The organism is Mucilaginibacter sp. P1_A3, from assembly GCF_056406855.1.
This window is the reverse complement of the sequence record NZ_JBFTZJ010000004.1, coordinates 115344-173014: the sequence shown is the minus strand read 5'-3', so window position 1 is coordinate 173014 and position 57671 is coordinate 115344. Positions and strand designations below refer to the sequence as shown.

Sequence of the window (57671 nt, the reverse complement as noted above, 5' to 3'; positions counted from 1 at the left end):
ATGTTACCGGGGTCTTGCATATGGGCCATATGTTGAACAATACCATACAGGATGTATTGGTGCGCCGTGCCCGTATGAAGGGGAAAAACGCCTGCTGGGTACCCGGAACCGACCACGCCAGTATTGCTACTGAAGCAAAGGTTGTTGCCATGCTTAAAGAACGCGGCATTAGCAAAAAAGACCTTACGCGCCCCGAATTTTTGGCTTATGCCTGGGAGTGGAAGGAAAAATACGGCGGTATCATCCTTGAACAACTTAAAAAATTAGGTGCATCCTGCGATTGGGACCGTACCAAATTTACCATGGACGAGGACTTATCCGAAGCCGTGATAGATACTTTTATCCACTTACATAAAAAGGGGCTAATTTACCGCGGTGTACGCATGGTGAATTGGGATCCGCAGGGAAAAACCGCGGTGAGCGATGAGGAGGTAATCAGGAAAGAGGTTAATCAGAAGCTTTATTATATAAAGTACTCGGTTGCGGGTGAGCCGGTATCAAGTATAGAGTATCAAGTATCAAGTACAGAAACCAAGAATTCCGGTCTTGATACTAACGACTTGATACTTGATACTAATTCCAACTATTTAACCATTGCCACTACCCGCCCGGAAACCATTATGGCTGACGCGGCTATCTGTATCAACCCTAATGATGAGCGGTATTTGCATTTGCATGGCAAAAGTGTATTTATCCCGTTGATTAACCGCGAAATTCCGGTTATTTTGGATGAGTATGTTACCATGGATTTTGGTACAGGCTGTTTAAAGGTTACACCTGCGCATGATTTGAATGATTATGAACTTGGGCAAAAACACAACCTGCCGGTTATTGATATTTTAAATGATGATGGTACGCTGAACGAGAAAGCACAAATATTGGTGGGCGAGGATCGTTTTGCGGCGCGTAAAAAAATTGCTGTACTGTTGGATGAAGCCGGTGCTTTAACAAAGGTAGAGGATTACAAATCGCAAATTGGTTTTTCTGAACGTACCGATGCGGTGATTGAGCCAAAACTATCCATGCAATGGTTTTGCAAAATGAGCGAAATGGCTAAGCCTGCCCTTGATTATGTATTAAATGGCGAGGTAAAGCTGATTCCTGAAAAGTTTATAAACACCTACCGCCATTGGATGGAGAACGTTAGGGACTGGAATATTAGCCGGCAGTTATGGTGGGGACAACAAATACCTGCATGGTATTTGCCAAACGGCGAATTTGTTATTGCTAAAAATATTGAAGAAGCTTTAGAAGAGGCAAAGCTTAAAACTAAAAACCCACAGCTTACTATTCAGGACCTAGCTCAAGACCCCGATGTTGTTGATACCTGGTTCTCTTCATGGTTATGGCCAATATCTGTATTTAACGGATTTAAAGATCCTGAAAATGCCGATATCAACTATTATTATCCAACTAATGATCTGGTAACAGCTCCCGAGATCTTGTTTTTTTGGGTAGCCAGGATGATTATGGCCGGGCACGAGTTTAGGGGACAGGCTCCGTTTAAAAACGTTTACCTAACCGGTATTGTGCGTGATAAGCTGGGCCGCAAGATGTCAAAATCATTAGGCAACTCGCCAGATCCGCTTGATCTTATTGAACAATACGGTGCCGACGGTGTAAGGGTAGGTATGCTGCTTTGCTCGCCTGCAGGTAACGATTTGATGTTTGATGTAAGCTATTGCGAGCAGGGCCGTAATTTTGCCAATAAAATTTGGAACGCCTTTAAACTGATAAAAGGTTGGGAGGTTGATGCAAGCCTGGCAAATCCAAACGAGATAGCTATTGAATGGTTTGGCAGCAGATTTAACCAGGCCCTTGGCGAGATAGAAGATAACTTTGCACAGTACCGCTTATCAGAGGCGTTGATGGCTACCTACAAGCTGGTTTGGGATGATTTCTGTGCCTGGTATCTTGAAATGATAAAGCCTGTTTACCTGCAGCCTATTGATAAAGTTACGTATACTATTACCGTTCAGTATTTTGAAAATATTTTAAAGGTGCTGCACCCTTTTATGCCTTTCCTTACAGAAGAGCTTTGGCATGATGAATTACTTGGAGAACGTGCCGAAAAAGATTGTTGTATTGTTGCCCAATTGCCAAACATTGGGGAAATAAATACTCAGCTAATTAGCGAAGTAGAGATCGTTCAAATTGTTCTTACACAAATCAGGAATATTCGTAACACAAAACAAATTTCACCTAAGGAGGCGCTTGAGCTATCCTATAAATCAAATTCAGGCGTAAATTATCAGCAATACCAGGCTATTATATCCAAGTTGGGTAATATAAGCCAGTTTAGCGAGGTTGATGATAAGGTTATAGGGGCAGTTAATTTTATTGCGTCAACTGATGAGTTTTTTATTCCCTTAAGCCAAAACCTTGACCCTGTTGCTGAGTGTGCCAGGCTTGGAAAAGAGAAAGAATACCTTTTAGGGTTTCTGAAATCGGTAAATGCAAAGCTTGGTAATGAGCGCTTTATGAGCAACGCTAAGCCCGAGGTTATTGAAATTGAGCAACGGAAAAGAGCTGATGCCGAAGCAAAATTGAATATCATTGAACAAAACTTAATTGATTTGGCTTGCTAATTGCATGAACAAGAGGCTGTAAACCGCATAATGTAAAGGGCTATAATATAATATATATCATAGCCCTTTATAAAAAACGTGCGGTAACATGCCTATTGACCATGAGTAAAGAAGTAAGTTTTTTTAACTTTTCCATTTATAAAATTTTAACAAAGGAACAGCCTTTCCTTGATCAGGCCCGTATCCGGCTGCTTTATTACGGTTTTCCGCTGGTGTTTATAGCCCTGGGCACCGTATTTCTGAGCGTGTATTTCCAGGGGCAAATGATGCTGGCCTATACTGCGGGGGCATTAATGGTATGTGTTGCCATCCTGTTTAAGATGTTGACCTACAGGCCCAACTGGCGTTTAATTTCGCACTTACTACTCAGTGCAGGTACAATAGCCAATGTCACCATTGTTTATTTAACAGTTCAAACAGTTAATATAGTTACGGTACAGGTAATTATACTGGTAATTGTGTTTAGCTACTACATGCTGGGGCAAACGGATGGGCTTGTTTATTCGTTGTTGAACACGGTGCCGGTGCTTGCTTTTATGATTGTTGAATTTACCAAGGGTTATGTAATTGGAATAAAGCCCGATAAGATAGATCAATCAACCATTATTATTACGTTGTTTGCCAATTTTATACTGCTCATATTTATTCACAGCCACTTTTATACAGCCTTTTTAAAGAATATAAAACAGCTTAAAGATAGCAGCAAAGAACAGGAAGCGCTTAATGCAAGGCTTGAAAAAGCAATTGAAAAGGCCGAGAAATCAACTCATGCCAAATCTGAATTTCTTTCAACCATGTCGCATGAAATTCGTACGCCACTTAATGCGGTGATAGGAATGAGTAACCTGCTGATGATGGGAGACCCGCGAAACGACCAGGTGGAGAACCTGGAGGTTCTAAAATTTTCTGCAAATAACCTGCTTGCAATTGTTAATGATGTGCTTGATTTTAATAAGATAGAATCGGGTAAGGTTGTTTTCGAGAATGTGCGATTTAACCTTGTAGAGCTGATTAATAATATTTGTGGCGCGCAAATGATAAAGGCCGAAGAAAAGGGGTTGAAGTTTAATGTTGAAGTTGATTGTACATTAAAAAATAAGGTGATTTTTGGCGACCCTACGCGCATTACACAAATTATTTATAACCTGGTTAGTAACGCCATAAAATTTACGCCAAAGGGAGATGTATTGGTTAGTGCTACCTGTTTTGAGGATAGGCATAATACAGTTACCGTTAAGTTTTTGGTAAAAGATACGGGTATCGGCATTGCAGAACATGAGCTTGCCAGAATATTTGAACCATTTACGCAAGAGTCATTAACCACTACCCGCCAATATGGTGGCACGGGATTAGGTTTGGCTATTATAAAACGGTTACTTGATTTGCAGGGCCTGCAGATGGATGTTAAAAGTAAGGTTGGTGAAGGATCGGAGTTCTCGTTTACAATGGAGTTCCCGGTATCAACAGAAATGGTTGTGGAAAAAGTAATTGCCCCATTACCAAAGGCTGAGTACCAGGGAGATGATTTATCAGGGGTAAGAGTTCTTATTGCCGAAGATAACATTGTAAATGTTATGCTGATGAAGAAGCTATTATCAAAATGGAATATTATACCCACCATTGCCGAAAATGGCATACAAGCGGTTGAACTGATGCAATATGGCAATTTCGATATTATTCTGATGGATTTGCAAATGCCGGTTATGAATGGTTTTGATGCCACCATAGAGATCAGGAAAATGGCCGATCCTAAAAAATCAAAGATCCCTATTATAGCGCTTACGGCTTCGGCTTTGTTTGATATTAAGGAAAAAGTCCAGGAGGCTGGCATGAATGATTATGTATCAAAGCCATTTAAGCCCAATGAATTGCTTGAAAAAATTCAAACCCTGGCAGTAGCCGTTTAAATGGGTTTGTTGTATGCCGGTAAATCTTCAATAAACTTATATTCTCTTTTCTCCAGATCAATGGTGCAATAGTAGTGTTGCAATCCGTTGCTGACTGCCAGCAGCGATACTTTATGCACCATGTTATAGCGGGCTACCTGGTCAAAGGTTTTTTGATCAATAGTAACTGATGGCGCCTTACACTCTACAATTAATATTCGCTTTCCATCGCTGTTAAACACCACAATATCTGTACGTTTTTGCAGGCCGTTGAGTTTAAGACCACCTTCGAGCCTGATTAGGGACCGGGGGTAGTTTTTTTGCCTGATAAGGTATTGCACAAAATGCTGCCTTACCCATTCTTCGGGCGTAAGAATGATGGTCTTTTTACGGATCTCATCAAACAATGATAATTGCCCGTTCTCGTCGCTTATTTTAAAAGGGTAGGGCGGTAAATTAAGCGGCTGTAACATGAATTAAAAAGTCAAAATTAAAAAGTCAAAAATAGCAAGTAAAGCGGGTAACACAGGAGTGTTATAAATATTACTTTCCACAATTTGATAATAAGAACATTTTACCGCTTCGTTTTTTTAATTTTGAATATCCGGGATAAAAGTCAATTTTGACTTTTGATTTTGACTTAAAAAGATGACTGCTGCAGAAATATTAAAGGATATCAAAAACCGCAAATACAAACCTTTGTATCTGCTGCATGGCGAAGAACCCTATTTTATTGACCTGGTAAGCAATCATATTGAGCATCACCTGCTTCCTGACGCCGAGAAGGGCTTTAATCAAACTGTAGTATACGGTAAGGATACCGATATGATGTCGGTACTTAACGCTGCCAAGCGTTACCCCATGATGGCCGATTACCAGGTTGTGCTGGTAAAGGAAGCCCAGGATATGAAATGGGGTAAGGATGATGACAATAAAAAAGGGATCGACCCCTTATTGAGCTATCTTGAAAAACCATTAGCAAGTACTATACTGGTATTTTGCTACAAATATGGAAAGTTTGATAAGCGCAAAAAAACATACAAAGCGATAGAAAAGAATGGACTCATTTTTGAATCGGCTCCTTTATATGATAGCAAGATACCCGCCTGGATTGAAGGATTTATAAGCGATAAAGGTTACAAAATAAACCAGCAGGCCTCGGCTATGTTATCAGAATACCTGGGCAATGATCTCTCGAAAATTTCAAATGAGCTTGATAAGCTGATGCTGAATGTGGCCGCCGGGCAGGAGATAACCCTGAAACTCATACAGGATAATATTGGCATCAGTAAGGAGTACAATGTATTTGAACTGCAAACCGCACTCAGTAAAAAAGACGCCTTTAAGGTTAACCAGATTATTAATTATTTTGAAGCCAACCCCAAAGCCAATCCTATAGTGCTGGTACTGGGTAACCTTAATAATTTTTTTAGTAAGGTGCTGGCTTATCATTACGTAAAGGATAAATCACAGCAAAACGTTGCCCGCGAGTTGGGGGTGAATCCTTATTTTGTGAAAGACTATGAACTTGCCGGTCGTAGCTACAACTATCCAAAAACAATGCAGGTTATCAGTTATCTGCGCGAGTACGACCTTAAAAGCAAAGGTGTTGAATCAAACGCTCCCCACGGCGAATTGATGAAAGAACTGATGTTTAAAATACTACACTAACAGCACGCTAAAGCTACTTCAGTAAGCCGTAAAACAGGTAACATTTTTGTTAGGTGTATCAACCAATATACCGGTATGTATACTTGTCGTGTGCAACAAAAACGCCCTTTGCAGTCTAATTTAAAGGTTTTTTGAGATTTTTGGCCAGTGTATTAACTTGTTTGTAAAGAACTATTTACAATGTAATATAATTTAACCTGTAATTTAATTCCCTATGTTCACTTAGCGAATAGCATCCTGCAGTGCGTTTGCGGCATGATAAATGAAAACATAAATTATTAAATTATGATACTTCTATTCTGCGGATTATCAGGGGCAGGAAAAACCACATTAGCACAAAATGTTGCCAATGAACTAACCGGACTTGCCATAAGAACGGAAATAATTGATGGTGATGAATATCGCAATGAAATTTGCCGCGACCTGGGTTTTAGCAAAGCCGACCGATGTGAAAATATACGTCGGTTAGGTTTTATTGCCAGCCGGTTTTCGGCACACGGCATAGTTACTATTGTAAGCGCTATAAACCCTTACGATGAGATGCGCCGCGAACTGGCCGAAAAATATGGACATGTAAACATTGTTTATATTGATTGCCCCATTAATAAACTTATCAACCGGGATACGAAGGGGCTGTACAAAAAAGCCTTTTTACCAGATGGGCATCCTGATAAATTAACTAATCTTACGGGCGTTAACGCGCAGTTTGATGTGCCCTATAAACCAGATTTATATATAAATACTAACGAAAGTACCATACAGCAAAGCACTTCATCACTGCTGTATTTTATCTTGAATAATCTTCATCCTGTTGAAAAGGCTCAACATAAAGTAACCGATAGAATTTAGGCCAAAGGCCATTATCGTTTATCGTATTGCCTATTATAGTTATGCAAAAAAGAACGCTCATTATTGCAGGCATGCACCGCTCGGGCACCTCGCTTATTACCCATTGGCTTACTAAATGCGGTATGCAATTGGGCGAACGACTGGCCTTGCCGAATCACGGAAATGTTGAAGGTGACTTTGAAGATTTAGAGTTTTTAAAAATGCACGAAGAGATCCTCGCCAACCATCAACTTCCTACATCGGGATTAACAGACCAACATGTAGACACCTTTTCTATCTACGAGCGCGAAAAAGTTAAAAGTATTATTAAAACCAAGCGGCAGTTATATGATCAATGGGGATGGAAAGATCCCCGAACATGTCTTTTCCTGGATGTTTATAAGGAGTTGATTCCCGATGCCTGCTATCTTATAATTCTGCGCAACTATCAGTCTGTAACCAGTTCATTATTGAGGCGGGAGTTTAAATACATCGATAATAAATACATGGCCCGTAAATACCTGTCGCGGTTGGTATGGACCTGGTTTAGGCGGAGCCGGCGACAGGAGGCTTTTTATCATAACTACAGTCAGGAATTTTTAAGAATTTGGATAGCCTATAACCAGGATATATTAAAATGTATCAAAAAGTTAAGCCGGGATGCTTTTGTAGTAGTCAATTATTCGATGTTAAATAAAGAAGATGCCAGAGTTTTTGCACACCTTCAAAATAACTGGAATTTTTCGTTGAAATATTTCAGGTTTCAGGATGTTTTTAAAGAAAGTCTCATGGGCAAGGATATTGACATTGATGGCTACATTACCGATAAATCATTAATTGCGACTGCAAAACAACTGCAGAATGAGCTTAATGGTTATATGATGATGGGGTAAATGCTTTAGCACTGAATTGTCCTATAAAAAATTATACCCAGGCCCGTAAATTAAGGTTTTACGGGCTTGCTATTTTATAGCACAAAGTCTACTTGCTATCTATCCATTCTATTGCCAGGTCCGCATCTTTAAAAAACTGGAAAACAACTTTACCTGTCAGGGTATCTACGCTTTTTTTGGCAGATAGCTGGCTGAAAACGCTTGGCGAGTAGATCCAGGCAAAATATTGCAATCCTGCTTTTTCCATAGCTGGGAACCATTCTGTATTGCTCCAGTCTGCCGCTTCTGACCAATTGCCAAGTACATGAATATTGTTATTGAGCACCTTATGAGCATTGTTTTCTTCCAGCATATCCAGTATGCGCAGGCATCCCTTTTGTATTGATTCCAGGTTTTGGAAACCTGTCCAATCGGCATCTATACGGCTATGTTCCTGGTTATAAGTTAAGGTGATTGTGTCATCCTGGTAGTATCTATAGCCGTCTTTTACAGGTTCGATCCTTGTCGCATGGTCAAGCATCAGCCTAAAAAAGAAAGTTGAACCCTCACCAGGCACGCTTTCAATCCAGAAACTGCCGTTGTGCCTTTTCAGGATCTCGGCCGATATAAAAAGCCCCAGGCCCAAACCTTCAAAGCGCATGGCAGTATTATCAACCCGGTAATAACGATCAAACAGGCGCATCAGGTCTTTTTCTTCGATGCCGATACCAAAATCCTGAACAGATACTATAAGGCTGTTATCAGGGTGCAGGGTACAATTCACAATTACCCTATCCGCCTCTGGCGAGTATTTTATAGCGTTGCTAAGAAAGTTATTTACTACCTGTTCCAGCCGGAAACGATCGCCAGTGTAGATGGCATCGTCAGCATTTTCGAGAATAATCTGGTGCGATGCTGTTGCCTGTTGCACACTTTCTATACTATCTTTAAGCATCTCCACAAAACGGAAGGCTTCCATATTATAATCTATTTTACCGGCGTTGATACGGGTAACATCCAATAGATTGCTGATCAGTTTCTCTAACCTAAGTATGTGCGCTGCTGATTTTTGTACAAATCCGTTTAGCTTTTGTACTTCATTTGTACGCAGCATCAGCTGATTAAAGGCCTTAATACTGGTGAGTGGTGTTTTCAACTCATGACTGGCTATTGACAGGAATTCATCCTTCTTTTGTTCGTTATCTTTTTGTGCCTCAATATTGGTATTTGTACCCAGCCATAATCGTATCTGTCCGTTCTCTACCAGTGGCACAGCCCTGGCCAAATGCCATACATACTGCCCGTCATGAAATTTGAGGCGAAACTCAACCGTAAATTCATTGGCGTTTTGCAAAGCGGCTTTCCATTTTAGCGCACTCCTGTGCCTGTCATCAGGATGTATAAATTCCTGCAGGCTACGTCCCAATACATGATCCATGCTTTGGCCAAAATCATCGCAAACCACCTCATTTACATAATCAAGAACGCCATCGGGGCGTGCTGTCCAAACCTGTTGCGGCATTGCATTCAGTAAAAATCTAAAGCGCTGCTCGTTTTCTTTTTCTTTTTGCCGGGTAAGTACGGTTTCGGTTATCTCAAAAGCAAAAACCAAAATTCCATCCACAATGCCATCGCCGTCATATCTTGCCTGGTAAATAAATGTAAAGTAGCGGTCTTCAATAGGGCCGTTGGCAGTGCGCGCCAACGGTACTAAAAATTCTTTACCTTCAAAAGTATTACCGGTGTAATAAACACTTTTTAATATATCTATAATAGGGGTGCCTGCCAGCTCTGGCAATGCTTCTAAAATGGGTTTATTCAACAGATCCCTGCCAGGAAAGAGTTGCTGGTATGGTGGGTTCACCAATTCAAATATCATCTCGGGCCCATCAAGCAAACAAATACCTGTAGGTAATTGCATAAAAAATCTTTTCAGCCTGTCGCGTTCGCCGGCTGCATCGGCCTGGGCATTAAAAAGTTCAATGCTCCGTACTTTAACCCTTTCCTCCAATTCATCATTTAGCTTAAGCATATTTTGCTGGGCTAAAAACAACTCCTCGTTGGTGGCGCTCAGTTCTTCATTAGAAGCCCTTATTTCCTCATTGGTGGCCTGTATCTCTTCATTGGCATTTGCCAATTCATAATTTAAAGCCAATAGCTCCTGCTTGTTTTGTTCAAGATTTTTTTTGGCTAAAACAAGTTCGGTTACTTCATATTTGAAACTTAAAACAGATACGATCTCCCCTTTCTCGTTTTTTATGGCCTGGTAAACAAAGTTAAAATAATGGTCTTTTAAAGGTTTGCCAATTTCGCTGGCCAGGGGTATGCAAATTTCATTGCCGGCAAAGGTTTCTCCGGTTTTGTAAACACGCTGCAGCTCATCCCAGATGGGTTGGCCGGCTACTTCGGGCAAGGCGTATAGTAAGGGTTTGCCTAATACCTCGCGGTTGGGAAAAAGCTCACTCTTATACCGTGGATTTATGAAATCATAAACCATATCAGGCCCGGTAACTATGGCTATCTGCGCAGGGATCTCCGCAAAAAGTTTTTCCATTTGTTTGCTCAGATTTTGGGCCTTTGCAGCAGCTACTATTTCTTTTTCCAGGCTTTCTTTTAAATTCCGTTCGGCAATCACCTGCTGGGTAACATCCTGGGTATGGTGAATAATGTAACTTATTTCGCCCTCATTATCCAAAATCGGTGTGTGGGAGGTATTCCAGTAGTGTTCTTCAAATTGTAAAGTATTACTTGCATTGGGTATATCAAACCGCATTACCGGCAATTGATGCGGCTGGCGGGTTTCTAGTACTTTATTTAACGAAAAGGAGATACCTCCCTCATGTGATGACGGATCAGGAATTTTAGGGAAAACATCAAAAAGATATTGTTCTTCGAGCGCTAATCTCGTTCTACCTGTTAGCTGTAAATAGGCATTACTGGCCGTAAGTATATAAAATGCCGGTGAAAGTACCAGGTAGGGTTGAGGTAACGTCTCAAAAACCCTTAACATTTCCGGGGGAAAAGCAGAACTATGTTTTAACGCCATTTAAGCTTTAGAAAGATGTATACAAGGATACTAAACGGTTAGCAGTTATTAAAATATCATTAGAGAAGAAAATGTTTTAAAAAAATTATTACGGTTAGCAGGTTGAGTATTTTAACTAATTGCCTCATCTTTACTTTGGTTTTTTAAAATAGTATGGCAGGCACCGCATTCATTCCAAAAATTTACTTGTACAGGCGTATTGTGCATGCCAAATTGTTTATTGATGATCATTATCACCAGCCCATCAACCTGGATGATATTGCTGACGAAGCCTTTTTCTCAAAGTTCCATTTCATTCGCCTGTTTAAATCTACTTACGGTAAAACGCCGCACCAGTATCTGATAGCTGTAAGAATTGAGCAAGCCCGCTTGCTGCTGCAAACAGGTACACCTGTAACACAGGTATGTTATGCTGTTGGGTTTGATAGTGCCACTTCTTTTTCGGCTTTGTTTAAAAAAGTTCTGCGGCAGTCGCCTTATGCATACCAGCAACAGGCGCTTAAAAGATCGGCCGATATGCTGCAATCGCCACTAAAATTCATTCCTAATTGTTTTGCGCAGGAAAATGGCTGGATAAAAAACAGCAATTTTCAATAAGTATGCTCCTGCATTATTGTTCATCTTTGGTTAAACAATAATTACAGATGATCACAAAAATGAACCACGTTAGCATATTTGTTCTTGACCAGGACAGTGCTTTTGAGTTTTACGTTAACAAGCTTGGTTTTAAAGTACATACCGATGCATCCATGGGGCCGGGAATGCGCTGGCTCACGGTATGCCCACCGGAGCAACCCGAACTGGAAATATCCCTTATGGCTATTGCCGAAGGCATGATGTTTAAAGAGGAGGCGGCCCAACAAATGCGTGCATTGGTAAGCCAGGGTACTTTTGGCTTTGGTGTATTTGAGTGTAACGACCTGATGGCAACTTATGAAGAGTTGAAAGCCAAAGGCGTTGAATTTAAAAAAGAACCAACAAAAGAGTTTTATGGTTTTGAAGCCTTATTTAAGGACGACTCTGGCAATTGGTTCTCTTTGGGCGAAAAACAAAAAGGATAAAAACAGCCCCGAACCATGTTTACTGAAGTAAACATGGGGAAACAACAAAATTACTGACGTAAAGAATTGTACTTTTAATGCTTTGCCTGCATTATAACTAATACACGTTAGTTGAGCTGTGGCGTTATATCGTTAAAAATCAATGATGTAACTGCTTTAAGCGCAATCGCTTTGGGAAAACCATTTGATTTTTAACTATTGGATATGAAACCCTTTAGCAAAAATAAAATGGTAATGCCCTAAAAGAGGTATTATTTTACAGTTTCTTCTTTGGTAACAACTGGCTTAGGGGCAGCAGTTTTAGTGTTACTTTTTGCTACAGTTTTTTTAGCTTCTGCTGGTTTGGCAACAGGCAAAACAGGAGCTTTGGCTTCATCCGAAATCACTTTGGTTTTTTTATCGGCTTCGGCAGGAGCTTCTTTTTTGTCGCTTATTTTGGCAGCAAGTGTTTTAGCTAAGTTCCTGGCAGCTTTTTCAATAGCCTTAGTTACATTTTTCAGGTCTGGTCCAATTTCGCTTACAATAGCTTTTAACTGATCGGTAAATTTATCGTTCAATTGTTTTTTAAGAGCTTTGCGGGCCTCCTTCGCGGAGGATTTTGTTTTTTTATTTTTCATGGAAAAGGGTTGAGAAAATTCAGGTTGATTTTGAACTTATTTTCGGCATAAAGGTAGGTTAATATAAAGCTACTTTAATATTATGTTTATGTTAACAAAGTTACTATATGTTAACTGATTGTTAATCATATAGCATAACCAAATTTTTGTGAATCTGTTTTAAATTTGCGTTTTTTTGAAAGCGCTGTGGTTATTCATAACTTAGCGCCCTTAAATACTTCCTGAAAATTATGATTCAAGATTTAAACTCTTTAAACCAGGTTGCCGAATTTCACAGCACTTTTAAACATCCTATTATAGCTGCGCCACAGATTCCGTCAAAGGAGCGGTGCCAGTTACGTATAGAACTTTTGGCCGAAGAGCTTAAGGAATTACAGGAAGCGGTTAATGATAATAACCTAGTTGAAATAGCCGATGCGCTATGCGATCTGCAATATGTTTTATCAGGTGCGGTGCTGGAGTTTGGTCTTGGCGAAAAGTTTAAGGAATTGTTTGATGAGGTTCATCGCTCCAACATGAGCAAGGCCTGCAAAACTATTGAAGAAGCTAACCAAACTATTGAGCATTACCGTAATACAGCGGGTACCGAATCGCACTATAAAGAGATTGACGGATTATACCTGGTATATCGTACCGCGGATAGCAAAACACTTAAATCAATTAATTACTCGCCTGCCAATTTGGGCAGTATTGTAGGGTAAATAGCTAAAAGCTGAAGGCGGAAAGCTTAAAGCTAATTAAGAAACTACCTTTTTTAAATTTATAAATTAACAAACAACAACTTGCCAGAATCAGCCCCAAATCAACCCGAAATTAAAGAATTTATGCACCCGCGTAACCGCCATCGCGAGGGCTATGATTTTAAGGCGCTGATGAGGGCCATTCCCAAGCTACGGCCTTTTGTAACGGTAAATAAATATGATAGTCAAACTATCAACTTTGCTAATCCAGAGGCGGTTAAGTTGCTTAATAAGGCTTTATTAAAGCATCATTATGGTATCGGCTTTTGGGATATTCCCGAAAGCTATCTATGCCCACCTATCCCAGGCCGGGCCGATTATATTCATTATGTGGCCGATCTTTTAGCTACAGCCAATGGTGGTGTTATTCGTAAGGGCAAAAAGGTTAGGGTGTTGGATATTGGGGTAGGGGCAAATTGTGTATACCCTATCATTGGTCACCAGGAATATGGCTGGAGCTTTGTTGGAATAGATATAGATGAAGAAGCTTTACAGGCAGCACAGGAAATTATCACTAAAAACGATGAGCTGAAGAATGCTATTGAACTAAGGCTGCAAAAACACAAGGCGGATATTTTTGTATTTGCCATAAAACCCGGCGAGAAGTTTGATCTTACCATTTGCAACCCTCCATTTCATGCCTCCATTAAAGAGGCTGCCGAGGGCTCACGCCGCAAATGGAATAACCTGGGCTTAAAAACAGATAACGAACCCGTGCTAAACTTTGGCGGCCAAAATACCGAATTATGGTATCCCGGTGGCGAAGCAGCATTTTTAAAACAAATGGCTACGCAAAGTACCCGTTTTGCTAAGCAATGCTTATGGTTCACTACACTGGTATCAAAAAAAGAAAATTTGCGCATTTTGTATAATGCTTTGCAAAAGGCTGGTGCAACCGAGGTGCAAACCATCAACATGTCGCAAGGGCAAAAAGCAAGCAGGATCATGGCCTGGACCTTTCTTTCGCCAGAAGACCAGCAGGAATGGGCTAAAAAGCAATAATTACGAGCTGGTAGTTTTTAATCAATTGATAATTATTTTTTACCATAAGCGGCTTTTTATTAAAGCTGTTTCAATATATTTATATTGAAATAACAATCGATTGCGTATTAACTAAACCTCAGTTTTATAGGATCTCACCACTATGAAAAAAAGCTCAACCATTGTTTTAAGCTGCTTGTTTATCTTGGGGCTCACATCATTCAATCCCGATAAGGGCTGGATCAGCCTCATGGATAAAAAAATGAGTAAGTGGACAATTTACCAAAGTTACCGGCTTAAGTTTCCTTATAAAGGCGAGGCGCCTAAGGATGCGAATGGTAAAACCCTGCCGCCCATTGGTTACGATAAAAATGAGGCAAATGTATTCTCGGTACAAATGCAAAACAATGAGCCGGTATTACACATCAGCGGCGAAATTTATGGTTGTATTTATACCAAACAGGAATTTCAAAACTATCACCTTAAGCTGAAAACCAAATTCGGTACCAAGAAATGGGATCCCCGCCTAAATGAACCTATGGATTCTGGCCTGCTATACCACTCGCAGGGCGAATGCGGCGCCGATTATTTTCATTCGTGGATGTTATCAGAGGAGTTTCAGGTGATGGAGGGCGGCATAGGCGATTATTGGAACGTGGGTACTGCCCATGCAACGGTTCGTGCAAATAAACCAGCAGGTGTACCCAATTATGTGTTTAATAAAGATGCCGATAGAGTATTTATGGGTGTAGGGGCACCCAACCAGGGTTTTTGTCAACGGCACGAAAACTTTGAAAACCCAAAAGGCGAATGGAACACTATGGAATTGATTTGCTACGGAGATAAGAGTGTTTATATCGTAAATGGTCATGTGGTTAATGCCTTGTCAAACCTAAGTTACCAGGATGGTAAAGAAAGTAAACCCCTAACCAAAGGCAAACTCCAATTGCAAAGCGAAGCCGGCGAAGTATATTTTAAAGATATCCAGATTAAAAGCATTGATAAAATGCCAGAGGAGTATGCTGCTTTTTTTTAAATGCAGTTTTCTAAGGATGGTCTAAGGAAATTGTAACTCTGCATAGTTGAGTCTCCAATTATTCAGAGCGGATATACCAGGCTGGATCTGCATCGCGAAGACGCAAATATGCGTCTCTACAAGCCCCCAAATCATCAGCTTAAAATCTCCGCGATATCGTCGAAGCCTTTTTCGCGGGCCAAATCGGCAGGGAGTTTACCTCCCTCCATACGGGTGTTAATTTCAGCGCCTTTTTCCAATAGCAGTATCAACAGTTCTAAATTTCCGTTTTGTGCGGCAGCGTGCAGTGGGGTAGCACCAGCTTGTTGCTTTATATTAATAAGCGATCCGTTTTCAATAAGCATACTGGCAATCTGAGTATAATTGCCCGCGCAAGCCGAATGAAGCGGGTAAACATGAAAACCATTGTTTGATGGGAGGTTTACATCGGCACCTTTCAGCACCAGGTAACGGGCAACATCATAATTCCCAAAATAGCAGGCCAGGCCAAGCGGGGTGAAGCCATCCTGGGCATAATCATTAATCGAACTGGGGTTGGCGTAAATAAGATTAGCCATCACATCAAGCTTGCCTGCGGCTGCGGCCTCAAATATATTTATCTCGCCAACATGCTTCAGCAACAGTTCGGTAACTGCAGGTTTTTTGTAATAGCATGACAACATCAATGGCGAAACCTGGTGGCTGGTAAGGGTTGTTGCCAGCTTGGGGTTTTGTGAAAGCAAGGCATCCAATTGGGGTAAATTGGCAGCGGTGATATATTCTTCCAGGGTTTCTATACTCATTATTTACAGTTAAATAAGGGCGTTGAAATTTTTTTATAGGTTAGGACAGCCCTGATATTCAATTATACTAAAAAAATAAAAATACGCCTAACTATTTACATAATCTGCTAACTTTATATTTCAACAGTTAGCAAAATTTTTGATGATTGGTGAGGATAGGAAAAAATTTTATGTTGTTTTTGTAAAGTTTACATAGGTGAAATTTTATGTAAGTTTGCAGTTAAAGGATGTTACATCAGGATGCCGGTAAAAGGAAATCAGTTTAAATCAAATAGTTTTAAGGACGAAAATCAGCCCCGTCAAACCAATGGCAAGGCCGAAAAAGAAAGTGTAATTAAAAAGGCACTTCCTAAGTTACCTCAGTTGGATATGGTGAACGGGCGCACGGTAAAAATAGCGGGTTTGTTTTCGCTTTTACTGTCTGTTTACTTCCTTATCGCCTTCACATCATACCTGTTTACCTGGCAGGAAGATCAAAGTTATATTTCAACCACTAATGGCGGCTGGCATAACCTTGCCACCGGTAAAACCGTGCAGGAAATTGCCGATGCCGGCACACCGCAGGTTGCTCAAAACTGGCTGGGTAAATTTGGAGCGTTGTTAAGCAACCAGTTTATTTATGAGTGGTTTGGGATAGCATCATTCCTGTTTATTTTTATATTTTTTGTGTTGGGATACCGGTTGCTGTTTAAAGTAAGGCTGTTTTCATTATCCAAAACGCTGGCTTACTCTATATTTGGAATTGTTTTTACCTCAACAACTATAGGGTATTTTCATGCCTTTATTATTGATTATCCACACTTTTTAGAAGGCGGCTTTGGCTACTGGAGCAATCGTTTGCTGGATGCGCAGATCGGTCCGGCGGGCACGGCTGGTTTGCTTGTGTTTTTGGCCCTTGCCGTACTGGTGATCGCTTATAATATCGATTTTAAACTTCCATCCAAAAAAGAACGGGTTAACGCCGTGGAGATAGACGAAGTAGTTCCAGAGCCTGTTGATTTGGCTGATGAAGAAATACCCATCCCGATGGAGTGGCCCCGCGGTAACCGGGTTGTGGATACATTAAACCCCGAGGTAAATGTTGTAAAGCCCGAACCTTTAAAGCAACAACCGCTGATACAAACGCCAATATATCACGAGCCGGTTGTTTTAACGCCTACTAACACTGCACGTTCTGAACCGGAAGAAGAGACGGAAATACCGCTTACCATCGATGTAAACCGTCCCCTGCCAGAACTTGCCGTTGAAAAAGCCGACGATGTTAAAGCACAGGAGCTGGTAAATAAATTTGGCATTTATGACCACAGGCTTGACCTGGCAACTTATAAATTTCCACATCTTGATTTGTTAGAGAACCACGGATCGAACAAAATATCGGTAAACGCCGAGGAACTGGAAGCCAATAAGAATAAAATTGTTGAAACGCTGAACCATTATAATATCGAGATAGATAAGATAAAGGCCACCATTGGTCCAACGGTTACGCTATATGAAATTATACCGGCACCCGGTGTGCGCATCTCCAAGATCAAGAACCTGGAGGATGATATCGCGCTGAGTTTGGCCGCGCTGGGTATCCGTATCATTGCCCCAATGCCGGGTAAGGGTACCATAGGTATAGAGGTGCCCAATCAAAACCCCGAAATGGTTTCGATGCGGTCTATCCTTTCTACAGAAAAATTTCAGAACACTACGATGGATCTGCCCATCGCTTTGGGTAAAACCATATCTAACGAGGTATTTATTGCGGATTTGGCCAAAATGCCCCACCTTTTGGTTGCTGGTGCTACCGGGCAGGGTAAATCTGTTGGTATCAATGCCATATTGGTTTCGCTGCTGTTTAAAAAGCACCCGTCCGAACTTAAATTTGTTTTGGTGGATCCTAAAAAGGTGGAGCTTACGCTTTTCCGTAAGATAGAAAGGCACTTTTTGGCCAAACTACCCGATGAGGCTGATGCTATTATTACCGATACCAAGAAGGTGGTAAACACACTCAATTCATTATGTATCGAGATGGATCAGCGGTATGATCTGTTGAAGGATGCGCAGGTGCGTAACCTTAAAGAGTACAATGCCAAGTACGTTAACCGCAAAATAAGTGATCCCGAAAAACATCGTTATCTGCCATTCATTGTACTGGTGATAGATGAGTTTGCCGATTTAATGATGACAGCCGGTAAAGAGGTGGAGGTGCCTATAGCACGTATTGCCCAGCTGGCCCGTGCGGTGGGGATCCATTTGGTTATTGCTACACAAAGACCATCAGTAAATATTATTACGGGTACCATTAAGGCCAACTTCCCGTCCAGGCTTGCTTTCAGGGTATTATCAAAAATAGATTCGCGTACTATATTGGATGCCGGCGGTGCCGATCAGCTGATCGGTCGTGGGGATATGCTGTTCTCTACAGGCAGCGACCTCATCCGTTTGCAATGCGCCTTTGTGGATACGCCCGAAGTTGAAGCGATATCTGATTTTATAGGTAATCAAAAAGGCTACCCTACAGCCCTGCTGCTGCCCGAGTATGTTGGCGAAGGCGAAACCAGCAGTGCCAAAGAATACGATCCTGATGATCGCGACCCTATGTTTGAGGATGCCGCCCGTTTGATAGTACTGCATCAGCAGGGGTCAACATCCCTAATTCAACGTAAAATGAAGTTAGGCTATAATCGTGCAGGTCGTATTATTGATCAATTAGAAGCCGCAGGTATAGTTGGCGCATTTGAAGGCAGCAAGGCCCGCGATGTTTTATATCCCGATGAATACAGCCTGGAAAGGTACCTGGAAACACTTCAAAAACCGAAGGATTAAACCATTTACAATTTATATGCTCAAAAGCAATAACTATTAACAGTAATAGTTGTTGAAGAATAAAACAACCGATGAAAAAAATAATTTTAAATACCCTTATAGTCTTAAGTACCTGCACTACCGCATTTGCCCAGAAAGATACGCAAGCCAAGGCTATTTTAGCCCAGGTAAGCCAGAAATATAAATCGTACGATGTTATTAAAACCGATTTTTCTTTTACGCTTGATAACCAGCAGGCAGGAGTTAAGGAAACTCAAACAGGCACGCTGATTTCTAAAGCCAAAGCGGGTAAATACAAGGTTACCCTTTATAGCTCGGCATCAGTAAAGGATGTGGATAAAGAGATCATCAGCGATGGCAAAAGCCAGTGGACCTATCTGAAAAAAGATAAAGAGGTACAGGTAGGCGACGCTGCCAAAGGCGGAGAAGGCATTAATAATCCGTCCCAGATTTTTACTATTTATGAGCGCGGCTACAAATACCTGTACACCGGCGAGCAAAAAATAGCCGGCAAAGCTTTCCAGGTGATAGACCTTACTCCTGAAAACGATAAGCAAAGTATCTTTAAAGTTCGTTTGCTTATTGATAAGGTAAAAAAACAAATCTACAGCGCCCTTTTGTTTGATAAAAATGGCAATAAATATAACTACACCGTAAAAAGCTTTACCCCTAATGCACCCATTGCCGATAGCATGTTTGCATGGGACGCCAAAAGCCATCCCGGTATTGAGGTAGTGGATTTAAGATAATTGATACATTTTGCTATCATAACAAGGCGATGAATTTTAAAACTCATCGCCTTTTTCTTTGCCCATCGCCTGTGTTATTGCAGACGATTTGCTTTTACGGAGGAATAGTTGGCTGTGGGGACACAGCCAACGGGGGCGGTGTTCGGAATATATAAAAAGGTAGGGCCATGTGCGATTCCTTCCTCGGGGAAGGAGGAGGTAGGGGTTAAATCAAGCGTTCAAACACTGTTGCAGATGGTATGTCGGCGAAACCCCTCCCTGCCATTGCGCACATTTCAGCCGCACCCCTCCCGTTGGGAGGGAATTTAAAAACCGTTAAGAAATCTATTGTGAGGACACAGCCAACGGAGTAAGAAATTACTCTTCAGTTTTTGGCACTCTCTTATCGGGCATTGGTCCGCGTTTGTAGATAATCAGGCCGTTGAGGAAATTGCGCAAGATCTGGTCGCCGCAGGGTTTAAAATTGGGGTGGTCATCATTACGAAAAATGGCGCCCAATTCGGTCTTGGTAATGCGGAAGTTGGCCAGCTCCAATACTTTTATAATATCATCATCGGTAAACTTCATGGCTACCCTCAGCTTTTTCATGATATCATTATTACTCATACTATTGGTATTTAATTATATGGAAATGTCTATTTTAACTTTTTTGTTTTTGATCTTTTCGCCTTTTATCTGTTGAACGGCCTTCTCAATCCGGTTGCGTTTCACAGCGGCGTAAGATGTGTAATCAAGCACTTCAATCAAGCCTACGTCTTCTTTATCCAAACCTCCTTTTTTTAGCAGCAGGCCTACAATGTCAATCTTATTTACCTTATCCTTTTTACCGGCGGCAATGTATAATGTAGCCCATGGTGATGGTGGCGGGACAATCGGGTCTGCAGGTAGTTCTTCAACTTCCGGCATATCTTTTAAATAGGATGGCTTTTCATCTGGCGCTAATATCAGGTATGATGTTCCTTTGGCGTGCATTCTCGCTGTACGGCCATTGCGGTGCAGGTAAGCTTCCTCGTTATGTGGCAACTGGTAATGTACCACGTGCTCAATTTCGGGTATATCCAGCCCGCGGGAGGCCAGGTCTGTGGTGATCAATAAACGGTGACTGCCATTCCTGAACTTCAGTAAGGCGCGTTCCCTGTCATCCTGCTCCATACCACCATGGAAAATATCATGCGGTAATCCTCTGTCAAATAAAAGATCACTGATGCGTTCTACAGCTTCGCGATGGTTACAGAAAACAAGGGTGGCTTTATCGCCTATTTTGCAGATCAGGGCAAACAGTGCATCCAGCTTATCGGCTGCTTCGGCTATAACGGCTTTTTGTTTGATATCCGGCGCATTAGCGGCATTGGTAAGATAATCTAATTCAACTGGCCTAACCATGCCCGTAAATGAAGGAATTTCCTGCATTTTGGTGGCCGAGGTAAGCATCCGCTTTTTGATGTTGGGCATTTGCTTAATGATAAAAGCCATATCCTCCTGGAAACCAAACTCCAAAGCTTTATCAAACTCATCCAATATCAGTGTGTGGATAGTATCTGTGCTGAAACTGTGGCGGCGCAAGTGATGCGCTATTCTTCCCGGTGTACCAATCAAAACAGCAGGTGGCTGCGAGAGGTTATTACGCTCAATTTTCACCGGGTGACCGCCATAACAGCAATTTACCTTAAAGCCGCTGCCAATGGTTCTAAAAACCTGCTCAATCTGTAAAGCCAACTCGCGCGATGGCACCATGATCAGGGCCTGCACAGTTGGTATACTTGTATCTAATAAACTTAACAACGGCAATAAAAAACCAAGTGTTTTACCCGAACCGGTTGGCGATAGCAGTATCACATCGCTTTTTTTGGCTGCGGTAATGGCAGCCTGCTGCATTTCGTTAAGGGCATTTATTTTAAGATTCTCGAGCGCTTGCTTTATCATTGTAGGCGCAAAGATAAGGTAAATATAGTGGTGAAGGTTATCTTTAAGGTTTGGTAGCTGTATAAAACCGTCATTGCAGTAAGCTGCGAAGCAATCTCCATGTTATACAGAGCCAACTATATAAATTTGATCTGCCGTTGTAGAAGATTGCGTCGTACTCCTCAATTACGGTTTTTATAATTTAAGAATCATACTGCCATACCCTCATCCATCATCCTGTCCTCAGGGTCGGGCTCGTGGTAGTTTTTAATGAAGCTTGCAATTTCTTCGGCCTGCTTGTGGGTTAGGTCGCCCATGCAGCTGTATTCCCATTCGTTCATTTTATCATCAAAAACAATATCGCCCAAATCAACACTGCCTTCGTTTAAGCCAAAAACCCCTGTCGAACGCATATTACCACCGGGCATTATTTGGGTTGCTGGTTTGATAATGATTAAGCGATCGCCATTGCTGGTATATAGACTATAATTTGCCGACTTTATCATGATTAAAGTATTTGCTTAACCTACAAACACGCTTAAGTTTTGTTTTTATTGTAGTATAAATATAATAATATGACTACCATTTCATCAGCTTCATTACCCTTGTAAACTCGGGTTGTAAGCCAGCATTAATTGTAATATTCTGGCCGGTTATGGGGTGGTTAAAGTTCAGGGTTGAAGCATGTAGCAGCATGGTGGTCATATCCCAGGTATCTTTAAAAAATTTGTTCTGCTTATTGCAGCCATGAGTACGATCGCCAATGATAGGATGGAAAATATGACTAAAATGTTTGCGCAATTGATGCATGCGCCCGGTAGTAGGCACTGCTTCAACTAAAGAATACCTTGATGTAGAATGAGCCCCGAAAGGAATATCCAATTCAACGCGGTTAAGTGTGGTATAAGTTGTAAATGCTTCCTGCAGTGTGCCATTTTCCTTGCGCAGGGGATAATCAATATCTTCCGTATCGGGTGTATGACCACGAACTATGGCCAGGTATTTTTTATGCACCTGGTTTTCCATAAAAGCCTGTTGCATGGCAATTTCTACCTGTTTTTCAAGGGCGAAAAGTAATATGCCACCTGTTTTTCTGTCAATACGATGTACAGGGTTAACTTTTTGGCCAATCTGATCGCGCAGCATCTGCAGGGCAAATTCAGATGCATCAGCAGCAATAGGCGAGCGGTGTACCAGTAAGCCATGCGGTTTATTGATGCCTATAAGGTATTCGTCGCGATATAATATCTCTAACATTCGGTGCAATTACAAAACGCGAAGTTACAAGAATAGATTTGAGATATGAGATATGAGACATGAGACTGAGATCGTCATTGCGAGGTACGAAGCAATCTCTACACAGGCAGGTCGACTATGCCAGCAGCTCTGTATAGCAAAGAGATTGCTTCGTACCTCGCAATGACGATCGTATTTATATTTTTAAACTGCTTTCAGTAAATTTTAACTCCAATATTCAATTATTTTAATAAGTTAAACAGCTAAAAAAATTATTTTAATTAGTCGGCCTTTTTATATCTTTAGTTCAAACAAAAATCCTATAACCAATGGCTTCCAAAGCAACAACCAGCACAGGCAATACCGCTCCTGATGATATTAATGCCGCTCCCACCCGTTTATTTTCATTAGATGCCCTTCGCGGCTTTGATATGTTTTGGATTATGGGGGGCGAAGAGATCTTCCATACGATGGCTAATGCCACCAAATCACCGTTTTGGGGAGCTATTGCAAATCAGTTTACACACCCCGACTGGAATGGTTTTCATCTTTACGATTTGATATTTCCGCTGTTCCTGTTCATGGCCGGCGTATCTACCCCGTTTTCTGTTGGCCGCGAATTAGAGAAGGGCAAAAGCAAAAAACAGTTGGTGCTGCGTGTTATAAAAAGAGCCTTCATATTGGTGCTACTGGGTTTGGTGGTTAACAACGGATTGAACATTATGCCGATATCCGAGATTCGTTTTGCCAGCGTGCTTGGGCGCATTGGGATAGCTTATATGTTTGCCAACATTATTTACCTGTACAGCAGCGAGCGGATGCAAATGATTTGGTTTTGGGTATTCATCATCGGTTATTGGCTGTTGCTTAAATTTACTTCGGCACCGGGCTTTCCTCATGGCGATTTAACCATGCAGGGCAATTTTGCATCCTACATGGATAGGATTATTCTGCCGGGCAAATTGTATTTAGGTATTCATGATCCCGAAGGTTTATTTTCCACTATCCCCGCTATCAGCACAGGTTTGTTAGGAATAATTACCGGCTCCATATTGAAGAAAACCGGTTTAAGGAAAATGAAAAAAGTGGCTATACTGGGTATTACCGGTGTTATATTCCTGGTTATTGCCCAGATCTGGAATCTTGATTTTCCTATCAACAAAAACTTGTGGAGCAGCTCATTTGTAATGCAGGTAGGCGGCTTAAGCCTGCTGTTAATGGCATTTTTTTATTATATTATAGATGTGCTGGGTTATCAAAAATGGTCGTTTTATTTCAGGGTGATCGGTATGAACTCTATACTGATTTATGTATCCGGCCATTTTATAAAATGGGGCTATACCAATAATGGTTTCTTTGGCTGGATAGGTCAGCTCATCGGCGATCCTTTTAATGCGGTAGCCATGGCCATTACCTTTGTAATGGTTAAGTGGCTGTTCCTGTACTATTTATATCAAAAGAAAACCTTTTTAAGGGTTTAATCCATAAAGGAGTATACGCAGATATTCGCGGATTAGGAAAATTTAGGTTAATACCGTCTTTTTCGCCGGGTCAGCGTTGCTGGCGTTTTGCTTTTCCAATTCCTCAAAATACTTCTTCTTTACAACGGTGGTCATTTTATGATCACCGTTATGGTTCCAGCCGGGAGGCATTACAATGTAAAGGAGCTTGTTTTTAATGCCGGGCGCCTTATATACATCTTTTACTAAGGCTACTATCTCGCCAAAGTAGGCGTCCAGGAAACTGTTTTTAATCAATGGGCGACTGATGCCGTACTCGATAGAAATTTCCATTTCTTCGTTTTGGTAAGTGCCAAATACTTTATCCCAGATGGGCAACAGGTTACAAAAATTGGTATCCATGTATTTTATATTACGGGCATGGTGTACCCGGTGATGCGATGGCGTAAGCAAAATATTGTTTAAGAAACCTAATCGGGCATCCTTCATCACGTTTTCGCCAATATGGATAAAGGTTCCCCAAAATCCATCAATAAACATAATTACAAACAGCATAGGAGGGGTAACGCCTAACATGATGCAAACTGTGGTGCGTATAAAATCGGCATAGGTTCCCTCTAAAAAGAAATGCGCGTTACTGATGGCCAGGTTCATAGTTTCGGGCGCGTGATGGGTGGAATGAAGACACCAGAACAACCTTACTTTGTGGCCGAAGTAATGGTACAGAAAATGGCCAAATTCCCAAACTATGTAACCATAAATAAACCAGTACCAGGTAAATGTAGTTTTAAAAAAAGCATGTTTTTCAAATAAACCTATGCACAGGAAAACCATGCCTATGGATATGTACCGCCCGATAACAGAATTTAATACAAATGAAAAAAATGGTATTTTATAATGGATAACCTTAAAACGTTTATAAAAGGCTGCCCGGATAATTTCAAGCGACAGCAGGAACGGCAGGATTGGGAATAGCATCGCCCGGAAACCGTCATAAGTAAGGAGCTTGCCATAATCGCCAGATTTGATGATGTTCATCAAACTGTTCCAACTGCCCCAGCCAAAAAAACCTTTAAAAAAATCAAGTATGGTATTCAAAAAATCCATTTTACAAAAATTTATAATTGGTATGAGTTAATAACGTATAATGTGTTAATGTATGTACATTATTAATTCATAAAATTAGAAAATTAAGATTAATAAACAAATAGGTCTGTATAGGTTATCAATGTAACAATATTATATAAAAGCTGAAAGCAGAATGCACAAAGCCTTTGGTCTTGATGAAAGCAACCTGGTTGTTTGTAACTATTGTTGAATGGGGGGCAGGGGCGAGAACTAAAAGTTTGTTAATGACGTTACATTGAGGACAGGTGTGAAAGCTGCGAATCGTATTATATATTATTAGATAATCTAACAGAAAGTTTAGCTTTAAGCAACTCTTACAACCATTTTCATGAATTTCGATATAGATAGGCAAACACTAAATGATTTGGCAATATTTCAAAATAACAATTCACGCCAATCTATATATAGCCTTTTCAACCAAACAAATACAATTGGTGGCAATGAAGCGTTGCACGATATATTCAACAAGCCGCTTACCGATCCTGTTCACATAAAGGAAAGGGTAGAAGTGTTTTTATATATTGAGGAACATGATATTAAAATTAGCTTAAATAGAAATGATTATGATTTTGTAGAGTTTTATTTAAAAAAGCATTACCATGCTAAACCATTTTCGGTTATAACCCGGTTCTTAGAAAAAATCATACATGCGTTTATTACTAATGATGAGCATTATGTAATTCAAACCGGTATAGAAAATACGCTATCGATACTGGAAAGCTTAATAGATTACACTGAAGCACTAAAGGGCGATCTGCCTAAAAAAATACAGGAATTCCGCTCAACTATTTTAAACACTTTCCAGCCCGAAGAATTTGTATGGCTAAAACAATTGATAAAGAAACCTAATCGCAGTGCTACGGATATGGCGAAAGCCGACCACCTTTTCAGGCACGTTGCCTATGAAAGAATGAAGATTTTGTTGAATGTTGCTTACCAGTTAGATGTTTATCAATCAGTTAGTATAAGTGGTAAGGCGCTTGGTTTTACATTTCCAGTAGTTAATGATACTAACGCAACGGGATTAACTATTAAGGGCTTATTCCACCCGTTTATTGCCAATCCTAAAAGTAATGACATTGAATTTAGTCCCGACAAAAATGTTTGTTTTATTACCGGTACTAATATGGCGGGAAAATCATCTCTGCTTAAATCAATTGGAATTGCTATCTATTTATCTCAAATAGGCTTTCCGGTGCCCGCCAAACACATGGTGACTTCAGCATTTAAAGGTCTGATTACATCCATAAACTTAGCGGACGATGTTGAACAGGGACATAGCCACTTTTATAAAGAAGTATTGCGGGTTAAGCAAGTGGCCGAAAAATTAAATCAGTCACAAGATGTTTTCGTCATTTTTGACGAATTGTTCAGGGGGACAAATGTTAAAGATGCCTATGATGCCTCGCTTGCCATAATCGCGGCCTTTGCAGAGGTAAAAACCTGTTTCTTCGTAGTTTCTACACATATTGTTGAGGTTGCCCATGAATTATCACCCATTGAAAATATCAATTTCCGATATATGGAAACTGTTTTTGAAGATACAAACCCGGTTAACACCTATAAACTTAAAGAGGGTATTACAGAAGAGCGGTTAGGAATGTGGATTGTTAAAAATGAACGGATCCTGGAAATAATAAAAAGCTCTTTAAAACCATAGCATTTGGTTAATAATTAAAACCAATCGTCCATTCATCCCTTTATTATTAAAAAACGATTATGAACCTTTATCAAAAGAAATGGCTGGATGTATTGCACAATACCCGGCTGCCGGGATGGAAAATTGAAGCACAGGGCGAAGATATTTTTATTGAAATGCCCCAGGTAACCGATCTGAAAGTTATTCGGGATAACCTGCCCGAAACTTTGGGATTAATATCATTGGATATTGATGTACCAAAGGAGCGGCTAAAATTTATTATACACAACGGGCATGAGCAGTTTGATTACCTGTTAAACCCGGGCGACGCCGATCTTAATAAAGCTTAGGATTCTATTTTAGCTTTGGTAGATACAATAGTAACCAATAGGCCCATTAATGCTATCAGCACAAATGATGCTCTTAAAGTGGCAACACCTGCTATAAAGCCAATAACCGGCGGGCCAACAAAAAAGCCAAGGAAACCAATGGTAGACACTGCTGCCAAAGCAACGCCCGGTAACATGGTTTTTGACTTACCTGCCGCGCTATAAACCATTGGCACTACAGATGATACACCGGCACCAACCAGTAAAAAACCAATTATTGCTGTATAAATATAAGGGAAAACTACTGCTATTGTGAGGCCTGTAGCGGTTAACAAACCGCTTACCTGTAAGGTGCGTTTTAAGCCAAATTTATGGGCAAAAGCATCTGCCACAAAACGACCAATGGCCATGGTGAACATAAACGCTGTAAAGCCTATCCCTACCATGGTTGCGGGGGCAAGCACTATTTTTTTAAAGTAGATAACGCTCCAGTCAAACATGGCACCCTCACAAATCATGGAGCAAAAAGCAATCACTCCTAATTTAATCAGCGATTTATCAGGCATTACAAATACTGGCCCGGCACTGGCAACTTTATCATCCTCTAAATAGCGGGCCGCTATGGCTACGCCGGCTGCAATAACAACCAGCATGAGCAAAAAATGATATAAGGGTGAAATATTATGAGCTATCATTAAAGAGCCTATCCCGCCGCCTGTAAATCCTGCCAGGCTCCATAAACCATGAAATGATGCCAGTATAGGGCGTTTATAAATCTTTTCGGTAGCTACGGCCTGGGTATTTACGGCTATGTTAACCGCGTTACTGCTAAAGCCGAAACAAATAAGGCAAATAATAAGCTGAAATGTATTTTGTGCCAAACCTAAAGTTACTAGCGCTAATGCATATACCAGCAATGCGCTAATTAACAACCTCCGGCTGCCAATTTTAGTGATGATCCATCCGGAAAACGGCAGAGAACACATTAAACCAACAGGTAATGAAAACAGTACAGCACCTAAAGCGGCATCAGAGAGGCCCATTGTTTGCTGTACCGTAGCTATACGCGATGCCCAGCTTGAAAAGCTTAAACCAGCCATAAAAAACATGGCTCCCACAGCTATGCGGAGCGTTGTTTTGGAGTTTAAAACCGGGAGGGCGGGAGCGTCTATCATCTGTATTTTTTATTATACTAAGTGTAAAAAATACACTTAGTTGTATTAATGCAAATATAGTGCTTTAATTTATACTTTAAGTAAGCTAAATCGTTTTTGACTTTTGAATGGATTTTAAATCAAAATTACGTAATTGTACTGGAAATCAATAGTGTTAATTACAATCTCCATCCGGCGAACATGATTCACCTTCAATAATGGTTAGTGCTGGTTTGCTGGTTTCCAGTTGCCATTCGGCAAATGATTTCTCAATTGTTTCCTGGAAAACCGGCACAGCCTGCGCACCCGATACACCATACTTGTTATTCATCACAAAAAACGGAACCCCTCTTATGCCTAATTGTTGAGCCTCGGCAATATCACGTTTTACCTCATCGGCATAAGTATCACTTTCAAGTGCCTGTTTTATTTCTTCGGCATTAAGGCCAATATTGGTTCCCAGTTGTATAAGGGTGTCGTTATCATCAATATTTAAGCCTTCGGTAAAGTAAGCTTTAAACAGGATTTCTTCTGCCTTATCGCCAAGGTTGTGTTTTTTGGCAAGGTGACTAAAACGGTGAGCTTTGAAACTGTTAGCCACAACAGCCCTGTCGAAATCATAGGTAAGGCCTACTTCGGCAGCCATTTGGGTAACGTGATTGTTCATTTGCTGTGCGTAGTCAAGCGTCCAGCCTTTGGCATCAGCCAGGTATTGACTAATGTTGATGTTGGGGTCGGTTTTCATATCGGGGTTAAGCTGAAAGCTTTTCCACTCAATTTCCACCTGGTCTTTATGATCAAATTGCTCCAAAGCCTCTTCAAACCTGCGCTTGCCTATATAACAAAACGGGCACATTACGTCGCTCCATATTTCTACTTTCATCGTATTTCCTGTTTTAGGGATACACAAATCTAAAACAAGCAACCTGTTTCCCCGTAAGGGTAACGTAAAATTTGAAAATGACATGTTTTTAATTATCCTTAAACATTTGGATAGCTTGCTGTAAAACAATTGCTTTGCAAAGCTTAAATCCAATTCCTTTATGATGTCGAAAAAAATCCTTTTTATCTTGTTAGCTATCACCGGTGTCAACTACAAATCCATAGCACAACAAAAATCCAATCCTTTAAAAAATGACAATAATTTATTCAGCGCTGGGTTTGCCTCGGGTTTTATAGGTGGCTTATACGATAATTGGTACCCTTATAAAGAATTGGAAAAGCACGGCAATTTTGGTCTTGGTGCGCCCGGTCATCTTGATGGCGAACTATTGCTGCTGAATGGAAATATCTACCAAACGCAATCTACCGGTAAAACCACTTTGGTTGCCGATACCGGCAAATTGCCCTATGCGGTGGTGTGTTTTTTTAAGGCAAAAAAGGTGTACAAGCATGCTGGCGCGTTAAGCAAAACAGCGCTTTATAGTTACCTGGATAGTTTGCTGAGCAACCAGAATGGTATATACGCAATCCATATTACTGGTAAATTCAAATCGATTAAAACCAGGGCTTTCCCACCGGTTGAAAAGCCATACCTGCCTCTTGCCGCTATGCTGAACAGGCAGCATTTTTTTGAGCATAGCGATATCCGGGGCGACCTGGTGGGTTTTCGCATCCCTACGTTTATGGAAGGCGCACACATCAGCGGGTATCATTTTCATTTTTTGTCGGAGGATAAAACAGCAGGCGGCCACCTCATTGATTTAAATATGGAAAACATCATTATTGAAATAGATACCCTCACCAATTACACCATGGATCTGCCACAGACAACAGATTTTAACAACTTCGATTTTAAAAAGGACCGCAAGGAAGAGATTAAAAGTGTAGAAAACGGAAAAAAGCAATAGTTTTTAAATGTGCGATTCTAATTATAAGGGATACAATTAGTTATAGGCTAAAAGTATGACTATACTTGTGTACCTGAATTATATCCATTCCTGTAATGAAAAAGAATATTTTCCTCTTTACCCTGTTTATGCTTGCCGCGGCTTTTAGCCAGGGAAAGACCCCGCCAACCCTGGCTGTAGATACTAATGTGCAACATAAAGAGGCTTATAATAAAAAAGATTACAGTTCTTTTGGTGGCCTTAAGTGGAAATTTGCCACAAAAGGTAAAATATTCTCATCGCCGGTTGTAGCTAATGGTATGGCGTATATAGGTAGCGAGGATCATAATTTGTATGCCGTTGATGTAAAAACAGGGAAGCAAGTTTGGAAATTCACTACTGGTGGTGCCGTAAATTCATCGGCAGCAATAAATGGCGATAAGCTGTGTTTTGGCAGTTTTGATGGCTATTATTATACCTTAAATGCCAAAACCGGCAAACTTATCTGGAAGTTTAAAACTGGTGGCGAAAAGAAGGTTGGTGCAAAAGGATTATGGACCATGAAGCCGCTGAACGAATATATGGATGATCTGTATGATTTTTTTCTGTCTTCGCCGGTATCTAGTGAAGCAAAAAATAATCCCACCGTATATTTTGGCAGCAGCGATGGTAAGCTTTATGCGTTGGATGGCAATACTGGTAAGTTGAAATGGGCTTATCAAACAAAAGGGATTATCCATACCAGTCCGTATCTATACCAGGGCAAAGTTTACTTTGGCAGTTGGGATACCTACCTGTATGCTTTGGATACTGCAAGCGGTAAACTTGTATGGAAGTTTAAAACAGCCGATCAGCCGGGTTATCACCAGTTGGAGGGGATTCAGGCCTCGCCAGTCTGCAGTAATGGCTTTGTTTATTTTGGTTGCCGGGATAGCTATTTTTATGCGCTTAATGCCAATACAGGAAAGTTAAATTGGAAATATAATGCCAATGGCTCCTGGATACTTACCACCGCTGTTGTAAAAAATGACAAGGTTTATTTTACCACATCAGATACCTATTTGTTTGTGGCTGTTGATGCTTTAACCGGCAAACAGCAATTTAGCTATAAAGCCAATGGCTATTTATACTCTTCCCCGGCATTATGGGCAAATAGGGCTTTCTTTGGCGATTTTACGGGAAAACTTTTTGCTGTAAATATTAAAACTGGCAAGCTCTCCGGCGAATTTAAAACAACAGGCCGTGATGCCCATGCCGCAAAAGTATTGAAGCAGGATACACTTAACTTTGAATTTGCGGCAAACGGTGCCGATAATTCGCTGTATAAGACAGCAGTTGATGTAATGGATAAATTATATACGCTTGGCCCCATAGTGTCATCGCCGGTTATTGTTAATGGCGTAATTTATGTTGGCAGTGCCGATGGCGGCCTGTATGCTATAAACTTAAAATAAATAGAGTGGGAGATCTGCCTAAAAAAATAATTATGCCCGATGTTGCGGATTATTTAATTTTTTAGATAAATTAGGGTCGATTATAAAGCCTTTATTAAATTTATTGATCGGTTGAGAAGCCGAGCCCCATTGTACTATTGATATGCCATACATACCATTAGATGATAACCTGCCCGGTATTACCGGTTTACTGAATTATAGACAAGATACGGCTTTGCCCATAAGGCAGCATACCCAGATACTATTACGCGGTGAATCAACCCTTACCGAAGGTGAGCGCGAGCTGATTGCTACCGTTGTGAGCCATGGCAACCAATGCCGTTTTTGTACCAATGCCCATACCGCTACGGCGGATGTGCTGTTGGGTGATACCGAAACTGCCGAAAAAGTAAAGAATGATCCCGATAACGCGCCTGTAAGCGAAAAAATGAAACACCTGCTGGAGATTGCCCGCCAAACACAGGTGAGTGGTAAAAATGTAACTGCCGACCTGGTTGAAAAGGCAAAACAGGCAGGTGCAACCGATTTGGAACTGCATGATACTGTTTTAATTGCTGCGCTGTTTAGCCTTTATAATCGTTATGTTGACGGCTTGGCCAGCGTAACCCCAGCTGAACCTGCTTTTTATAATCGCCTTGCAGGCATACTAAAAACAAATGGTTACCTGCCATCGGCCAACAGGTATGCCGCTTTAAATGCAGATTAAATGAAGAAATATATACACAGACCAGGGATATTTTGGATAGGGATAATTTTATTGGTAGTACCGGGTCTGGTGCATGCCTACCTGCTGATGCCTTTTCCGGGTAGCCAGGATTTGAATGCCATTACGGTATGCTATTACCTCGAAAAAATCGTGAATCCACTGCGCTTTATAGGGGCTATTTTCATTGCATGGTACCTGTTTAAATTTTATTCAAAAAATACAAAAAGAGGTCAGTTTGTTAAGGCCATTGTACTGGTGCTTTGCCTGGGTAGTTTTTATATTACCGACTATTTGTACAAAGCCGAAACCATGTTTAAGGAAACCGAGGTGGCTAAATTTGCCAACGGACTTACCAATAAGGTGCCGCTCAATTATTTAGTAGTGGGTGTGGTAAACAACGGAGTGGCCAAAGCCTACCCGGTTATATATTTAGGCTATCACCATAAAGTACAGGATAATGTTGGAGCCGAACCTGTTTTGGTTACCTACTGTACTATGTGCCGCACCGGGCGGGTTTACAGCCCGGTAATAAATGGCAAAAGGCAAAACTTCAGGTTGGTAGGGGCAAGGCATTATAATGCTATTATTGAAGACGAAAGCACCAAAACATGGTGGTACCAGGCAACAGGTAATGCGGCAGTTGGCCAACTTAAAGGGCAGCATTTACAGGAGTTGCCTTATGAGCAGTTAACCCTGGGCGCCTGGCTGCAAAAACATCCGGCATCCATGATCATGCAGCCGGATAAATTGTATGCTGCTGACTATACCGACCTTAAAAACTACGATCGTGTGCAATACATTGATAAAGATAGCACCTTAAAAAATAAAGATTCGCTGATCAGGAAAAGCTGGGTTATAGGTGTGATTGTTAACGGGCAGGCTAAAGCTTATGACTGGCGTCATTTATTTCATAAACGTGTACTTAATGATGAACTTAATAAAACACCTTTACTTGTAGGCATAGAAAAAGATAGCCTGAGTTACCATGTTTGGAACGCCAATTTAAATGGTAAAACACTTCATTTTGATTTGAATAAAGAGGGACAACTTACCGATAAAGAAACTGCATCAGTTTGGGATTGGGATGGCTTATGTACATCTGGTGCGCAAAAGGGTCAAAAACTAAGCAAGGTACAAGCCTACCAGGAATACTGGCACTCCTGGAAACATTTTCACCCGGCTACCACGTTTTGGAAAGAAGGAGAGGTTAAAGAAACCATTGCCGCTATTTATTGGACTTTCCCTTAAATAACAGCCACAATTTTGTCTACGTCGCTATCATTCAGCAATTCACCATTGTTGATGTTGGGATAGTATTTGTTAAGGATCTTCTGTATAAGCATATAGCTTTCCATAGATTGAATTGGTGGATTGGCCAGCTCGTTGATGATTGAGCCAATCATTTTCAGTTTTTTAGCTTCGTATTGATTCAGCACAAAATCTGATGTCTTTTTTTTACGGCTTTGCGTAATCAATTCATCCAGTTTTTTGATCTCCTCGATCAGATCTATCAGCTTTAATACTTCCACTTTTTTCATCGGACCAAAATTAAACAAATAAACGAATGTGCATATGTGCAGATTTTAGATGTGCAGATTATTTTAATGTTACAATTTAAGTCAATTTAGTAATTCATTTAAGTCAATTTAGTAATTCGTTCATCCTTAAGCTCGCTAACTAAAATGTAACAATTTATTTCTTTAGCCGTCTATAAAGCAATATGCTGCAGCTTCAAAAAGGTAAATACTTCGGGATCCAAAACAAGGCTATTCAACTGGATAATCTCATTATTACCGATACCGAATACACGCATGACCGTGTTGACTGGCATACACACCAAAACCCATATTTTACTTTTTTGCTTACCGGCAACATGCTGGAGACCAATAAAAAAGAGAGTTATGAATGCAGCGAGGGCACACTGCTATTTCACAACTGGCAGGATGCGCACTGCAATATCAAGCGCCCCGGCTATACCCGTGGTTTTCATATCGAGCTGGAAAAGGATTTCTTTGAAAGATATCAATTACCGCTAAACCAATTGGAGGGGAGTTTAAAGCTGGATAACCCGGTTTTAAAGTTGTTGTTCCGTAGCATGTATTTGGAAACAAAGTATACCGGGGCGATAGAAATACTGGCTATCCGTGAATCGCTTTTTAAAGTTTTTGGTTTACTTGCCAATGTAAGGAAACAGGAAACAGCGCGGCAACCCGCGTGGGTAAAAAAGATAAAAGAAGCACTAAACGACGCCGACACCAGCTTACTATCATGGGATGCTTTAGCCGCTCTGGCGCAAGTGCACCCGGTTCATTTATCGCGGCAGTTCCCCAAATATTTCCACACCACGGTTGGCGACTACCTTAAAAAGTTAAGAATAGAGCAGGCTGCCGGTTTGCTGAGTAAAAAAGCAGTGCCGCTAACGCAGATTGGCTATGAATGTGGCTTCGCCGATCAGAGCCATTTTATCCGCAGCTTTAAACAGGCAGTTGGGGTAACGCCCTTGCAATACCGAAAAATAATTGTGGCACGTTAACAATGTGCTATTTTGCCCATAGCAAAGTGCTTACTATTGTGCCATAAATATACACCATGTTATTATTCAACTATTTTAAAAACAGGTTACCGGTAATAGTATTGATGCTGCTGATCAGCAGCACTTGTTTTGGGCAGATTGGCATGAAGCCCTATGAAGGCCATTGGGAAGGTTTATTAACCCAGCCCCAAAACTTCGGTATAGGCGTAGCGGTAAAAAAACTTGCTTTAGGCAACTATACGCTGCAGTTAACTTCTTCCGGTAAGTCGATCTACAAAAACTTTAAACTATCGGCCAATAATAATTTCGAGGTGAAGCTTGATAGTAACCTGGCGGTTAAAGGAATTATAAGGGATAAGGAGGTTCGGCTGTTCATTCGTTCGGTGCAATGGAGTTACCACATGGTGTTAAAACTTAAGGCAGCCGGCACGTACGCCGGTAAATGGAATATTTTGTTTGTCCCTGATCTGAGACCTGAATTTTATATTGATGTTGAAAATACCGATTCAACTAAATACGAAGCTTATATTTTCCTGGGCGATACCCGTTTCTCGGGCTTTGCAAGTGGCGGGTTAACCCTTAATGCTGATAGTGTTCATTTCAGAGATTACCGCAGCGGTTTAAAGTTTAATGGTAAGCTATTTAAGGATGCCATTACTTTACAGGCCGAAATTGCTGGTTTACCCATATCCTCGGTTTCCTTACACCGCTCGGTTAAGGAATGGGATTTGGCAAGTAAAGTTCCTAAGCTAACTTTTAACGGCAATATGCCTGTTGATATGAAAGATGGCTTGACGGTTAACGGACTGAAGGCCGCTGGTTTTGATGAAAGCTATTTAAAACTGATGGTGGATAGCATCAACGCCAATAAGATCACCAATACACATAGCGTACTCATTAGCAGGAACGGTAAACTTGTTTATGAGCAGTATTTTAATGGGTTTGATGAGGGTGCAGTTCATGACCTGCGGTCGGCATCAAAAAGTATCTCATCGGCCCTTGTGGGGATAGCTATGGATAAAGGCTTGCTGAAGGATACTGCCCAAAAGCTGTTTCAGTTTTTACCTGATCAGTATAAACATGCTGCCGATGGTGATAAACGGAAACAGGCCATCAGCATAGGTAGCTTGCTCACGATGAGCTCGGGTCTGGATGCCATTGACTTTGGGATAGAGAGGAAGTCGGCAGCATCAGAAGATGAATATCAAAACTCGGCAAACTGGCTAAAAACAGTGGTTGAGGCACCAATGATCAACTCCCCGGGTACACATGCCAACTATAGTTCGGCCAACCCTTACCTGCTTGGGGTAATTGCAGATACCGTAGTGAAACAGCCGCTCGACTTGTTTATTGATCAAAATTTGTTTGAGCCATTAGGTATTAGCAACTATATTGTTTTTGATGATCCGCTTAACCGGCCATATTTTGGTGGCGGTATGCACCTGCGGCCACGGGATATGATAAAGTTTGGTTTACTTTATGCCAATGGTGGTAAATGGAAAAATAAGCAGCTCATCAGCAAAAACTGGGTTGATGCCTCCTTCAAGAAGTACCTGGTGCTTGAAAATCATAATGAGAAAAATGAATATGGCTTTTTATGGTGGCATTATCATTACAACGTTAATGGTAAAATTGTTAACACTGTAGAGGCGCGTGGCGCGGGTGGGCAATATATATTTATAGTGCCTGAATACCAGTTAGTAGTGGTTATTACATCGGGCAATTTTAGGAACCGCAGGGTGTGGCAGCCCGAGAAGATTATGGAGAATTACATCCTGAAAGCAGTGGCGGCCCGGTAGGCTAAATGCTTTGATTATAACTTTTTAATAATTTTATGGTAACATATTATAATGAAAAACATCTTATCTTAGATATGAACAAATTTAAGTTATGAAAAGAAAATTATTTACAACTGCTTTATTACTAAGCTGCTTTATGGTATGCCTTGCAGCCATTGCTGATTTAAATGGAAAATGGTCTGGAAAGGCTGATATTGGCGGTACAGAGTACCCATTGCTTTACAATTTTAAGATTGATGGCGACAAATTAACGGGTACTGCCCTTACACCAGATGGCGATGTGCCTTTAAACAATGGTAAGATAACCGGCGCTGATTTTTCATTCACCATAAGCACCAGCGGAATGGATATTCCACATACCGGTAAGTTTTATGGCGATTCAACAACTGTAGACCTGGAGGTTAGCGGTTCAAAAGTTCACTCGGTATTAAAACGGGTTGAAGATAAAAAGTAAGCAGCTTACTTTTTAAGATATGGAGTCGTGTTGAAACCAATTCAACATGACTTTTCTTTTTTACAGTACTACCTGTCTGCATCAAATTTCACCCAATAAATATCGTCCCAGCCGTTACCCGCGCTGTTCAGTAAAGTTTTTAATTGCGGGTAAGTTTTTGTTTTACCATCGGTCAATTCCTTATTTAGCCTGCTGCTGGTAAACATTAAATATTTTTTATCCCAGGTAACAAAAGGGCAATAATCAATGGCGGTTGAGTTAACGGGCATCGGCAAATGTTTTACCGGCAACCAGTTTCCTGCTTTGTCCTTGTGGCTAATGTAAAGGTCGCCCCGGCCTATGTCATCAGGGCGGCCTTCGGAAGTAAGCAAAATAAATTGCTCATCAGGGTCGACGAAGGCATTAAACTCATCGTATTTGGTATTGATGTCTTCGGGTAGGCTCTCGGGTTTGGTATAGCCGCCAGGCATTGGTTTGCACACAACAATATCTTCGCTCCCTTTGCCATAATCAGCCTCAACCGTGAAATAAAGGTTGCCGCTGCGCGTGATGCTGGGGTAAAATTCATTTTTATTGGTGTTAACGTTGGGTCCTAAATTCTCGGGCGCGGCCCAGGTGCCATTTGAATTGCACTTAACCCGCCATATATCAAAGTCCTTTTTAGCGGCGCCATCTTTTAGCGGCCTGTCCGAAGAAAAATAAATATACATTCCGTCTGGGGAGAAAGCAGCCTCCAGATCCCTAAAACGACCGGAAAATGGGGCTACGAGGGGTTTGCTCCATTTGCCATTCTTTTTTGTAAGATACAGAATGGTACTGCTAACAAAACGTGGTTGTTGCAGGGTGTAAAAAATCTCGTCGCCTTTGGGCGAGATGGTAAAATCGCGGTTGCTAAGGCCATCGGTTAGGATGCCTTTGGCAAAAAGTACCGGGAAATTTGCAGGTAAAGTTGCATCCGGGTAGGTTACCTGGGCAAAGGTTTTACAACAGCAGGTTATCAAAGCAATTATAAGGGTAAGTTTACGCATGGTGCTTACAATTTACATTATTTGAGGGTATATTTTGTAACATAGGCTACAAATAAACATCGAAGCTTGTAATCCTTATGATATTTTAAACCCCCATTATGAAGACACTCTTATTTTGTGCAGGCTTTTTTATGCTGTCCTTTTTTGATGCCCACGCCCAGCAAAAGTTTGATGCTTTTTCAGCCCGGTTTGTAAGCGGGTATACCGCACTTAACCTGCCGCAGCCAGAACTAAGTTATGTAAGCGGATTGGAACATATAGGCACAGAAGCAGCCATACAGAAGCAAGAGGAGTTTTTTAAGTGGGCTGAGACAGGTTTATCAAACTTCAAAGTGGAAGCCCTAAGCCCATCGCAAAAGATAGATTACGAATTGATTAAATACGAATGTAAGCTTAACCTGGAGAGGCTGGTACTGGAACAGGAATGGATCAAACATCGACCTGGAAAAATTTCGACTGGTGGTATTATTACCGTTCCTGGCGGTAAAGCCTGGTATGCTTATTTGCTAAAACGATGGGTGAGCGCCGATGTAACGCCCGATGAGATCTATAAATTTGGATTGGGGGAGGTTAGCAGGGTGCAGCAGCATATTGAGTCGGTAAGGCAGCAGACCGGCTTAAGCGAGGATGCCTTTTACAAACACCTTAACGATCCTGAGTTTTTTGAGCGTGATCCCAAATTGGTTCAGCAAAGTTTTGAGCGCACCATGGCCACCATTTACAGTAATTTACCCAAACTTTTTAACGATTTTGAGATACTTGATTTGAAAATTAAAGCGGGCGAGAGTAAGCAACTGGCACAAACGCCCGGTTACTATGATAATAACACTTTTTACTATAACCTTTTTGATAAGCCTTACAATAAACGCCAATATGACTGGCTGTTTATACATGAGGCTGTACCCGGCCACCATTATCAATCCAACATCGAAAGTAAAACCAAAACATCGGCAGTTCAGCAACTTTTTTACTATATGGGCTTTGCCGAGGGCTGGGGCGCTTACGCCGAAGAACTGGGCAAGCAGTTGGGCGTTTACCAAACCCCTTATGATGAATTAGGTAAATGGGAGTGGGATATTGTACGCTCGGTACGGGTGCCGCTTGATGTTGGCCTAAACTATTACGGCTGGACTGATGAGCAAGCCCTTGCCTTTTGGAAAAAGAACATCCGCAACCAGGATGATATTGCCCTGCGCGAAATTGCCCGCATACGCCGCTGGCCTGCGCAGGTAGTTACCTACAAATACGGCGCGCTGCAAATACTGCACTGGAAAGAGGGGTTGCAACAAAAACAGGGCAAGGATTTTAATATCAAAGATTTTCACTCCCGTGTACAGGATCATGGTTCATTGCCTTTGTTTATGGTAAAGGAAAACGTGTTTAGGTAAGTTCCGGGCATCCCTCGTCCTTCAAAAAAATATGCTACATTGGAAGTATGATCATGGATTTTATTAAAAAGCTGTTTTCTTTTAGAACTAAAATCAAACTACAGCCTGAAAACTTTTATGTAGTTACCATTACTGTTGAATCGGTACTGGTTGAACATCCAAAATGGGGCAATGAAGCAGTTTTATGGAAAGAAGTGCATACAATACTATTGATCCATACCAATGAAGGACCCTGGTTACCTGATGTGTGGTTAACATTAGTGAGTAATAATAGCTGTTGCAGGATTCCGTTAGGAGCAAAGGGCTATGAGGAGGTTTATAATATTGTTTCTAAGTACGAAGGTTTCAACTTCGAGAATGCGGGAAAATCAATGTCATGTACCGATAATGCAGAGTTTTTGTTGTGGACAAATATTAGCCCCAATTAGAAGCTAAAATTTGTGTTTTTTATAGTTGTGGGTGCTTAATGTGCTGGTAATTAATATTTTATTTTCATTTGATTGAAAAAAATGTTATTTTGGGATACCCAATCTGTCACGCTATGGAAAAAATAGGTATTCCTATAATAAAAATTCATAACTCCATTAGTTATCCTTAATCAGCTTTTTTTAAATAACAATTTTGTTTGGATAAAAATAACCAAAGTCGAAAGTTATTGCTATAACTGAACATACCAACATCATATCCTAAACTATAATTATGAAGTATTCAGCTATTACCCTCTTTATCTTTGTTTTTTTTACGGCTAACTTAAAAGCGCAACAAAAAGATACCGTAATTACTCCGGCTGCTGCCAGGGTATTTGGCGGTATTGGTCAGTACAACACCTTTAGTATCGGCCTTAACGTTGGTATTACAGACGGACTTGTTCCATTTACTATTAACACTACAAACAAATTTAAAGTTGATTTGGGTTATGGTGTTACTTTAAGGCAACAACTATCGCATACCTTTAGCTTACAATTAGACTACTTAGGTGGTAAAGTGCATGGTTTTGATAAAGAAGGAACACAAAAATTTGGTATCACCGAGTATAAAACTTCTTTCAATTCAGGAGCTATCAGTGGTGTATTCAACATTGCAAGTGTTAGCTTTTTACACCGCAAAAACAGCGTTAACTTTTACACATCTGCCGGTTTAGGTTTAGATTATTATAAAGTTAAAGAAAATACTCCTGTTGGCGGAAGTCCGGTAACTAATCCATGGGGCGACAAAAACGTGAAAGAATTATTTGCTCCCGTAGGTGCAGGTGTTAAATTCAGATTATCTGATGCGTTAGCTTTAAACTTAGGTTACACTGTTAGCTTTGTACAGGGTTATAACTTCTCTGGTGCTCACACTTATCCTACTTTTAGCCACTACTCTTATACTTACGGTGGTTTAGAGTATACTTTTGGTCCTAAATCAAAACAAAACTTAGAGTGGGTAAACCCAGTTGCTCAAATGTATGATGAATTATACGATGCAGCTTTACGCCAGGAAGTTGAAGCTTTAAAAGGCCGTGTTACCAACGTAGAAACTGCGGTTAACGACCTGAAAAAAGATTCAGACGGTGACGGTGTTGCTGATCAGTTTGACAAATGCCCGGGTACTCCTGCCGGTAACGTTGTTGATGGTTCTGGTTGCGTTATCGTATTCCCTGCATCAGATATGGTTACCATGCCGGCGCCTGGTATCGATACACCGGATCCGGGACCAGATACACCGGTAATAAAACCGCAACGACTGAATCTTTCCGTTAACGATAAATCGGAAGCTGCCAGATATTTGAAATTAATATTTAATTACCTGGGCAGTAAGGCGAATATAGATCAATATAAAAAAGATGAAGCACACAACATTAAATCGGGCAATTGGCGTGCTTTAAGAATATACAGAATGAAGTATTATAATGATTTAAACAAGTAGTTATGAAAAAGTTATTTATAGCTTTTTGTATATTAAGCATGTTTACTTCATTGGATGTTGCCGTTGGGCAAACGAGTAAACAAAGAAAAATAGATAGCATTAATTCAGTCAGGCAAAACGGTAAAAATAACTACAATGCTGACACTTTGTTGAGCGACAGTGAAAAAAGAGTAAAATTAGATATCGACGACAAATATTTAGATTTCAGCAAGAAGAAGTATGCTATTGAGCACGGACGAAAAATATATGATTTTCAGTATTATACGTCAATAATTATATTCGTGGTAGTTATATTTATAGTTTTAACGGGTTTGTATCTATCCTATAAGCAGTTTGAATTTACCCATGAAATGCTGAGAAATCAAACTGATGCTAAAAAAGCTATTATTATACAAGGGCCTGATGCCACTACCAAAATTACAGATGACACTACATCCCAGGAAACTAAAGCTGATATATCACTCTCCGGTTCCACTACCTTTGAGCTAAGTAAAGATGGTATCAAAATTAATTCGGCCGTTATAGGCTTAATTATATTAGCTATTTCAATTGCCTTTTTCTTCTTATATCTTGAATATGTATATCCTGTACATGTTATTAAATAAAATCGGCGACTTAAAAACACCATATCAACCTAACATCAATAACCTTAAAAAAATTCAGGTTGAACTAAATGGTGTTAAAAGTTCTGCTATTTGCGTACCTAATAATGGAATAAATAATTTTGTTTTCAGCGAATAAATATGGTTGAAATAGAAAAAAGCTCATCAAAAAAAAGATGTAAATCAGCGGTTTGTACTGTATGCCACACCAGTACAGGCCAAAGGATACACCGTAAGCTATTAGTAAAATTGCTATTGTTTTGGTTGCCGGTAAAAAGCTATCGCTGCAAAACCTGCCATAGAGAATTCCTTGTGTTTGGACGGTAAAATAGCAGATAGGGCCAGCAATACATTTGCAACTTATCCAGGTGCGTGCGACATCAATTCGTTTTATAACGTGCGGCATTTTTCGGTTGGGGTGATGCCATCATACAATGATAATTTGCAGACTGGTGATTGTTTGCCGGGGCGGCCAAATTTAATTAGTTATAAGTATTTTAAAATCCTATTTTTAGCGCCGCAAATAAAGGTACGTTAGTGCGTTTATTCGCGGTTAACAAAAATAGCAATGAAAGTTTTAAAATTTGGCGGTACATCGGTGGGTAGCCCCGCCCGTATGAAAAACCTGCTCGACATTATTAACCCTGCAGAAAGACAGATCATTGTGCTTTCGGCAGTATCAGGTACTACAAACAACCTGGTAGAGATTGGACAGGCTTATTTAACAGGAGATAAAAAGAGGGCCATTAACCTGATCACTTTACTGAAGGATAAGTACGAGCTTTTTATACAGGAACTGTTTGCTAACCCCGAATATTTAACGCAAGGCAAAGAAGTAATAGATTATCATTTTGCATTGCTTAGTAACCTGGCTAATGACCAGTTCACGGCCGTTGAAGAAAAATTAATACTGGCACAGGGCGAGCTACTATCCACCACGTTATATCACGTTTATTTAAAGGAGATCGGCATACCATCGGTATTGCTGCCTGCTTTGGATTTTATGAAGATAGATGAGGATAACGAGCCCATTGTTGATTACATCACCGAAAAAATTACTCCTTTATTAGATGAACACCCGGAGGTTAATTTATTTATTACCCAGGGATTTATTTGCCGCAACGCTTTTGGCGAAATTGATAACCTGCGCCGCGGCGGAAGCGATTATACCGCATCACTGATAGGTGCCGGCATCCGCAGCGAAGAGGTGCAGATATGGACAGATATTGACGGGATGCACAACAACGATCCGCGGATTGTAAAAGGTACGCAGCCCATTGCCCAGCTGTCATTTGATGAGGCTGCCGAGCTGGCTTATTTCGGAGCTAAGATATTACACCCGCAAAGCGTATTCCCGGCTCAAAAATATAAGATCCCGGTACGCTTGCTTAACACCATGGATCCGCAGGCTAAGGGTACCCTGATTACCAACACCAGCGAGAAGGACAAAATTAAATCTATTGCCGCCAAGGATGGTATTACAGCCATCAAAATCCAATCAAGCAGGATGTTGCTTGCACATGGTTTTTTAAGAAAGGTGTTTGAGGTTTTTGAACGTTATAAAACATCTATCGATATGATAACCACATCAGAGGTGGGCGTTTCATTAACTATTGATGATACTACATACCTGGGCGAGATCACGAGCGAACTTAATAAGTTTGGTTCTGTTGAGCTGGATGTAAACCATACCATTATTTGCGTAGTAGGTGATTTTGGCGCCGAAAAGCATGGTTATGCAGCAAGGGTGCTGGAGGCGGTGAAACATATACCGTTAAGGATGATATCATACGGTGGCAGTGATCATAACCTTTCATTACTGGTAAAAACCGATGATAAGGTAGAAACCCTGCGGAGCCTGCATAACCGGTTGTTTTAATTCGGATTTGGGATATTCGATTTCGGAGCCCGGATTTTTGACTTTTTAATTTTGATTTTTGACTCTCATAAAATGTTTAATACAGATACCATAAATAAATTTCAGCAGTTAGATACCCCGTTTTATTATTACGATATGGGTGTTTTGCGCCAAACTTTAGATGCCTGCCGTGATGCTTCTGCAAAGCATGGCTTCCATGTGCATTATGCCATGAAGGCCAATTTTAACCCTAAGGTTTTGGATATGATCCAGTCTTTTGGTTTTGGTGCTGATTGTGTGAGCGGTAACGAAGTAAAGGCAGCTATTGATCATGGCTTTGATAAAGGCCGGGTGGTTTTTGCCGGTGTAGGCAAATCTGACAGGGAAATAAACCTGGCGCTTGATGCAGATATTTTTTGCTTTAATGTAGAGTCGGTACAGGAGCTTGAGGTATTAAACGAGCTGGCTGCAGCCAAAGGTAAAAAGGCCAATGTGGCTATTCGTATTAACCCTAATGTGGATGCGCATACCCATCATTTTATCACCACAGGATTAGATGAAAATAAATTCGGCATCAATATATGGCAGCTGCCTGATGTGGCCACTGCATTGCGCAAATGTGCCAGCCTGCAGTTTTTAGGCATCCACTTCCATATTGGTTCACAAATTACCGATCTGGAGGTTTACAAAAGCCTTTGTACCCGTATCAATGAAATGCAGGATTGGTTTGAAGATCATGGTTTCCCGGTTAAAGTACTCAATACCGGTGGTGGATTAGGAGTTGATTACTATAGCCCCGATACTAATATTGCCGATTTTGAAAACTATTTCCAGGTATTTAAAAGCTTCCTGAATGTTAAGCCAGGTCAGGAAGTACACTTTGAGCTTGGCCGCGCGCTGGTTGCCCAAAGCGCGTCGCTGATATCGAGGGTATTGTATGTTAAAAACGGTAAAAAGAAAAACTTCCTGGTACTGGATGCCGGGATGACGGAACTGATTAGGCCGATGCTTTACCAGGCATATCATCAAATTGAGAATTTAAGTCAAAATAAAATACCGGCAACCGGCAACACGCAACCGGCAACTGATTTAAAATACGATGTAGTGGGGCCTATATGCGAAAGCACAGATTGTTTCCAGAAAGATGTTGACCTGCCAGTATCATTCCGTGGCGACCTGATAGCGGTACGCACAGCGGGTGCATATGGCGAGGTAATGGCATCTGGTTATAACCTGCGCGATAGGGTAGGAAGCGTTTATTCGGAGTAGGTTTTAAAACTTAAGACCTACCCTGAACTGCACATAGGTGCCGCCTTCAACAACTGCAAAATATTGTTTAAACTGTACGAAATAAGAAAACGCGACATAGGTTGGCGTTTTATAGGTTACGTAATTGTTGTTGCTATTGTTGTAGATATTGTCGTTGCCAAATGTTTCGCCAACAAATATTCTGAAACCCATCTGGGTATCTGGTTTTCTGCCATGAAATACAATTTCGCTGGTTAAGCCTCCTGTAAAAAGGTCGGTACGGGTATCTGTATAAAAATTGGGCTGGCCGGTTACTGCTTTCCTGAAATTGGCATAGTCGCCAAATTCATGACTGTAGGCAGCTTCAAACCCAATTATCCTGAAATCTGTACGGCTATCGCTATTGATAAAAAAGTTGCCTGACAGGCGTCCACCAACTGCACCAAAAAACTTATTTTTAAAGTAAAAAGGGTCATTAGGCTGCAAGTCGTTATTGGCATAATTACCCAAGGAGGTAAATGCACCATAAGCCAGGTTAAAGTTTTTAAAAGTATTGGCATGGCTTATGTTAACCTGCCCGCTTGTAAGCTGGTCGTTAAGGTTGGGACTAAAATCAAGCACCAGCGCGCCCGAAATATAAGTGGCCGATTTTGCGCTATCCATTGACATGGGCTTGGGCATGTAGGCTATATCGCTATGGTGCAAAGCTGGACCGTAAATATGGTCGCTACATGAGCTTAATAAGCCAAGGATGAGTAATGCAGGCAGGTAAAATTTTATGTTCATATATCAGGAAAGATTAGGTTTAAGGCTTACAGAATATAAACCTTAATCAATAATACGGTAAATCTGCCGGATATATAACAGCGGGCTACAAATTAATCTATCAGCCCCGTAAAATAATCACCCTTAAAATCGACCGAATAATGCAGCACGTTGGTTAATTTTTCAAATTCGTGCCGCTCATGCGTTGTGGTAATCACTATAGCTTTCATCCCTGCATTGGCGGCAGCCTCAACGCCTTTGGGCACATCTTCAAACACAACACAATCATCGGGCATGGTATCTAAAAGTTGTGCGGCCTTTAAAAAGGTTTCGGGGTGCGGTTTGCTTAATACCACATCATCTGCACTTACAATTGCTTTAAAGTAATGCCTGATGTTAAGATTATCGAGCACATAATCAATATTGAAAGGGATAGCAGCTGAGCCTATGGCCATAGGGATACCTTTTTGATAGGCGGCTTCTAAGAACTCATGTAAACCGGGCAAAAGTGCCAGGTGTGGCAAAAACTCCTGCTGGTATTTTTCTTCTTTTTTGTAGGATAGGTCGTTCATCTCTTCCGTGGTAAAACGATCGGGGCCAAACATCCTTACCAATACTTCAGGATTTTTACCATACATCTGCTTTTTTACTTCTTCCCAGGTGAAAGAGCCACCCAGTTGATCATTTAAAAGTGTTTGCCAGGCTTTGGTATGATAGGGCATATCATTGATCATGGTACCATTAAGGTCGAATATAAAGGCCTTCATATATCTGTTTTTGATTTTGGCGCAAACTTACAATTTAATAAAACTAAAATTGAAGCAGACACGTATATATGCCATATACATGATAGGAATTTTACTTTAACTATATGTTGAAATACAGTTTTTAAAAATGTAGCTAAAATAATAAGGAGTGTGTTGTGGTTGCTTTTGTGCGATTATTACTTTTAGCAAGCCCGTTTGCCCAAAAGCTGATGGGCTTTTTTGTTTTAAAATTTATATGATGAGGTATAATAAATCCTGCAGACTAATTTGAAAATCTGAATGTGGGATATGCTTTGAAAATCAGTTAATTAGCTGCTGTTACTTTTTAAAAACGTTAAACAGCCAGATTTTCAAATTGAATAATGACTTTTGGCTGTTAGGCTTTTTAGAAAATTTGCCTAAATTGGCGCCTTTAATAAATAAAATAATGCAAAAAGAAGGAACAGTAAAATTTTTTAATGAGACAAAAGGTTTTGGATTTATCACACCTACAAGCGGTGGTCAAGACATTTTTGTTCATTCAACAGGCCTAATCGATGAGATCCGTGAAAATGATAAAGTTGAATTTGAAGTAGAGAACGGCAGAAAAGGTTTAAATGCGGTAAATGTAAAAGTTATCTAAGTATAATATAATCATTAAGCATACCAGGCATTCACTTATAAGTGGATGCCTTTTTTATTGGGCATTGGTTTTAGTAACTGGCCGCCGGTTCTTTCGCCTGTTTTGTATTCACCTGGTATTATCTCTTTTACGCTGCTGCCAAAACTGGCATTGTTGTTGTTTGTAGTTAGGTAAGTTAAATCATATCTACAAAAACATATAAAAAATGAAAGATCAAGCAAAAATTATAGCCGCACTATTAGTTGGTGCCGCAGCGGGTGCTGCATTAGGTTTATTGTTGGCCCCCGAAAAAGGTGGTGAGCTGAGAGACGATATTGCCGATTATATAAACGACCTTTTGGATACTGCCAAAAATAAAGCACAATCAACAGCAAGCGACATTAAACAATATGGTAATGATGCTTATGAAAAGGCAAAAACAAAATTTACCGGCACCGTTAACGATCTTTATGATTCTAAAGATGATGCCATTGAATTTGTAAAATCAAATGCTAAAAATGCGGATGATAAGGTGCATGCAGCTGCAGAAAGTGCTGTTAATGATGCCAAAGCAAAAGTAAAAGGCACTGCCAATGATTGGAACAATTCTATACAGAACGCATAATATTTAGTACTATATATAAAAACAAAAAACCCGGCCATTTTGCCGGGTTTTTTGTTTTTACAAGTATTGTTAATTTATTTAACCTCTAAGGTGTTGTCTTTTTCATTGGCATCCATAAACACGCCGCCATCTAATGTTATTGTTTTGATGGTTTTAGCGGTTTTAATATTTAACACAATCTGTTTCTGATCGTGTTCCCAAACAGCGGGTGTTTGGTGTAAGGTTTCGGTTGTACCATCTGCATAGGTAATTTTTGCATCAAACGGAATGGCAAAACCACCTACGTTTTTTATGTTTGCTGTATAGCCACCTGCAACTTTGTTTATCTTTTGCAAATTGAGATCAATATAATAGTTGGTGAAGAACCAGTTATTAAAAAACCAATCGAGGTTGCGGCCAGATACATTGCTCATGGAGTTAAAATAATCCCAGGGAATAGGGTGTTTTCCATGCCAGCGATCCATATAACCATGCAGCGCCTTTTTAAACAGCTCATCGCCCAGCATATCTTTCAAAGCAAAATGGCTTAATGCCGGCTTGCCATAAGAGTTGTTACCGTAACCGGCCTTTAACTCGCTTGATGGGGTTATAATCGGCAGATCCTCTGCTGTTGAGACATCATGGATCCATCGGTCTACCCTGAAATCTTTAAACAATTTGTCGGCTTTTTCGGCTCCAACCTCGTCTGTACCTATCAGGCGTTCAAAAGTAGTGGCCCAGCCTTCATCCATAAAGGCGTAGCGGCTTTCGTTAATACCCATGTAGAAGGGGAAATAAGTATGGGCTATTTCATGATCTTGCACAAAAGCAGCAAATTGTACATCATCCTGGTGACTATCATTTACCATCATAGGGTATTCCATATCTGCAAAACCCTGGAATGCGGTCATTTTAAGAAAAGGATAGGGTACACCCGGCCAGTTATGTGATAGCCAGCTTAATGAGTGACGCCCGGCTTGCACCGCGTGATGGAAATCGGCGGCACTATCCAGAAACGCTGCCTGCATGCTGGCCCTGCGGTGGGTAACATCATCAACAATGGCACTGGCAGCATCCCACACGTAATGATCGCTTATACCAACAGCCATATCGCTGATGTCATTAGCTTTCCATACCCATGAATTTTGATCTTTTTGTGCTGTAACGTTTTTCTTAGCCAGGTCTGCAGCAGTAGCCACATGTATGGTTGAGTCGCTGGTCATGGATGTTTCCAAACGTTTAGCATATTCCGGCTGTAATACAGCATTAGGGTTTTGTAGAGTACCGGTTGCCCATACAATGTAATTTTTAGGGGCATTTACAGTAAGGGTATAATCATTAAAATCATTATAAAACTCCTGTCCATCTAAAAACGGAAGTCTATCCCAGCCATTATAGTCATCGTAAACAGATACTCTTGGGTAAAAATAAGCCAGGTAATAGGTGGTTTGGTCTATCATTCCCTCGCGGCCGCTTTCTAACGAGATCTGGAAATGCCAGTCAATATCTAACTTTACCTGCTCATGAGGCGCCAGGGGTTTGGTTAAAGTAACCCCCATGTTGGTTGATGCGCCTGCACCATCTATTTTTGCAGCCACACCATTAACTAAAAATTTATCAAACTGGATGCCGGGTGTTAAGTAATCTGCGCCTGCATCGCCAAAACGGGCAACGCCCGGTTTGTGTATATTCAGGATCAGCTTCATGTTGAGCCTTTTCAGCGTATCCGGGCTGTTGTTTTCATAAGTTATGGTTTCTGATCCTTTTATATTCCTGTCTGGCGGCATAGCAGTAATGGTAATATTGTAGGTACCGTGGTTTTGCCAGTATTTTTTTCCCGGATTGCCATCTGCCTGTCGGGTGCCTTTATTGAAAGCTTTCTGGATATCGCGCGGCATATACAAATTTTGCGCCTGTACTTGTATAAGCGCGAAAAAGGATAAAGCAGTTAGCGTAATGGGTTTGATCATGTTCATTGTTTAAATAAATTCCTGTTGGATATTTGTAAAGATGCTTTTTAAAGTAAAAAGTTACAAAATAAATAAAAAATCAATATACCTACTTACTGGTCAGTTTTTGGTAACAAAATAGTAACAACTAATTTATTGGTCAAAAATGTTTTGTGATTACGGAAAATGTTTATTTTATTTGTTCAAGTTATTTTAATAGGGGTATTAAATAACTAATATTTAAGCCATCCGCTTTTTTGCGGATGGCTTTCTTTTTTAAGAAAAAGGTTTGATAACCTATTAGTCCTCTGATAAATATTCTTTGGAGATGATCATGAACAGGCGGTCATTATCTGTTGATTCATCCATGCACTCAGTAAGCAGCTGATTTACTTTATCGTATTTTAATAGTTTGGCTACCATCATCAGCATCCGGCATGATGTGATGTTTACATGCTCCAATAATTGAATGTACATAATGATATCCAGATCGCTGAAAACAGTTATTGCCTGCTTTTCATCCAGGCAAAACTGGTCTTTAATGATAGCTTTTATGGGGTTGCAGTTTTTATCAGAAGGAATTTCGCCCATATAGGAATACACCTCGTCCATCCTGATTATTTGTTTTTTTACATCACCCCAAAATTCATTAATGGCCAGCTTTAAATTGCTGAATGATGCCAGGCTAATGATGTGGTCAAGGTTTTTATTGAGGTAACATTTGCTAAAGTATAACCTGTTAAGATTATGAATGAATACTTGCTTTAACTGGCCGGGCTCTAAAATTTTAATGGTATTATCGCTCATGATATCATAATTAATATTGTTAACAATAAGAAGTATCAATAAATTAGTGTATATAAAGTTATACTAAGAAAGCCTGTAAGTTTTATTTTGTTTTAATGTGTACGGATAAACTAACTTTGCTTCCTGATAAGTACAGTTATGAAATATAAATTAGGCGATTTTGTTCGGTTTGTTGATGAAAAAATGGAAGGGTTTGTAACCCGCATTATTGACGACCAGATGATTGGCGTTACCGGCGAGGACGAGTTTGAGATACCTGTGCTGGCCAGTAAGGTTACTACTGTACACGGTTATGAACCTGCCGGATCAAAAAAGAATACCGAAGCTGATGAAAAGCCAGTTGATTTATCGCAGTTTGATAAAAAAGGTATCTATGTTGGTGTTGTTGCCGATGCGAAGGCACAATCTGTAGTACATTTTCATTTGGTGAATACTACATCGTTCCAATTGCTGGCCGGGTTTAGTACCGAAAAACAACAGGTATTTAAAGGCGAGTTTTCTGGAATTATAGCACCAAAGTCATCAGCAATGATTTACTCGGCGCAATTGGCCGATTTGCAACTGTGGCCTGCATTTACATTTCATATTATTTATAGTACAAAACAAAATATTGAATCACCTGCGCCATTGGTAGTTAAGGAGAAATTTAAAGCGAAAGATTTTTCTTCAACAAAAAAGCAAGTGCCATTATTGAATCAGGCAGGTTGGTTAATACGGCTTGACGAGCCTGAATTGGTCCTTGATGCCCAAAAGCTAAAAGAAAGCTTTTTTAAACCTGCGAAAGAGAAGGTTGTTTTTGAAAAACCGGTGAGCGAGGTTGATCTGCATATAGAAAAACTGCGTGACGACTACCAATTTTTGCAAAGCAGCGAAATACTGAACATTCAGCTGGCTCATTTTCATAAAGCACTTGATGCGGCTATTGTACACCAATTACACGACATCACATTTATACACGGTGCTGGTAACGGCACCCTGCGCCACGAATTACAAAAGGTGTTAAGTAAACATCCTAAAGTGCAAACTTTTATGGATGCAAGAAAAGAGAAGTTTGGCTACGGGGCAACTAAGGTAATGCTGAAGTAGAAATATTATACTGAGCAAAGCAGTCTTATAAAACAAGGCCTTGTTACCTGTTTTGTAAGATTGCTTTTTGCAATATCGCTACAGCGCATCCGGATTTGGAATGAAATTCATAAACGCCTGGAATTTAGCATAGTAGTTTTGCATATTAAGCTGGTAATAATAGGCCCCCCGCTTGGAGCCCGCTTTATCCTTATCGGCCAGTTTAATAAGTAAGCCTGTTGCCAGTACACGCTTGCTAAAGTTACGTTTATCAATGGTGGTGTTAAAAACGCTCTCGTACAGGATCTGTAGTTGGGGGATAGTAAATTTGGTAGGTAAAAGTTCAAACAGAATAGGGTGCATGGCAGCCTTGTAACGGATACGCTTACGGGCTTGCTCCACCATTTCCTGTTGATCAAATATCAGTTTTGGCACCCGTTTAAGCTGAAACCATTCGGCATGATAGTCGGCACTTATCTGTGTTTCGTACTTGTGGATATCTATCAGGGCGAAATAGGCAACTGATACAGTACGCTCCAGGGGATCGCGATTAGGGTCGCCATAAGTATATAATTGTTCAAGGTACACTCCTTCAAGCCCGGTTAACTGTTTTAAAATACGATTAGCAGCCTGGTCCAAACTTTCGTCATTCTGCACAAAACCACCCATTAAACTCCAGTTACCTTTTTCGGGCTGAAAGCCTCTTTTAATTAGTAATATTTTTAGAAGCTCCCCATCAAAGCCAAAAATTATGCAATCTACCGCTAATAATAACCTGGTTTGTTTAGAATACTTGAGCATTTTTTACTTTGAACTTTTGTAATAAAAACAAATATATAACAACATTTGGTATATGTGAACTAAATGGAAGTTGTAACTGCAATCTGATACATGGGGGCCAATAATTGAGAGCATTTGTAGTGTTATAATAACAATTAAAGTAACCAGGATATTTTATTTAGCGAGCGGCAAAGTGTCAATTTTTAAATGTGCGGCACCCAACAAGCTGTGTTAAAATTTATCCTGATGTAAAACGTTTCGGTTTTGTTGCGGTTGTTGTTATTTTGAATGATCTTTAATTAATAAAATATAAAGTATCTTAGAATGATGTTTTCTTGGTATATTAAAAAAATTGAAACTATTTAAGTCAAAAAATGGTTGCGGTTTTAACACTTTAAAAAGTTATTCAGGTTACATAAAAATATAACATCAGTACCAATTGGAAAATTTTACCCCCGAGATTCAGGCAGACATTGAAGCTGTAAATAATATCCCCGTAGTAGCGTCAATTTTGGAAGTGATATGCCGTACTACGGGTATGGGATTTTCAGCTGTTGCAAGGGTTACCGACGAAAAATGGATTTGCTGTGCCGTACGTGACGAGATTCAATTTGGACTTGTACCCGGAGGTGAGCTGGTATTGAAATCAACCATTTGCCACGAGATAAGACAAAGCGGAGTGGGCGTAATTATCGATCACGTAGATAAGGACGAACGTTTTTATAATCATCATACACCTGCCATGTATGGTTTTCAAAGCTATATTTCTTTGCCAATTATACTTAAAAACGGTGATTTTTTTGGTACGCTTTGCGCTATTGATCCCCGCCCGGTTGTTTTAAGTTCGCCCGAAATTGTTGGCATGTTTAAGTTGTTTGCGGAACTTATTGCTTTCCACCTGGATGCGATAGACAGGCTGGCGCTGAGTGAAATGAAATTAACTGAAGAACGCCAAATTGCCGAGTTACGCGAGCAGTTTATTGCCATATTGGGCCACGATTTGCTTAATCCGGTAAGTGCGGTACTTAATGTTGCCCAATTGTTGTTGCGTGTGCCAGCCGATGATCGTGTTAAACGTTTAGCCAACATTGTACAGGATTCTGCCTATCGCATGAAAGGCCTCATTGAAAATATATTGGACTTTGCACGCGGCAGGCTTGGTGAGGGGATCATACTTAATCGTAAAGATAACGAGCCGCTGGAAGAGATCCTCAACAATGTAATAACCGAATTGCGTATCATCTGGCCGGAAAGGGTTATCGTTGTCAATTTAAACCTTACGGATACCGTAAATTGCGATGGCAGGCGCATTGCCCAACTGTTTTCAAATATATTAGGTAATGCACTATCACATGGCAAAAACGATATGCCTGTTGTTGTTGAAGCATCAAGCAGCGCCAATGGTTTAACGTTATCCGTAACCAATCGTAGTAACAGGATCCCGGATGCGATGCAGGCGCGCCTGTTCCAGCCATTTTACCGTGGCGAAGTTGAGCCGCACAAGGAAGGCCTTGGCCTGGGTTTGTATATCTCATCAGAAATTGCACGGGCACACGGCGGCACACTAAGCGTATCGTCTGATGATGATAGCACCTGTTTTACTTTATGGCTCCCACCTTGTTAATTGTTTCAAAAACAAGGTCTGCACTTTTAAAACAAGGCTTTTTATTCGCTCCTTAAACTCTTTACCGGGTTCATTAAGGCAGTTTTCACCGCCTGGAAACTTATGGTAGCAAAGGCAATAAATAGCGCTATCATTCCGGCAAGTACAAAAACCTGCCAGCCTACATTTATTTTATAGGCAAAATCCTGCAGCCATTTGTACATAGCATACCACGCCAGCGGCGAGGCTATCACAATGGCTATCAGCACCAGTTTAATAAAATCGCGGGCCAGTAAGCCAACAATACCACTTACGCTTGCTCCCAATACCTTGCGTACGCCAATTTCGCGGGTACGTACCTGTGCGGTATAGGCTGCCAATCCTAATAAGCCGAGGCAGGATATAAAAATGGCTATAGCTGCAAAATAGGTAAAGAGTTTGCCTTCCTGCTGTTCGCTCTGGTACATCTTGTTAAATATGTCATCCAGGAAGTTATAGGAAAATGGGTACTCGCCATTGTACTGCTTAAAAACCTTTTGAGCCGCGTTGATAGCTTTTTGGGCGTCGCGACCGGTGGTTTTTATGTAAATGGTATTTAAATACTTTGGCTGGTAGTAAAACATAGCCGGGGCAATTTTTTCTTTCATGGATGCATAGTGAAAATCCTTCACAACACCTATGATAGTGCCTTTTACCCCTTGCATGGTGAAGCGTTTGCCTACAGGGTTTTTAATTCCCATTTCTTTAATAGCGGCTTCGTTTAAAACATAGTGGGCGGTATCGGTAACCGAACCTGTAAATGTGGCGCCTTCTTTCATTTTCATTTTAAAGAACGATACCAGATCTTTATCAACCACAATAGGGTGGATCATCATGTTTTGCCTGGGATCTTTCCCGTCCCAATCCAACCAGCCCGTAAAACCTTGAAACCTTACCACGTTTTGATTTGATCGGGTTACATCCAGTACACCAGGTTGTTTTATCAGCTCGGCTTTTACAGCATCATAATGCTGGGTCATATCGCGCATCCAAAAACTGAGCACATTGGTTTTATCATACCCTAGGTTTTTTTGACGGATGTAATTGAGTTGGCCGGTAATGATCATAGTACCAATGATGAGCACTATTGAAAACACAAACTGCGTAACTACCAATATCTTGCGGAACAGCACATCGCCGATACCAGCAGAGATTTTGCCTTTTAATGCCTTTAATGGCTCAAAGGATGACAGCAGCAGGGCCGGATAAATGCTTGATGCTGCCAACGTGCCCGTAATGGCTCCCAGCAGAATGCCCCAGATATGATAATCGGCCAAATTGAAAACCATTTCTTTATGGAGCAGGTTATTAAACATGGGCATTAAAATAAATATCAGCCCAACGGCCAGCAATGCAGCCAATGAAAACAGAAAAGCCGTTTCCACAATAAACTGCATAAACAGCTGTATTTTTTCTGCCCCGATGATCTTGCGCATACTGATTTCTTTTGACCTGAGCATGGAGCGCGCGGTTGACAAGTTTACATAGTTGATGCAGGCGATAACCAGTATCAGCAAGGCTATAATAATGAAGATGCGCACCGTGGAGATACCCTTATCGCTCATATCGCCGTTGTATAAATGCATTTTGGTTATGGGGAGTAACAAGTATTCGGCATCGGTATCGTCTGCTTTGTGGTTCAGGTGGATCTGCCTTATTTTGGTGGTAAGGCCTTTTAATGAGGCCCCCGGTTTAAGCTGCAGATAGGTGATGTAGTTAAAAAAGCTGAAGTTGCTGCTCAGGTCGATTTTTCTGGCCAGCATATCTTTTATATGGAAACTCATGGGCATCAGCATATCATAGTTGATGCTGGAGTTTTTGGGGAAGTCGGCAATTACACCGCTTACTGTTAGATTGTTACCATCGGCAATAATTACTTTACCTATAGGGTCCTGATCCCCAAAGAATTTTTGGGCAGTTTTTTGGGTGATCACTACCGAGTTATCATCTGCAAATGGCTTGGCCGCGTTCCCTTTTATCAAATGAAAATCAAACATCGAAAAAAACGAGGGGTCGGTAAAGGCAGCATTCTCATCACCAAAAGCCTTATCTCTGTACTTGTACAGCGAAAAATTATTACTCGTGATGCGTACCGATTCTTTTACTTCTGGCAGCTGTTGCTTGGCCATCGGCCCGATAGGCGCTACACCAATGCTGTAGATCTGCCTGCTGGCACCTGTACCACCAAACAGCTCAAGCCGGTAAATGTCGGGTGCCTGCTTATGAAAGCCATCAAAACTCAACTCGTCCTGTACCCAAACCAGTATCAGGATGCCAATGGCCAAACCAAGGGTTAAACCCGCAATATTGATGATTGAATAAAACTTATTCTTGAGCAAATTGCGCCAGGCTGTTTTTATATAATTTTTTAACATAAGCGTATGGATGGATGTGCGGATTACAAATGTGCAGATACAAATCTTTATGTCATTGCGAGCGAAGCGTGGCAATCGCATACTATGCAGAGTGGACCTGTTCTGTTCGCGATTGCTTCGTTGCTATCTATGACATGTTCTCAAAAAAATCTTTTTGTCATCCTGAACGCAGTGAAGGATCTGTTATTCGCCATGCTTCTTCGCCCTGCACAGTCTGCAAATAGATCCTTCGTTCCTCAGGATGACAAACCTTTTAAAACGTCATTTTCCTTTCAGTATCCCCAGATAGTAAAACTCGCAATGACATCGGTGGCCTACTTCGCCTTCCTGATATAAATACTGCCAAAAGTGGTTTTCATTAATATCTCGGGGCCGCCGCCGGCTATTTTGCCGTATACCCAGTCGTCAATTTTAAGGCCGTACATGCCGTCTTTATTGCTGCGGGTAACGTTGGGTTTATGCTGCTCGGTAGCAACATCAAAATCAGTAAAGACATCGCCACGATCAGATTTTAGCTTCACGTTGGCTTTTAAGCCGGCAGGGAAGGTAATATCTATTTTTCCGTTGAGTGTAGAGAACGCCATAGCCGCCTTTGAATCAATAGACCTGAAACTCACAACCACCGGACCATTAACCGTAGTGGCCACTACCGAGCCCGTGATATCTGTTAGCTTAATTGAACCATTTACGTTTGATACTTCCAGTTTGCCATCCAGGTTGCTGCCATTGATGTCGCCGCCATTTACGGTTGATATTTTAAAGGTATTACCGCCGCTTTTAGGGACTTTGATGGTTAGGTTAACAGGTTTGCCCATGCTGCTGTGTACATTTACCTGGTTATCTTTTTCCTGCGCGCTGATGTCCATACCATTGCTGTTTAAACGGCGCATACCGCTTACTTTCTCTTTATCTTTTTCGCGCTCTTTCCGCTTTTCATCAATCTGCCCCTCTACTACAATGGTTTTACCTTCGTAACCTATTATTGTTATTGAA

At 40.8% G+C, this 57671-nt stretch carries 52 protein-coding genes (2 of these 52 cut by a window edge); 32 read left to right on the top strand and 20 right to left on the bottom strand.

Annotated elements, in window-relative coordinates:
* Both AC1D0K_RS09595 and AC1D0K_RS09590 read left to right on the top strand, forming a co-directional pair.
* Positions 1-2588 carry the 3' portion of a valine--tRNA ligase gene (locus AC1D0K_RS09595; protein ID WP_477392841.1) on the top strand. 130 nt of this gene lie to the left of the window's left edge, so only the last 2588 of its 2718 coding nucleotides appear in the window; its start codon lies off the left edge, out of view; it ends in the stop codon at positions 2586-2588.
* A gap of 101 nt (positions 2589-2689) precedes the next feature.
* On the top strand, positions 2690-4495 hold the full coding sequence (locus AC1D0K_RS09590) for an ATP-binding protein (protein WP_477392843.1): 1806 nt from the start codon (positions 2690-2692) through the stop codon (positions 4493-4495).
* Here the strand turns inward: AC1D0K_RS09590 and AC1D0K_RS09585 are convergent.
* Entirely contained in the window at positions 4492-4947 is a 456-nt protein-coding gene (locus tag AC1D0K_RS09585; RefSeq protein WP_477392845.1) for a type I restriction enzyme HsdR N-terminal domain-containing protein, read from the bottom strand. The two genes, AC1D0K_RS09590 and AC1D0K_RS09585, sit on opposite strands and share 4 nt — an antisense overlap.
* Positions 4948-5122: 175 nt before the next feature.
* Here AC1D0K_RS09585 and holA point away from each other — a divergent pair, with 175 nt between their 5' ends.
* The 3 genes from holA (at position 5123) to AC1D0K_RS09570 (ending at position 7866) form a co-directional block, all read left to right on the top strand.
* Positions 5123-6145, top strand: coding sequence for a DNA polymerase III subunit delta (gene holA / locus AC1D0K_RS09580; RefSeq protein ID WP_477392847.1), 1023 nt, complete (start codon positions 5123-5125; stop codon positions 6143-6145).
* A 285-nt stretch (positions 6146-6430) separates the two neighbouring features.
* Complete coding sequence (gene cysC, locus AC1D0K_RS09575; protein WP_477392849.1) at positions 6431-6994, top strand: adenylyl-sulfate kinase; 564 nt, start codon at positions 6431-6433, stop codon at positions 6992-6994.
* Positions 6995-7035: 41 nt separating this feature from the next.
* Positions 7036-7866, top strand: a complete 831-nt coding sequence (locus AC1D0K_RS09570) for a sulfotransferase (RefSeq protein ID WP_477392851.1) — start codon at positions 7036-7038, stop codon at positions 7864-7866.
* An 88-nt stretch (positions 7867-7954) separates the two neighbouring features.
* Here the strand turns inward: AC1D0K_RS09570 and AC1D0K_RS09565 are convergent, their stop codons facing one another.
* Positions 7955-10891 carry a PAS domain-containing protein gene (locus AC1D0K_RS09565; protein ID WP_477463043.1) on the bottom strand — a complete coding sequence of 979 codons (2937 nt, stop codon included), beginning with the start codon at positions 10889-10891 and terminating at the stop codon, positions 7955-7957.
* 153 nt (positions 10892-11044) lie between these two features.
* Between AC1D0K_RS09565 and AC1D0K_RS09560 the strand changes: the two genes are divergently transcribed.
* On the top strand, positions 11045-11488 hold the full coding sequence (locus AC1D0K_RS09560; protein WP_477392855.1) for a helix-turn-helix domain-containing protein: 444 nt from the start codon (positions 11045-11047) through the stop codon (positions 11486-11488).
* Between the two features lie 47 nt (positions 11489-11535).
* Positions 11536-11952 carry a VOC family protein gene (locus AC1D0K_RS09555; protein WP_295720850.1) on the top strand — a complete coding sequence of 139 codons (417 nt, stop codon included), beginning with the start codon at positions 11536-11538 and terminating at the stop codon, positions 11950-11952.
* 251 nt (positions 11953-12203) lie between these two features.
* Here the strand turns inward: AC1D0K_RS09555 and AC1D0K_RS09550 are convergent, their stop codons facing one another.
* On the bottom strand, positions 12204-12569 hold the full coding sequence (locus tag AC1D0K_RS09550) for a hypothetical protein (protein WP_477392857.1): 366 nt from the start codon (positions 12567-12569) through the stop codon (positions 12204-12206).
* Positions 12570-12799: 230 nt separating this feature from the next.
* On the opposite strand from AC1D0K_RS09550, the gene AC1D0K_RS09545 reads away from it, so the two are divergent.
* The 3 genes from AC1D0K_RS09545 (at position 12800) to AC1D0K_RS09535 (ending at position 15326) form a co-directional block, all read left to right on the top strand.
* On the top strand, positions 12800-13270 hold the full coding sequence (locus tag AC1D0K_RS09545; RefSeq protein ID WP_295720848.1) for a pyrophosphohydrolase domain-containing protein: 471 nt from the start codon (positions 12800-12802) through the stop codon (positions 13268-13270).
* A gap of 81 nt (positions 13271-13351) precedes the next feature.
* Entirely contained in the window at positions 13352-14311 is a 960-nt protein-coding gene (rlmF, locus tag AC1D0K_RS09540; RefSeq protein ID WP_295720847.1) for a 23S rRNA (adenine(1618)-N(6))-methyltransferase RlmF, read from the top strand.
* Positions 14312-14453: 142 nt separating this feature from the next.
* Positions 14454-15326, top strand: a complete 873-nt coding sequence (locus AC1D0K_RS09535) for a 3-keto-disaccharide hydrolase (protein ID WP_477392859.1) — start codon at positions 14454-14456, stop codon at positions 15324-15326.
* Positions 15327-15460: 134 nt separating this feature from the next.
* On the opposite strand, the gene AC1D0K_RS09530 is transcribed toward AC1D0K_RS09535, so the two are convergent.
* Entirely contained in the window at positions 15461-16108 is a 648-nt protein-coding gene (locus AC1D0K_RS09530; protein ID WP_477392861.1) for an ankyrin repeat domain-containing protein, read from the bottom strand.
* Positions 16109-16348: 240 nt separating this feature from the next.
* Between AC1D0K_RS09530 and AC1D0K_RS09525 the strand changes: the two genes are divergently transcribed.
* Together AC1D0K_RS09525 and lolA1 are read left to right on the top strand one after the other, a co-directional pair.
* Complete coding sequence (locus tag AC1D0K_RS09525; protein ID WP_477394868.1) at positions 16349-18919, top strand: FtsK/SpoIIIE family DNA translocase; 2571 nt, start codon at positions 16349-16351, stop codon at positions 18917-18919.
* 71 nt (positions 18920-18990) lie between these two features.
* A complete protein-coding gene (lolA1, locus tag AC1D0K_RS09520) occupies positions 18991-19668 on the top strand; it encodes an outer membrane lipoprotein periplasmic chaperone LolA1 (protein ID WP_477394866.1) in 678 nt (225 codons plus the stop codon).
* 357 nt (positions 19669-20025) lie between these two features.
* Here lolA1 and AC1D0K_RS09515 read toward each other — a convergent pair whose 3' ends face one another.
* The 4 genes from AC1D0K_RS09515 to AC1D0K_RS09500 form a co-directional block, all read right to left on the bottom strand.
* The gene (locus tag AC1D0K_RS09515; protein WP_295720842.1) at positions 20026-20274 is read right to left on the bottom strand and encodes a DUF1456 family protein; all 249 of its coding nucleotides are present in this window, start codon (positions 20272-20274) and stop codon (positions 20026-20028) included.
* Positions 20275-20289: 15 nt separating this feature from the next.
* Positions 20290-21591 carry a DEAD/DEAH box helicase gene (locus AC1D0K_RS09510; protein ID WP_295720841.1) on the bottom strand — a complete coding sequence of 434 codons (1302 nt, stop codon included), beginning with the start codon at positions 21589-21591 and terminating at the stop codon, positions 20290-20292.
* Between the two features lie 188 nt (positions 21592-21779).
* Positions 21780-22076 (bottom strand): hypothetical protein, encoded by a 297-nt coding sequence (locus AC1D0K_RS09505; protein WP_295720840.1) that lies wholly within the window; start codon positions 22074-22076, stop codon positions 21780-21782.
* A 73-nt stretch (positions 22077-22149) separates the two neighbouring features.
* Positions 22150-22827, bottom strand: a complete 678-nt coding sequence (locus AC1D0K_RS09500) for a pseudouridine synthase (RefSeq protein ID WP_477394863.1) — start codon at positions 22825-22827, stop codon at positions 22150-22152.
* A 308-nt stretch (positions 22828-23135) separates the two neighbouring features.
* On the opposite strand from AC1D0K_RS09500, the gene AC1D0K_RS09495 reads away from it, so the two are divergent.
* Positions 23136-24287, top strand: a complete 1152-nt coding sequence (locus tag AC1D0K_RS09495; RefSeq protein WP_477394861.1) for an acyltransferase family protein — start codon at positions 23136-23138, stop codon at positions 24285-24287.
* Positions 24288-24329: 42 nt separating this feature from the next.
* Here the strand turns inward: AC1D0K_RS09495 and AC1D0K_RS09490 are convergent, their stop codons facing one another.
* Complete coding sequence (locus tag AC1D0K_RS09490) at positions 24330-25373, bottom strand: sterol desaturase family protein (protein ID WP_477441975.1); 1044 nt, start codon at positions 25371-25373, stop codon at positions 24330-24332.
* A gap of 349 nt (positions 25374-25722) precedes the next feature.
* Here AC1D0K_RS09490 and AC1D0K_RS09485 point away from each other — a divergent pair, with 349 nt between their 5' ends.
* On the top strand, positions 25723-27054 hold the full coding sequence (locus AC1D0K_RS09485) for a MutS-related protein (RefSeq protein ID WP_477394856.1): 1332 nt from the start codon (positions 25723-25725) through the stop codon (positions 27052-27054).
* Positions 27055-27113: 59 nt separating this feature from the next.
* Entirely contained in the window at positions 27114-27383 is a 270-nt protein-coding gene (locus AC1D0K_RS09480; RefSeq protein ID WP_477394854.1) for a hypothetical protein, read from the top strand.
* Here the strand turns inward: AC1D0K_RS09480 and AC1D0K_RS09475 are convergent.
* Together AC1D0K_RS09475 and AC1D0K_RS09470 are read right to left on the bottom strand one after the other, a co-directional pair.
* Positions 27380-28537, bottom strand: a complete 1158-nt coding sequence (locus AC1D0K_RS09475) for an MFS transporter (RefSeq protein ID WP_477394852.1) — start codon at positions 28535-28537, stop codon at positions 27380-27382. The genes AC1D0K_RS09480 and AC1D0K_RS09475 overlap by 4 nt on opposite strands.
* Before the next feature lie 154 nt (positions 28538-28691).
* The gene (locus AC1D0K_RS09470) at positions 28692-29399 is read right to left on the bottom strand and encodes a DsbA family oxidoreductase (protein WP_477394850.1); all 708 of its coding nucleotides are present in this window, start codon (positions 29397-29399) and stop codon (positions 28692-28694) included.
* 160 nt (positions 29400-29559) lie between these two features.
* Between AC1D0K_RS09470 and budA the strand changes: the two genes are divergently transcribed.
* The 4 genes from budA (at position 29560) to AC1D0K_RS09450 (ending at position 33753) form a co-directional block, all read left to right on the top strand.
* On the top strand, positions 29560-30366 hold the full coding sequence (gene budA, locus AC1D0K_RS09465; RefSeq protein WP_477394848.1) for an acetolactate decarboxylase: 807 nt from the start codon (positions 29560-29562) through the stop codon (positions 30364-30366).
* A gap of 95 nt (positions 30367-30461) precedes the next feature.
* On the top strand, positions 30462-31799 hold the full coding sequence (locus AC1D0K_RS09460) for an outer membrane protein assembly factor BamB family protein (protein ID WP_477394846.1): 1338 nt from the start codon (positions 30462-30464) through the stop codon (positions 31797-31799).
* A gap of 142 nt (positions 31800-31941) precedes the next feature.
* The gene (locus tag AC1D0K_RS09455) at positions 31942-32505 is read left to right on the top strand and encodes a carboxymuconolactone decarboxylase family protein (protein ID WP_477394844.1); all 564 of its coding nucleotides are present in this window, start codon (positions 31942-31944) and stop codon (positions 32503-32505) included.
* A complete protein-coding gene (locus AC1D0K_RS09450; RefSeq protein ID WP_477394842.1) occupies positions 32506-33753 on the top strand; it encodes a DUF3179 domain-containing (seleno)protein in 1248 nt (415 codons plus the stop codon).
* On the opposite strand, the gene AC1D0K_RS09445 is transcribed toward AC1D0K_RS09450, so the two are convergent.
* Positions 33750-34043 (bottom strand): hypothetical protein, encoded by a 294-nt coding sequence (locus AC1D0K_RS09445; protein WP_295720828.1) that lies wholly within the window; start codon positions 34041-34043, stop codon positions 33750-33752. The genes AC1D0K_RS09450 and AC1D0K_RS09445 overlap by 4 nt on opposite strands.
* Before the next feature lie 182 nt (positions 34044-34225).
* Here AC1D0K_RS09445 and AC1D0K_RS09440 point away from each other — a divergent pair, with 182 nt between their 5' ends.
* The 3 genes from AC1D0K_RS09440 (at position 34226) to AC1D0K_RS09430 (ending at position 37291) form a co-directional block, all read left to right on the top strand.
* Positions 34226-35038, top strand: a complete 813-nt coding sequence (locus AC1D0K_RS09440) for a helix-turn-helix domain-containing protein (protein WP_477394840.1) — start codon at positions 34226-34228, stop codon at positions 35036-35038.
* Between the two features lie 56 nt (positions 35039-35094).
* Positions 35095-36837, top strand: a complete 1743-nt coding sequence (locus AC1D0K_RS09435) for a serine hydrolase domain-containing protein (protein WP_477394838.1) — start codon at positions 35095-35097, stop codon at positions 36835-36837.
* Positions 36838-36928: 91 nt separating this feature from the next.
* A complete protein-coding gene (locus AC1D0K_RS09430) occupies positions 36929-37291 on the top strand; it encodes a hypothetical protein (protein ID WP_295720825.1) in 363 nt (120 codons plus the stop codon).
* 68 nt (positions 37292-37359) lie between these two features.
* On the opposite strand, the gene AC1D0K_RS09425 is transcribed toward AC1D0K_RS09430, so the two are convergent.
* A complete protein-coding gene (locus AC1D0K_RS09425) occupies positions 37360-38319 on the bottom strand; it encodes a TolB family protein (protein WP_477394835.1) in 960 nt (319 codons plus the stop codon).
* A 98-nt stretch (positions 38320-38417) separates the two neighbouring features.
* Here AC1D0K_RS09425 and AC1D0K_RS09420 point away from each other — a divergent pair, with 98 nt between their 5' ends.
* The 6 genes from AC1D0K_RS09420 (at position 38418) to lysA (ending at position 45344) form a co-directional block, all read left to right on the top strand.
* Positions 38418-39707 (top strand): DUF885 domain-containing protein, encoded by a 1290-nt coding sequence (locus tag AC1D0K_RS09420; RefSeq protein ID WP_477394833.1) that lies wholly within the window; start codon positions 38418-38420, stop codon positions 39705-39707.
* Between the two features lie 53 nt (positions 39708-39760).
* On the top strand, positions 39761-40135 hold the full coding sequence (locus AC1D0K_RS09415) for a hypothetical protein (protein ID WP_477394831.1): 375 nt from the start codon (positions 39761-39763) through the stop codon (positions 40133-40135).
* A gap of 271 nt (positions 40136-40406) precedes the next feature.
* Entirely contained in the window at positions 40407-41615 is a 1209-nt protein-coding gene (locus tag AC1D0K_RS09410; RefSeq protein WP_477394830.1) for an OmpA family protein, read from the top strand.
* 2 nt (positions 41616-41617) lie between these two features.
* A complete protein-coding gene (locus AC1D0K_RS09405; RefSeq protein WP_477394828.1) occupies positions 41618-42220 on the top strand; it encodes a hypothetical protein in 603 nt (200 codons plus the stop codon).
* A gap of 565 nt (positions 42221-42785) precedes the next feature.
* On the top strand, positions 42786-44096 hold the full coding sequence (locus AC1D0K_RS09400; protein WP_477394826.1) for an aspartate kinase: 1311 nt from the start codon (positions 42786-42788) through the stop codon (positions 44094-44096).
* Between the two features lie 72 nt (positions 44097-44168).
* Positions 44169-45344: a diaminopimelate decarboxylase gene (gene lysA, locus AC1D0K_RS09395; protein ID WP_477394824.1), complete on the top strand. Its 1176-nt coding sequence runs from the start codon at positions 44169-44171 to the stop codon at positions 45342-45344.
* 3 nt (positions 45345-45347) lie between these two features.
* Here lysA and AC1D0K_RS09390 read toward each other — a convergent pair whose 3' ends face one another.
* Both AC1D0K_RS09390 and AC1D0K_RS09385 read right to left on the bottom strand, forming a co-directional pair.
* The gene (locus AC1D0K_RS09390; RefSeq protein ID WP_477394822.1) at positions 45348-46109 is read right to left on the bottom strand and encodes a hypothetical protein; all 762 of its coding nucleotides are present in this window, start codon (positions 46107-46109) and stop codon (positions 45348-45350) included.
* Positions 46110-46201: 92 nt separating this feature from the next.
* Positions 46202-46855, bottom strand: coding sequence for an HAD family hydrolase (locus AC1D0K_RS09385; protein ID WP_477394820.1), 654 nt, complete (start codon positions 46853-46855; stop codon positions 46202-46204).
* Positions 46856-47282: 427 nt separating this feature from the next.
* Between AC1D0K_RS09385 and AC1D0K_RS09380 the strand changes: the two genes are divergently transcribed.
* Both AC1D0K_RS09380 and AC1D0K_RS09375 read left to right on the top strand, forming a co-directional pair.
* A complete protein-coding gene (locus AC1D0K_RS09380; RefSeq protein ID WP_090644815.1) occupies positions 47283-47477 on the top strand; it encodes a cold-shock protein in 195 nt (64 codons plus the stop codon).
* Between the two features lie 205 nt (positions 47478-47682).
* Complete coding sequence (locus AC1D0K_RS09375) at positions 47683-48081, top strand: YtxH domain-containing protein (protein ID WP_295720815.1); 399 nt, start codon at positions 47683-47685, stop codon at positions 48079-48081.
* Between the two features lie 74 nt (positions 48082-48155).
* Here the strand turns inward: AC1D0K_RS09375 and AC1D0K_RS09370 are convergent, their stop codons facing one another.
* Together AC1D0K_RS09370 and AC1D0K_RS09365 are read right to left on the bottom strand one after the other, a co-directional pair.
* Entirely contained in the window at positions 48156-50036 is a 1881-nt protein-coding gene (locus AC1D0K_RS09370; protein ID WP_477463042.1) for a M1 family metallopeptidase, read from the bottom strand.
* Between the two features lie 273 nt (positions 50037-50309).
* Positions 50310-50816, bottom strand: coding sequence for a DUF892 family protein (locus AC1D0K_RS09365; protein ID WP_295720813.1), 507 nt, complete (start codon positions 50814-50816; stop codon positions 50310-50312).
* Positions 50817-50954: 138 nt separating this feature from the next.
* Between AC1D0K_RS09365 and AC1D0K_RS09360 the strand changes: the two genes are divergently transcribed.
* On the top strand, positions 50955-51902 hold the full coding sequence (locus tag AC1D0K_RS09360) for a Smr/MutS family protein (RefSeq protein WP_477394815.1): 948 nt from the start codon (positions 50955-50957) through the stop codon (positions 51900-51902).
* A gap of 78 nt (positions 51903-51980) precedes the next feature.
* Here AC1D0K_RS09360 and AC1D0K_RS09355 read toward each other — a convergent pair whose 3' ends face one another.
* Positions 51981-52682, bottom strand: a complete 702-nt coding sequence (locus tag AC1D0K_RS09355) for an NUDIX hydrolase (protein WP_295720811.1) — start codon at positions 52680-52682, stop codon at positions 51981-51983.
* A 418-nt stretch (positions 52683-53100) separates the two neighbouring features.
* Between AC1D0K_RS09355 and AC1D0K_RS09350 the strand changes: the two genes are divergently transcribed.
* Positions 53101-54285 carry a GAF domain-containing sensor histidine kinase gene (locus tag AC1D0K_RS09350; RefSeq protein WP_477390912.1) on the top strand — a complete coding sequence of 395 codons (1185 nt, stop codon included), beginning with the start codon at positions 53101-53103 and terminating at the stop codon, positions 54283-54285.
* 41 nt (positions 54286-54326) lie between these two features.
* Here the strand turns inward: AC1D0K_RS09350 and AC1D0K_RS09345 are convergent, their stop codons facing one another.
* Positions 54327-56678, bottom strand: a complete 2352-nt coding sequence (locus AC1D0K_RS09345) for an ABC transporter permease (RefSeq protein ID WP_477390914.1) — start codon at positions 56676-56678, stop codon at positions 54327-54329.
* Positions 56679-56992: 314 nt separating this feature from the next.
* Positions 56993-57671, bottom strand: the 3' portion of a protein-coding gene (locus tag AC1D0K_RS09340; protein ID WP_477390915.1) for a DUF4097 family beta strand repeat-containing protein. The gene runs 137 nt beyond the window's last position; the window shows 679 of its 816 coding nt (coding positions 138-816); its start codon lies off the right edge, out of view; its stop codon occupies positions 56993-56995.

Excerpts from the sequence above, each read along its gene's own strand:
- AC1D0K_RS09585 (WP_477392845.1), bottom strand. The coding sequence starts at position 4,947 with ATGTTACAGCCGCTTAATTTACCGCCCTACCCTTTTAAAATAAGCGAC.
- AC1D0K_RS09480 (WP_477394854.1), top strand. The coding sequence starts at position 27,114 with ATGAACCTTTATCAAAAGAAATGGCTGGATGTATTGCACAATACCCGG.
- AC1D0K_RS09550 (WP_477392857.1), bottom strand. The coding sequence starts at position 12,569 with ATGAAAAATAAAAAAACAAAATCCTCCGCGAAGGAGGCCCGCAAAGCT.
- AC1D0K_RS09365 (WP_295720813.1), bottom strand. The coding sequence starts at position 50,816 with ATGAGCGATAATACCATTAAAATTTTAGAGCCCGGCCAGTTAAAGCAA.
- AC1D0K_RS09430 (WP_295720825.1), top strand. The coding sequence starts at position 36,929 with ATGAAAAGAAAATTATTTACAACTGCTTTATTACTAAGCTGCTTTATG.
- AC1D0K_RS09590 (WP_477392843.1), top strand. The coding sequence starts at position 2,690 with ATGAGTAAAGAAGTAAGTTTTTTTAACTTTTCCATTTATAAAATTTTA.
- lysA (WP_477394824.1), top strand. The coding sequence starts at position 44,169 with ATGTTTAATACAGATACCATAAATAAATTTCAGCAGTTAGATACCCCG.
- AC1D0K_RS09570 (WP_477392851.1), top strand. The coding sequence starts at position 7,036 with ATGCAAAAAAGAACGCTCATTATTGCAGGCATGCACCGCTCGGGCACC.
- AC1D0K_RS09450 (WP_477394842.1), top strand. The coding sequence starts at position 32,506 with ATGAAGAAATATATACACAGACCAGGGATATTTTGGATAGGGATAATT.
- AC1D0K_RS09405 (WP_477394828.1), top strand. The coding sequence starts at position 41,618 with ATGAAAAAGTTATTTATAGCTTTTTGTATATTAAGCATGTTTACTTCA.
- AC1D0K_RS09370 (WP_477463042.1), bottom strand. The coding sequence starts at position 50,036 with ATGAACATGATCAAACCCATTACGCTAACTGCTTTATCCTTTTTCGCG.
- AC1D0K_RS09380 (WP_090644815.1), top strand. The coding sequence starts at position 47,283 with ATGCAAAAAGAAGGAACAGTAAAATTTTTTAATGAGACAAAAGGTTTT.
- AC1D0K_RS09485 (WP_477394856.1), top strand. The coding sequence starts at position 25,723 with ATGAATTTCGATATAGATAGGCAAACACTAAATGATTTGGCAATATTT.
- budA (WP_477394848.1), top strand. The coding sequence starts at position 29,560 with ATGATGTCGAAAAAAATCCTTTTTATCTTGTTAGCTATCACCGGTGTC.
- AC1D0K_RS09545 (WP_295720848.1), top strand. The coding sequence starts at position 12,800 with ATGATTCAAGATTTAAACTCTTTAAACCAGGTTGCCGAATTTCACAGC.
- AC1D0K_RS09510 (WP_295720841.1), bottom strand. The coding sequence starts at position 21,591 with ATGATAAAGCAAGCGCTCGAGAATCTTAAAATAAATGCCCTTAACGAA.
- AC1D0K_RS09455 (WP_477394844.1), top strand. The coding sequence starts at position 31,942 with ATGCCATACATACCATTAGATGATAACCTGCCCGGTATTACCGGTTTA.
- AC1D0K_RS09435 (WP_477394838.1), top strand. The coding sequence starts at position 35,095 with ATGTTATTATTCAACTATTTTAAAAACAGGTTACCGGTAATAGTATTG.
- AC1D0K_RS09355 (WP_295720811.1), bottom strand. The coding sequence starts at position 52,682 with ATGCTCAAGTATTCTAAACAAACCAGGTTATTATTAGCGGTAGATTGC.
- AC1D0K_RS09535 (WP_477392859.1), top strand. The coding sequence starts at position 14,454 with ATGAAAAAAAGCTCAACCATTGTTTTAAGCTGCTTGTTTATCTTGGGG.
- AC1D0K_RS09530 (WP_477392861.1), bottom strand. The coding sequence starts at position 16,108 with ATGAGTATAGAAACCCTGGAAGAATATATCACCGCTGCCAATTTACCC.
- AC1D0K_RS09505 (WP_295720840.1), bottom strand. The coding sequence starts at position 22,076 with ATGATAAAGTCGGCAAATTATAGTCTATATACCAGCAATGGCGATCGC.
- AC1D0K_RS09490 (WP_477441975.1), bottom strand. The coding sequence starts at position 25,373 with ATGGATTTTTTGAATACCATACTTGATTTTTTTAAAGGTTTTTTTGGC.
- AC1D0K_RS09385 (WP_477394820.1), bottom strand. The coding sequence starts at position 46,855 with ATGAAGGCCTTTATATTCGACCTTAATGGTACCATGATCAATGATATG.
- AC1D0K_RS09410 (WP_477394830.1), top strand. The coding sequence starts at position 40,407 with ATGAAGTATTCAGCTATTACCCTCTTTATCTTTGTTTTTTTTACGGCT.
- AC1D0K_RS09400 (WP_477394826.1), top strand. The coding sequence starts at position 42,786 with ATGAAAGTTTTAAAATTTGGCGGTACATCGGTGGGTAGCCCCGCCCGT.
- holA (WP_477392847.1), top strand. The coding sequence starts at position 5,123 with ATGACTGCTGCAGAAATATTAAAGGATATCAAAAACCGCAAATACAAA.
- AC1D0K_RS09495 (WP_477394861.1), top strand. The coding sequence starts at position 23,136 with ATGGCTTCCAAAGCAACAACCAGCACAGGCAATACCGCTCCTGATGAT.
- AC1D0K_RS09470 (WP_477394850.1), bottom strand. The coding sequence starts at position 29,399 with ATGAAAGTAGAAATATGGAGCGACGTAATGTGCCCGTTTTGTTATATA.
- AC1D0K_RS09560 (WP_477392855.1), top strand. The coding sequence starts at position 11,045 with ATGGCAGGCACCGCATTCATTCCAAAAATTTACTTGTACAGGCGTATT.
- AC1D0K_RS09345 (WP_477390914.1), bottom strand. The coding sequence starts at position 56,678 with ATGTTAAAAAATTATATAAAAACAGCCTGGCGCAATTTGCTCAAGAAT.
- lolA1 (WP_477394866.1), top strand. The coding sequence starts at position 18,991 with ATGAAAAAAATAATTTTAAATACCCTTATAGTCTTAAGTACCTGCACT.
- AC1D0K_RS09420 (WP_477394833.1), top strand. The coding sequence starts at position 38,418 with ATGAAGACACTCTTATTTTGTGCAGGCTTTTTTATGCTGTCCTTTTTT.
- AC1D0K_RS09440 (WP_477394840.1), top strand. The coding sequence starts at position 34,226 with ATGCTGCAGCTTCAAAAAGGTAAATACTTCGGGATCCAAAACAAGGCT.
- AC1D0K_RS09375 (WP_295720815.1), top strand. The coding sequence starts at position 47,683 with ATGAAAGATCAAGCAAAAATTATAGCCGCACTATTAGTTGGTGCCGCA.
- AC1D0K_RS09555 (WP_295720850.1), top strand. The coding sequence starts at position 11,536 with ATGATCACAAAAATGAACCACGTTAGCATATTTGTTCTTGACCAGGAC.
- cysC (WP_477392849.1), top strand. The coding sequence starts at position 6,431 with ATGATACTTCTATTCTGCGGATTATCAGGGGCAGGAAAAACCACATTA.
- AC1D0K_RS09475 (WP_477394852.1), bottom strand. The coding sequence starts at position 28,537 with ATGATAGACGCTCCCGCCCTCCCGGTTTTAAACTCCAAAACAACGCTC.
- AC1D0K_RS09445 (WP_295720828.1), bottom strand. The coding sequence starts at position 34,043 with ATGAAAAAAGTGGAAGTATTAAAGCTGATAGATCTGATCGAGGAGATC.
- AC1D0K_RS09425 (WP_477394835.1), bottom strand. The coding sequence starts at position 38,319 with ATGCGTAAACTTACCCTTATAATTGCTTTGATAACCTGCTGTTGTAAA.
- AC1D0K_RS09460 (WP_477394846.1), top strand. The coding sequence starts at position 30,462 with ATGAAAAAGAATATTTTCCTCTTTACCCTGTTTATGCTTGCCGCGGCT.
- AC1D0K_RS09415 (WP_477394831.1), top strand. The coding sequence starts at position 39,761 with ATGGATTTTATTAAAAAGCTGTTTTCTTTTAGAACTAAAATCAAACTA.
- AC1D0K_RS09525 (WP_477394868.1), top strand. The coding sequence starts at position 16,349 with ATGCCGGTAAAAGGAAATCAGTTTAAATCAAATAGTTTTAAGGACGAA.
- AC1D0K_RS09360 (WP_477394815.1), top strand. The coding sequence starts at position 50,955 with ATGAAATATAAATTAGGCGATTTTGTTCGGTTTGTTGATGAAAAAATG.
- AC1D0K_RS09390 (WP_477394822.1), bottom strand. The coding sequence starts at position 46,109 with ATGAACATAAAATTTTACCTGCCTGCATTACTCATCCTTGGCTTATTA.
- AC1D0K_RS09500 (WP_477394863.1), bottom strand. The coding sequence starts at position 22,827 with ATGTTAGAGATATTATATCGCGACGAATACCTTATAGGCATCAATAAA.
- AC1D0K_RS09565 (WP_477463043.1), bottom strand. The coding sequence starts at position 10,891 with ATGGCGTTAAAACATAGTTCTGCTTTTCCCCCGGAAATGTTAAGGGTT.
- AC1D0K_RS09515 (WP_295720842.1), bottom strand. The coding sequence starts at position 20,274 with ATGAGTAATAATGATATCATGAAAAAGCTGAGGGTAGCCATGAAGTTT.